This window comes from Pseudoalteromonas sp. 0802, assembly GCF_013350085.1.
Taxonomy (GTDB): Bacteria; Pseudomonadota; Gammaproteobacteria; order Enterobacterales; family Alteromonadaceae; genus Pseudoalteromonas.
Window position 1 is genome coordinate 1 of sequence record NZ_JABVXE010000017.1, and the last position, 57671, is coordinate 57671.

50 protein-coding genes, 1 tRNA gene and 1 pseudogene (1 of these 52 running past the window's edge) are annotated in these 57671 nt (G+C 41.2%); 24 read left to right on the top strand and 28 right to left on the bottom strand.

Going from position 1 to position 57671, the window contains the following annotated elements; all coding sequences use genetic code 11:
• Positions 1-139: 139 nt before the first annotated feature.
• Positions 140-215: transfer RNA gene (locus HUS61_RS17405), tRNA-Phe, on the bottom strand.
• Between the two features lie 313 nt (positions 216-528).
• Between HUS61_RS17405 and HUS61_RS17410 the strand changes: the two genes are divergently transcribed.
• Positions 529-3294, top strand: coding sequence for a hybrid sensor histidine kinase/response regulator (locus HUS61_RS17410; RefSeq protein ID WP_175083434.1), 2766 nt, complete (start codon positions 529-531; stop codon positions 3292-3294).
• Positions 3295-3334: 40 nt separating this feature from the next.
• On the opposite strand, the gene HUS61_RS17415 is transcribed toward HUS61_RS17410, so the two are convergent.
• Together HUS61_RS17415 and mutY are read right to left on the bottom strand one after the other, a co-directional pair.
• Positions 3335-3607: an oxidative damage protection protein gene (locus HUS61_RS17415; protein WP_175083435.1), complete on the bottom strand. Its 273-nt coding sequence runs from the start codon at positions 3605-3607 to the stop codon at positions 3335-3337.
• A 15-nt stretch (positions 3608-3622) separates the two neighbouring features.
• The gene (mutY, locus tag HUS61_RS17420) at positions 3623-4699 is read right to left on the bottom strand and encodes an A/G-specific adenine glycosylase (RefSeq protein WP_181447814.1); all 1077 of its coding nucleotides are present in this window, start codon (positions 4697-4699) and stop codon (positions 3623-3625) included.
• Positions 4700-4917: 218 nt separating this feature from the next.
• Here mutY and trmB point away from each other — a divergent pair, with 218 nt between their 5' ends.
• The 5 genes from trmB to arcA all read left to right on the top strand — a co-directional run bounded on the left by trmB (position 4918) and on the right by arcA (position 9773).
• A complete protein-coding gene (gene trmB / locus HUS61_RS17425; RefSeq protein ID WP_054560769.1) occupies positions 4918-5643 on the top strand; it encodes a tRNA (guanosine(46)-N7)-methyltransferase TrmB in 726 nt (241 codons plus the stop codon).
• A gap of 17 nt (positions 5644-5660) precedes the next feature.
• Positions 5661-6689 carry a 16S rRNA (guanine(1207)-N(2))-methyltransferase RsmC gene (gene rsmC, locus HUS61_RS17430; RefSeq protein WP_175083436.1) on the top strand — a complete coding sequence of 343 codons (1029 nt, stop codon included), beginning with the start codon at positions 5661-5663 and terminating at the stop codon, positions 6687-6689.
• A gap of 118 nt (positions 6690-6807) precedes the next feature.
• Positions 6808-8430: an ATP-binding protein gene (locus tag HUS61_RS17435; protein ID WP_175083437.1), complete on the top strand. Its 1623-nt coding sequence runs from the start codon at positions 6808-6810 to the stop codon at positions 8428-8430.
• Positions 8430-8951, top strand: coding sequence for a YfiR family protein (locus tag HUS61_RS17440; RefSeq protein WP_054560772.1), 522 nt, complete (start codon positions 8430-8432; stop codon positions 8949-8951). The genes HUS61_RS17435 and HUS61_RS17440 overlap by 1 nt, the downstream gene beginning before the upstream one ends.
• A 105-nt stretch (positions 8952-9056) precedes the next feature.
• Positions 9057-9773: a two-component system response regulator ArcA gene (arcA, locus tag HUS61_RS17445; RefSeq protein WP_054551295.1), complete on the top strand. Its 717-nt coding sequence runs from the start codon at positions 9057-9059 to the stop codon at positions 9771-9773.
• 6 nt (positions 9774-9779) lie between these two features.
• Here arcA and arcB read toward each other — a convergent pair whose 3' ends face one another.
• Positions 9780-12107 carry an aerobic respiration two-component sensor histidine kinase ArcB gene (arcB, locus tag HUS61_RS17450; RefSeq protein WP_175083438.1) on the bottom strand — a complete coding sequence of 776 codons (2328 nt, stop codon included), beginning with the start codon at positions 12105-12107 and terminating at the stop codon, positions 9780-9782.
• 173 nt (positions 12108-12280) lie between these two features.
• Here arcB and folE2 point away from each other — a divergent pair, with 173 nt between their 5' ends.
• The 4 genes from folE2 to HUS61_RS17470 all read left to right on the top strand — a co-directional run bounded on the left by folE2 (position 12281) and on the right by HUS61_RS17470 (position 15639).
• The gene (gene folE2 / locus HUS61_RS17455; RefSeq protein ID WP_175083439.1) at positions 12281-13201 is read left to right on the top strand and encodes a GTP cyclohydrolase FolE2; all 921 of its coding nucleotides are present in this window, start codon (positions 12281-12283) and stop codon (positions 13199-13201) included.
• Between the two features lie 81 nt (positions 13202-13282).
• Positions 13283-13876 (top strand): DUF2726 domain-containing protein, encoded by a 594-nt coding sequence (locus HUS61_RS17460; RefSeq protein WP_058585661.1) that lies wholly within the window; start codon positions 13283-13285, stop codon positions 13874-13876.
• Between the two features lie 103 nt (positions 13877-13979).
• On the top strand, positions 13980-14687 hold the full coding sequence (gene mtnN / locus HUS61_RS17465; protein ID WP_175083440.1) for a 5'-methylthioadenosine/S-adenosylhomocysteine nucleosidase: 708 nt from the start codon (positions 13980-13982) through the stop codon (positions 14685-14687).
• A 1-nt stretch (position 14688) separates the two neighbouring features.
• Positions 14689-15639, top strand: a complete 951-nt coding sequence (locus HUS61_RS17470; RefSeq protein WP_175083441.1) for a cobalamin biosynthesis protein — start codon at positions 14689-14691, stop codon at positions 15637-15639.
• Positions 15640-15697: 58 nt separating this feature from the next.
• On the opposite strand, the gene tyrS is transcribed toward HUS61_RS17470, so the two are convergent.
• Positions 15698-16897 carry a tyrosine--tRNA ligase gene (tyrS, locus tag HUS61_RS17475; RefSeq protein ID WP_054560777.1) on the bottom strand — a complete coding sequence of 400 codons (1200 nt, stop codon included), beginning with the start codon at positions 16895-16897 and terminating at the stop codon, positions 15698-15700.
• A gap of 398 nt (positions 16898-17295) precedes the next feature.
• Here tyrS and HUS61_RS17480 point away from each other — a divergent pair, with 398 nt between their 5' ends.
• Positions 17296-18612, top strand: a complete 1317-nt coding sequence (locus tag HUS61_RS17480) for a peptidoglycan DD-metalloendopeptidase family protein (RefSeq protein WP_054560778.1) — start codon at positions 17296-17298, stop codon at positions 18610-18612.
• A gap of 427 nt (positions 18613-19039) precedes the next feature.
• Here HUS61_RS17480 and HUS61_RS17485 read toward each other — a convergent pair whose 3' ends face one another.
• The 3 genes from HUS61_RS17485 to HUS61_RS17495 are packed head-to-tail and all read right to left on the bottom strand — an operon-like array spanning position 19040 to position 22217.
• Positions 19040-20170, bottom strand: coding sequence for a sodium ion-translocating decarboxylase subunit beta (locus HUS61_RS17485; protein ID WP_054560779.1), 1131 nt, complete (start codon positions 20168-20170; stop codon positions 19040-19042).
• A 10-nt stretch (positions 20171-20180) separates the two neighbouring features.
• Complete coding sequence (oadA, locus tag HUS61_RS17490) at positions 20181-21953, bottom strand: sodium-extruding oxaloacetate decarboxylase subunit alpha (protein WP_175083442.1); 1773 nt, start codon at positions 21951-21953, stop codon at positions 20181-20183.
• Positions 21954-21968: 15 nt separating this feature from the next.
• Positions 21969-22217: an OadG family protein gene (locus HUS61_RS17495; RefSeq protein WP_054560781.1), complete on the bottom strand. Its 249-nt coding sequence runs from the start codon at positions 22215-22217 to the stop codon at positions 21969-21971.
• A gap of 534 nt (positions 22218-22751) precedes the next feature.
• On the opposite strand from HUS61_RS17495, the gene HUS61_RS17500 reads away from it, so the two are divergent.
• Positions 22752-22925 (top strand): DUF1328 domain-containing protein, encoded by a 174-nt coding sequence (locus tag HUS61_RS17500; RefSeq protein WP_064971747.1) that lies wholly within the window; start codon positions 22752-22754, stop codon positions 22923-22925.
• Between the two features lie 51 nt (positions 22926-22976).
• Positions 22977-23168: a hypothetical protein gene (locus tag HUS61_RS17505; protein ID WP_054551284.1), complete on the top strand. Its 192-nt coding sequence runs from the start codon at positions 22977-22979 to the stop codon at positions 23166-23168.
• A 394-nt stretch (positions 23169-23562) separates the two neighbouring features.
• Here HUS61_RS17505 and HUS61_RS17510 read toward each other — a convergent pair whose 3' ends face one another.
• A complete protein-coding gene (locus HUS61_RS17510) occupies positions 23563-24486 on the bottom strand; it encodes a hypothetical protein (RefSeq protein WP_175083443.1) in 924 nt (307 codons plus the stop codon).
• Positions 24487-24610: 124 nt separating this feature from the next.
• On the opposite strand from HUS61_RS17510, the gene HUS61_RS17515 reads away from it, so the two are divergent.
• A complete protein-coding gene (locus HUS61_RS17515) occupies positions 24611-25078 on the top strand; it encodes a YcxB family protein (protein ID WP_055022042.1) in 468 nt (155 codons plus the stop codon).
• A 27-nt stretch (positions 25079-25105) separates the two neighbouring features.
• On the opposite strand, the gene csrA is transcribed toward HUS61_RS17515, so the two are convergent.
• The 7 genes from csrA to HUS61_RS17550 all read right to left on the bottom strand — a co-directional run bounded on the left by csrA (position 25106) and on the right by HUS61_RS17550 (position 32508).
• Positions 25106-25297, bottom strand: coding sequence for a carbon storage regulator CsrA (gene csrA / locus HUS61_RS17520; RefSeq protein ID WP_036970495.1), 192 nt, complete (start codon positions 25295-25297; stop codon positions 25106-25108).
• A 93-nt stretch (positions 25298-25390) separates the two neighbouring features.
• Positions 25391-26608: an aspartate kinase gene (locus HUS61_RS17525; protein WP_175083444.1), complete on the bottom strand. Its 1218-nt coding sequence runs from the start codon at positions 26606-26608 to the stop codon at positions 25391-25393.
• 6 nt (positions 26609-26614) lie between these two features.
• On the bottom strand, positions 26615-29215 hold the full coding sequence (gene alaS / locus HUS61_RS17530) for an alanine--tRNA ligase (RefSeq protein WP_058585668.1): 2601 nt from the start codon (positions 29213-29215) through the stop codon (positions 26615-26617).
• Positions 29216-29232: 17 nt separating this feature from the next.
• Positions 29233-29685, bottom strand: a complete 453-nt coding sequence (locus tag HUS61_RS17535; protein WP_054551279.1) for a regulatory protein RecX — start codon at positions 29683-29685, stop codon at positions 29233-29235.
• Positions 29685-30479 (bottom strand): BPSS1780 family membrane protein, encoded by a 795-nt coding sequence (locus HUS61_RS17540; RefSeq protein ID WP_175083445.1) that lies wholly within the window; start codon positions 30477-30479, stop codon positions 29685-29687. The genes HUS61_RS17535 and HUS61_RS17540 overlap by 1 nt, the downstream gene beginning before the upstream one ends.
• Positions 30480-30557: 78 nt before the next feature.
• The gene (gene ribA, locus HUS61_RS17545; RefSeq protein ID WP_054551277.1) at positions 30558-31184 is read right to left on the bottom strand and encodes a GTP cyclohydrolase II; all 627 of its coding nucleotides are present in this window, start codon (positions 31182-31184) and stop codon (positions 30558-30560) included.
• 394 nt (positions 31185-31578) lie between these two features.
• Positions 31579-32508: a LysR family transcriptional regulator gene (locus HUS61_RS17550; RefSeq protein ID WP_175083446.1), complete on the bottom strand. Its 930-nt coding sequence runs from the start codon at positions 32506-32508 to the stop codon at positions 31579-31581.
• Between the two features lie 97 nt (positions 32509-32605).
• Here HUS61_RS17550 and HUS61_RS17555 point away from each other — a divergent pair, with 97 nt between their 5' ends.
• The 4 genes from HUS61_RS17555 (at position 32606) to HUS61_RS17570 (ending at position 36217) form a co-directional block, all read left to right on the top strand.
• Positions 32606-33061: a nuclear transport factor 2 family protein gene (locus HUS61_RS17555; RefSeq protein WP_175083447.1), complete on the top strand. Its 456-nt coding sequence runs from the start codon at positions 32606-32608 to the stop codon at positions 33059-33061.
• A gap of 1 nt (position 33062) precedes the next feature.
• Positions 33063-34025: a TIGR03571 family LLM class oxidoreductase gene (locus HUS61_RS17560; protein WP_181447815.1), complete on the top strand. Its 963-nt coding sequence runs from the start codon at positions 33063-33065 to the stop codon at positions 34023-34025.
• A complete protein-coding gene (locus HUS61_RS17565; RefSeq protein ID WP_175083448.1) occupies positions 34022-34954 on the top strand; it encodes a nuclear transport factor 2 family protein in 933 nt (310 codons plus the stop codon). Before HUS61_RS17560 ends, HUS61_RS17565 begins: the two co-directional genes overlap by 4 nt.
• A gap of 189 nt (positions 34955-35143) precedes the next feature.
• Complete coding sequence (locus HUS61_RS17570; RefSeq protein WP_175083449.1) at positions 35144-36217, top strand: energy transducer TonB; 1074 nt, start codon at positions 35144-35146, stop codon at positions 36215-36217.
• 189 nt (positions 36218-36406) lie between these two features.
• Here HUS61_RS17570 and HUS61_RS17575 read toward each other — a convergent pair whose 3' ends face one another.
• Together HUS61_RS17575 and HUS61_RS17580 are read right to left on the bottom strand one after the other, a co-directional pair.
• On the bottom strand, positions 36407-36856 hold the full coding sequence (locus HUS61_RS17575) for a low molecular weight protein-tyrosine-phosphatase (RefSeq protein ID WP_175083450.1): 450 nt from the start codon (positions 36854-36856) through the stop codon (positions 36407-36409).
• A gap of 9 nt (positions 36857-36865) precedes the next feature.
• Positions 36866-37372 carry a DUF3087 domain-containing protein gene (locus tag HUS61_RS17580; protein ID WP_175083451.1) on the bottom strand — a complete coding sequence of 169 codons (507 nt, stop codon included), beginning with the start codon at positions 37370-37372 and terminating at the stop codon, positions 36866-36868.
• Between the two features lie 106 nt (positions 37373-37478).
• Between HUS61_RS17580 and HUS61_RS17585 the strand changes: the two genes are divergently transcribed.
• Genes HUS61_RS17585 through HUS61_RS17595 form a run of 3 tightly spaced genes read left to right on the top strand, consistent with a single transcriptional unit; the run spans position 37479 to position 39273 of the window.
• On the top strand, positions 37479-38126 hold the full coding sequence (locus tag HUS61_RS17585) for an energy transducer TonB (protein ID WP_055022028.1): 648 nt from the start codon (positions 37479-37481) through the stop codon (positions 38124-38126).
• Between the two features lie 6 nt (positions 38127-38132).
• On the top strand, positions 38133-38684 hold the full coding sequence (locus HUS61_RS17590) for an RNA polymerase sigma factor (protein WP_175083452.1): 552 nt from the start codon (positions 38133-38135) through the stop codon (positions 38682-38684).
• Positions 38674-39273: a hypothetical protein gene (locus HUS61_RS17595; protein ID WP_175081048.1), complete on the top strand. Its 600-nt coding sequence runs from the start codon at positions 38674-38676 to the stop codon at positions 39271-39273. The genes HUS61_RS17590 and HUS61_RS17595 overlap by 11 nt, the downstream gene beginning before the upstream one ends.
• A 282-nt stretch (positions 39274-39555) precedes the next feature.
• Here the strand turns inward: HUS61_RS17595 and HUS61_RS17600 are convergent, their stop codons facing one another.
• Positions 39556-40302 carry a hypothetical protein gene (locus HUS61_RS17600; RefSeq protein ID WP_175083453.1) on the bottom strand — a complete coding sequence of 249 codons (747 nt, stop codon included), beginning with the start codon at positions 40300-40302 and terminating at the stop codon, positions 39556-39558.
• 307 nt (positions 40303-40609) lie between these two features.
• Here HUS61_RS17600 and HUS61_RS17605 point away from each other — a divergent pair, with 307 nt between their 5' ends.
• Positions 40610-41746 carry a PQQ-dependent sugar dehydrogenase gene (locus HUS61_RS17605; RefSeq protein WP_175083454.1) on the top strand — a complete coding sequence of 379 codons (1137 nt, stop codon included), beginning with the start codon at positions 40610-40612 and terminating at the stop codon, positions 41744-41746.
• A 136-nt stretch (positions 41747-41882) separates the two neighbouring features.
• On the opposite strand, the pseudogene HUS61_RS17610 reads toward HUS61_RS17605, so the two are convergent.
• From HUS61_RS17610 to pbp4b, 3 genes and pseudogenes are all read right to left on the bottom strand, one after another.
• Positions 41883-43055: pseudogene (locus HUS61_RS17610) on the bottom strand (IS3 family transposase).
• A 174-nt stretch (positions 43056-43229) separates the two neighbouring features.
• Positions 43230-44606: a Na+/H+ antiporter NhaC family protein gene (locus HUS61_RS17615; RefSeq protein ID WP_175083538.1), complete on the bottom strand. Its 1377-nt coding sequence runs from the start codon at positions 44604-44606 to the stop codon at positions 43230-43232.
• Between the two features lie 94 nt (positions 44607-44700).
• The gene (gene pbp4b, locus HUS61_RS17620) at positions 44701-47148 is read right to left on the bottom strand and encodes a penicillin binding protein PBP4B (protein WP_175083539.1); all 2448 of its coding nucleotides are present in this window, start codon (positions 47146-47148) and stop codon (positions 44701-44703) included.
• A gap of 337 nt (positions 47149-47485) precedes the next feature.
• On the opposite strand from pbp4b, the gene HUS61_RS17625 reads away from it, so the two are divergent.
• Both HUS61_RS17625 and HUS61_RS17630 read left to right on the top strand, forming a co-directional pair.
• Entirely contained in the window at positions 47486-48331 is an 846-nt protein-coding gene (locus tag HUS61_RS17625) for a MurR/RpiR family transcriptional regulator (RefSeq protein ID WP_175083540.1), read from the top strand.
• Between the two features lie 377 nt (positions 48332-48708).
• Positions 48709-51747, top strand: a complete 3039-nt coding sequence (locus HUS61_RS17630; RefSeq protein ID WP_054560798.1) for a TonB-dependent receptor — start codon at positions 48709-48711, stop codon at positions 51745-51747.
• A gap of 64 nt (positions 51748-51811) precedes the next feature.
• Here HUS61_RS17630 and HUS61_RS17635 read toward each other — a convergent pair whose 3' ends face one another.
• The 6 genes from HUS61_RS17635 to HUS61_RS17660 all read right to left on the bottom strand — a co-directional run.
• The gene (locus tag HUS61_RS17635; protein WP_175083541.1) at positions 51812-52240 is read right to left on the bottom strand and encodes an energy transducer TonB; all 429 of its coding nucleotides are present in this window, start codon (positions 52238-52240) and stop codon (positions 51812-51814) included.
• A gap of 110 nt (positions 52241-52350) precedes the next feature.
• Positions 52351-53529, bottom strand: coding sequence for an exo-beta-N-acetylmuramidase NamZ domain-containing protein (locus tag HUS61_RS17640; RefSeq protein ID WP_175083542.1), 1179 nt, complete (start codon positions 53527-53529; stop codon positions 52351-52353).
• Complete coding sequence (murQ, locus tag HUS61_RS17645) at positions 53529-54464, bottom strand: N-acetylmuramic acid 6-phosphate etherase (protein WP_054560801.1); 936 nt, start codon at positions 54462-54464, stop codon at positions 53529-53531. Before murQ ends, HUS61_RS17640 begins: the two co-directional genes overlap by 1 nt.
• A complete protein-coding gene (locus HUS61_RS17650; protein WP_175083543.1) occupies positions 54454-55365 on the bottom strand; it encodes a BadF/BadG/BcrA/BcrD ATPase family protein in 912 nt (303 codons plus the stop codon). The genes murQ and HUS61_RS17650 overlap by 11 nt, the downstream gene beginning before the upstream one ends.
• Positions 55366-56934, bottom strand: coding sequence for a sodium:solute symporter (locus HUS61_RS17655; RefSeq protein WP_175083544.1), 1569 nt, complete (start codon positions 56932-56934; stop codon positions 55366-55368). It abuts the gene before it with no gap.
• Between the two features lie 80 nt (positions 56935-57014).
• On the bottom strand, positions 57015-57671 hold the 3' portion of the coding sequence (locus tag HUS61_RS17660; protein ID WP_082389162.1) for a L,D-transpeptidase. It continues 93 nt past the right edge of the window; only the last 657 of its 750 coding nucleotides appear in the window; the start codon falls outside the window, past its right edge; the stop codon is at positions 57015-57017.

Consider the following 57671-nt stretch of genomic DNA (forward strand, 5'->3'; position numbering starts at 1 on the left):
GACTATCCGAGTTGAACGGATGACCTACTGATTACAAGTCAGTTGCTCTACCAACTGAGCTAAGTCGGCACACTAAATCTGTGTGCTATGCACGATACTGATGTTTAAAGCATAAATTAAACACCAATATATTAAATAATGGTGCCCAGAGGCGGAATCGAACCACCGACACGAGGATTTTCAATCCTCTGCTCTACCGACTGAGCTATCTGGGCAAATTTCAAACGCATTCATGAGCAACAAATTTGGTTGTCGCTGTCTGGGCGTGCGGCGTATTAAACGGGTTTTGCCCTCTCAAGTCAACTTTTTTTTGAGGATTCTAACTGTTTGCACAGTTTTCAATCAAGATTGCTGTTTTTAATAGTTTTTAGCTTATTTAATCTACAAACTTTGTGCTTTTTGGTTGACCCTCATCATAAAAGGGTTACCTATGTTAAAAACGTGGTGAATTTTTCTTCATAGATGGTAGGATTGTCCAATAATCAAGAATATGCTTAATGATGCTGTATAATTTGTTGGACTAAAGCCATGCCAAGTAAATCAAATTCACCTGTAAAAGGCCTACTACCGCTTTTTATAATCACGAATCTTGTCATCACCCTACTTGCGGTTGTTGCTTACTCTTTTTATCCAACAAGTGAAGTAACTCAGCAAGATAGCAAACCAACTATCACAACGCAGCAATTATCAAATCAGCTTTCAGCACCTCTAATCAGCGCATTAACTATGCCTGGCCAAGATAAAGTAAAAGAGGTTCTCGATTTAAGTCACCTGCTTAATGATGGCTTTGATTACTATTTATATCGATATGAATTCAACGGCGATGTATCGCTTGTATACGCCAGTAATAAAAAGCTAATCGAAGCCAGTAAAGTTAATCAAAAGCTAGAACAAAACACCCTTATTCATACGGTGTTAGAGTTTAATGATCAACCAGTTGGTGAACTAGTTATAAAGCAACACCCGATTGCTGAACCCATTGCGCAGTCTGCAGGCCTTGCATATGGTTTAGCCGCATTGACTTTAGTAGCACTGACAATTTTATCTTTTGCCTTAAGTATCTTTATTAATAAGCGTTTTACTAAAAGTAGTGAGTCATTAAGCAGTGAATTAATGGCCATCACAGACAATGCTGACTACCAAGCCCAAGTAAATGAAAACCTAGATTTTGGTTTGGATTCAGTAGCAAAAAATATCAATTTATTACTTAATAAAGTTCAATCAGCAATAACAGAGAACAAAGCTGCTCAGGCAGATTTACAGAAACTACAAAGTGGTCTAGAAAACGAAGTACAAAACCGTACTCTAGCTCTTGAGCAAGCAACTCTCAAAGCCGAACAGGCAAACGAGACCAAAACGACTTTCTTGGCAACCATGAGCCATGAAATTCGCACCCCTATGAATGGGGTTATCGGTACCATTGACTTACTTCGCCAAACTGAGCTTGATGGTGCGCAGCACAGATTAAGTACAATTATTCGTGATTCTGCATTTTCTTTATTAGGCATATTAGATGACATTCTCGATTTCTCGAAAATCGAAGCAGGTAAACTGAATATCGATAATATTCCTTTCTCAGTGTCAGACACCATTGAAGAAGTTGCTCGTGTTTTATCATCGGTGGCCAAAAAGCGTGACCTTGAATTAGAGCTGGCAATTGCGCCAGATATCCCTACAAATTTGATTGGCGATACGGTGCGTGTTCGCCAAGTACTTTATAACCTATGCAGTAATGCAATTAAGTTCACTAGTACTGATGATAAACATAAAGGCCACGTTAAAATCTCGGTAGAGGTGGCTCAAAACACCACTGATCACTACACCCTACGTTTTAGCGTATTAGACAACGGCAAGGGTATGACGCAAGCACAGCTTCGTGAAATCTTTAACCCGTTCATTCAAGCTGAAGGCTCAATCACCCGTGAATACGGTGGTACTGGTTTAGGCTTATCGATTTGTAAAAGCTTAACTGAGCTAATGCTAGGTACCATCTCTGTAACAAGTGATTTAGGTATTGGTAGTGAGTTTGTTGTCGAGTTACCTTTTAGTACACAAGGTAAAGTTGAATATGCCCACAAACAGGTAATGAAAGACCAACGTGTTGTAGTTGTAACCAATCATGATGGCCGCAAAAAACTACTTACTCGTTATCTATCATTTATGGGGGCAACACCTGTTATTGCTGATAGCAGCGACAAAATCGAAGCTGAACAAGATAAAAAAGATATTATTTGGATCCTCGATGGTATCGAAACCATGGAAGATATTAACTATATCTTACGCCGCTTGCTATACACCTTAGAAGACAATAAACAGCAAGTCATTGTATTAAGTAAGCTAGATGAAGCCGCTGTTAATCATAAAAATATCTTCTACTTAAATGCTGCACCGCTGTGTAAGTCTAACTTTATGATGTCGCTATTAGTGGCGGCAGGTTTACATAAGCCAAAACAAATTGCTTCGGCTAAGTCATTTAACGACTATTTAAGTGTTGATAAAGCCCGCGAAGAGAACAAACTTGTATTGCTTGTTGAAGACAACGTATTAAATCAGCAAGTGTTAACTGATCAGCTCCATCTATTAGGTTATGGTGTTGAAGTAGCTGAAAATGGTGAAAAAGGCCTTGAAGCATGGCGTGAAGGTAAACACTCAATTATCTTGACCGATTTACACATGCCGAAAATGTCAGGCTACGATATGGTTGAAAAAATTCGTCATGAAGCATCGCAGCTTGAAGATATTAACGCTCAACCTTATGTGATTGCTATCACCGCCAATGCCCTTAAAGGCGAAAAAGAACGCTGTTTAAGCATAGGGATGAATGATTACATCACCAAGCCTGTTGAGCTAAATGTGCTCGAGGCCACTTTACACAAATGTGCATACAAAACGAATCCTGAAGCCACTAAACTTGAAGTTAAAAGACCAACAGCGCCTATTGATATGGCGATGCTTGCTAACTATGTAAACAATGATGAAGCAAAGAAACTACGCTTTTTCAAAATGTATTTAGAGCAAAGTAATCAACTTAGTAAAGAAATCAACAGTGGTGTTATTGAGCAAGACTTAGAGAAAATCATTTCAGCCTGTCATCAGCTCAAGTCAATCTCAAAAACGATTGGAGCAATGAAAGTTGCAGAACTAGCTGCCGAATTTGAAAAACGCTGCAAAGAAGATGAGCTATCAAGCGATGATTTAATTGAACTGCGCGATAGTTATGAAATTGAATACTCCAAAGTAGCTCAATTCTTAAAAGAACAAATACAAAGAGCTGAGCAAGAAGCAACACATTAAAAAAGGGCCTATTGGCCCTTTTTACTTTTAATTTCTTCGTTTATTGTTCTGGAGGACGGTAGCCTTCAATTTCCACGTCTTTACCTTCAAATAAGAAACCTACCATTTGCTCTTCTAAAAAAGCACGGTGCTCTGGATCCATCATGTTCAGGTGTTTTTCGTTGATCAGCATTGTTTGCTTATGCTGCCATTGGCCCCATGCTTCTTTACTGATGTTGTTGAAAATCTTTTCACCAAGCTCACCTGGGTATAGTTGGAAGCCTAAGCCTTCAGCTTCTTTTTGTAACTTTTGACAAAATACTGTGCGTGCCATAATTGCTCTCTACTCTTATTGCGTGATGCTATTGTAATCTATTGTGCTTAATTGTTTAACCAGCTTTTTCGTTGGGGCTGCAAGGCCAACCTCAACTGACTCATCAAGCGGATACCAAACTAGTTGCCGCTCATTAATAAGATCTGGAATACTCGGCAAGGTTAAAACATGTGGGTTGATGGTTAGCTCAAAATGCGAAAACACATGAGTAAAGGCTTCAAGTGCCTGCGTATTGTTTGATAAACCATGCTGGACTAAAAATGTTTCTAGCTCAGCTTGCTCACTAAACTCAAAAAAGCCAAACAAACCACCCCATATCCCTGAGCTTGGGCGCTTTTCCATAAGCACTTTATTGTCACAGGCTAGAATAAGCTGATGGCATGACTTTTTCGGCACAGCCTTTTTCGGCTTTGAATGCGGGAACTCTTTAACTTTACCTTCGTTATAAGCAAGGCATTTGCTATTTAAAGGACAAGGCTCACAATCAAATTTACTACGTGAACAAAGGCTTGCACCTAAATCCATCATTGCCTGATTAAACTCAGTGACCGACTCTTTAGGCGTTAATTGCGATGATAATGACCAAAGGTGATTTTCGACCTTTTTCACTCCATACCAGCCTTCAACCATAAAAAAGCGTGCCAGTACTCGTTTAACATTACCATCTAAAATTGGATGATGTTGGCCAAGTGATAAAGACAAAATTGCCCCAGCAGTTGAACGTCCAATACCCGGCAAGTCCATCACCTCTTCAAGCGTGGTTGGAAATTTACCTTGGTATTTATCACGCACTATTTTTGCCGTTTTATGTAAGTTGCGCGCACGGGCGTAATAGCCAAGCCCAGTCCAATGGTGAAGCACCTGATCTTCATCGGCATTAGCAAGCGCAATAATGTCAGGAAAGCTTTGCATAAACTTTTCAAAGTAAGGAATAACAGTTACTACTTGGGTCTGCTGTAGCATGACCTCAGAGATCCATACCTTATAAGGGGTTTTATTTAGCTGCCATGGCAGAGTTTTACGACCGTGAAGGTGGTACCAGTCAACCACTTGGTTTGCAAACCAGGTTGACTCCTTATTGCTTAAATTCAAAATAACATCTTTACTTGCTGAAGCTCATTGCGGCCAAGTCTATTGCAGTTAGTTAGGCCAAGCAAGCCGAAGAAGCTCTGCTCTGTCTAAATTGCTCGTACATGGTCGCAATATTAATCTCGAAAGATAAACAGCCCTTGACTATTGTACTCAAGGCGCAGGTCAGGGATAATACGCAACCTTTTTCTATAGTCAGTATTTTAATCAGGCCAAAATATATGAGTGACTCAAGTAACCCAAACCTCGAGCAAGCAAAGCAAGAGGGTAAATACATCCGCACGATTCGTAGTTTCGTTAAGCGCGAAGGTCGCCTAACAAAAGGCCAAGCGGCAGCCATCGAGAAGTGTTGGCCAACTATGGGCCTTGAGCACAAAAATGGCATGCTAAACCTAGCAGAAGTGTTTGGTAACGATAACGATGTGGTACTAGAAATAGGTTTTGGTATGGGCAAATCGCTAGTTGAAATGGCTAAAAACGCACCAGAACTTAACTTCATTGGTATTGAAGTTCACCGCCCAGGTGTAGGTGCTTGTTTAATGGATGCCGATGAAGCTGGTGTAACAAACTTACGCGTATTCGAGCATGATGCGGTTGAAGTGCTTGCTGACTGTATTGCCGATGAAAGCTTATCTAAGCTGCAATTATTCTTCCCTGATCCATGGCATAAAAAACGTCACCATAAGCGTCGTATCGTACAACCAGAGTTTGCACAAAAATTACGTAGCAAATTAAAAATTGGCGGTGTTTTCCATATGGCGACTGACTGGGAAAATTATGCCGAGCATATGCTAGAAGTAATGCAAGTGGCTGAAGGTTACAAAAACCAATCAGAAACTAACGATTACGTTCCTCGCCCAGATTCACGTCCACTGACAAAATTTGAGCAGCGCGGTCACCGTTTAGGTCACGGCGTATGGGATCTAATGTTCGAGCGAACTAAGTAATAAAAGGTAAAAGCAGCATGAGTAAGTTAACCAACCCAAGTTTACTATTGCTTCGTAATGAAGACGAACTTGTTGGACAATCGATTTTAGTGGTTAACTTTGAGCAAGATGGCTTTTTACGCGAACTTAAAGCGTTAAATCCCGACGCAAAAATTACTGCGTTCAGTTATAACCACGCAAATGCCATGTATGCCAGTAAAATAGCCGGTATACATGCAGTGGTTGATCACACTATTCCAAATGGTAACTACGATTTAGTTATCTACTATTACCCAAAAGCAAAGCCAGAAGCACAAATGAGCCTTGATAACATTCGTGCTGTTTGTCATCAAGATGCGCAACTATTTGTAGTAGGTGAAAATAAAAGCGGTGTTAAATCAGTAGAGAAACAACTAAAAGACCACTGTGGTTTTAGTAACAAGATCGATAGTGCCAAGCACTGTATTCTGTATTTATTCTCTGAGCTTACGCTAAACGATAACTTTGCTATCAGCCGTTACCACAAACAATTCCAAGTAAAAGCCGGCGATATTGAATTTACTGCGATCAGTGTTCCAGGCGTATTTAACCACGGTGCGCTTGATGTAGGCACTGCGGTACTTCTGAATAATGCGCCAACTGTTAGCAAGGGTAAAGTACTCGACTTTGCTTGTGGCGCAGGCATTATTGCTACTTACTTAGGTTTAAAGCAGCCTGAGCTTGAATTTGTATGTAGCGATGTAAGTGCTCTTGCAACTTACGCCACTGAGCAAACACTTGCGTTAAATGACCTCAAAGGCCAAGCAATTTTGAGTGATGGCTTAACTGATATTAATGGTAAATTTGACCTAATCATCAGTAACCCACCGTTCCATACGGGGATTGCCACAGATTACACCATTGCCGAAGCATTTCTTAGCTCAGCAAAACAACACTTGAGCAAGCAAGGTAAATTGACCATAGTTGCAAACAGCTTCTTAAAATACCCACCCATTTTAGAAGCACAGTTTGGCCAATACAGCACAGATTTCAAAAATACTAAATTTGCCGTTTACTCAGCTAAATAATAGTTGAGTAAATAGCTTATTCGTAGCAAAAATATTTTTTAAAATATTTAGTTACTTTCAAATGTCTTTGCTAGACTAAACTCTTACTAATAACAAAAATTCTGGCCTTCTATAGCGCATGCCGATATTTTCGACACAAACAAGTATTCGTAAAGCGTTGACCAATGCGGTAATGCTAGTCACTGCGTTATGCTTGTCTTTGTCTATTTCTATTTCGACCTACCTAGATGTAAAAGAGCAAAAGTCGCTGATTGTCGATAAGATCTCTATTTTATCGAAAATAATTGCCTACAACGCCCAAATCACCGTGCTGTTTGACGATAACGAGACCGAATCTGAGCGCTTAAAGTCATTTGAATCTGTGCCGCTTATTAAAAACATCCATATCTACTCAATCGATGAGTTATCAAACGAGCCGGTGTTTTTTAGTAGTTTCAATGCCAACCGTACACCACCAGTACCCATTAAAGTTGGCAGCATAGATAACCTGTTAGAGCCACGCTTCACAGATAAAGATATAGAGCTAATAACCCCTATCGTATACGAAGGGGATACCATCGGTTATGTTTACGTTCGCGGCGGCTTAGACAGGTTAAACCAATATATTAACCGTAAAATTATCATCGATATTTTACTGACCCTGTTCGTTTTAGTACTGGTGTATTTTGTCGCTCGACGTATTCAAAAACGTATTGCAAACCCAATCGATGAATTAAGTAACCTGCTACAAGACGTATCGAAAAACCATAACTATGATACTCGCGCACAAAAAACCAATATTGATGAAATAAACCAGCTAGCGGGCAGCTTAAATATCATGCTCGCGCGCACTCAAAAACAAATTGAGCGCCACGAAAAAGACAAACAAGAAATCAAACAGCTTAACCAAAGCCTTGAAGAAAAAGTGAATCAGCGCACAATCGCCTTACGTGAGGCTAACCAAGAACTGCTCAACACTCTTGAGCGTATGCATCAATACCAAAACCAAATCGTCGAAAACGAGAAAATGGCGTCACTAGGGCAAATGGTTGCAGGTGTTGCTCATGAAGTTAACACGCCTATTGGCTTAGGTATTACAGGCTCAACGCTGTTACGTGACAAGCTGGCAGAAATTCACACGCAATTTGAACAAAAAACTTTAACTTCAGCACACTTAAAACGCTTTATTAATGACGGCATTGAAAACCTCGATCTTATCTATCGCAACCTTAACCGCGCAGCAGAGCTCGTATCCAGCTTTAAGAAAGTGGCCGTTAATCAAGATGTAGAAGTCAGCACCAAAATTAACTTAAATAACCTATTAAGTGATGTGGTGATGTCGATGCGCTCAGAAATTCAATACCGTAACCCTAAAGTTACAATTAACTGTAGCAATGACGTTAGTATTGAAACCAAGTCTGGGCCGTTACAACAAGTGTTACAGCAGCTATTAAGTAACTCGGTGATCCATGCATTTAGTGATGATCAAAATAACGAAATCACCTTTAACGTTGAGCGCAACGAAAGTAGCTTGAGTATTCACTACTTCGATAATGGTATTGGCGTTGAGAAATCAATTCGCAAACGTATTTTCGACCCATTTGTAACCACAAAACGTGGTGAAGGTGGCAGTGGTTTGGGCATGCACCTAGTTTATAACTTAGTGACTCAAGCACTTGGTGGTAGCATCGTATACGATGAACTAGCTGACGAAGGGGCTCACTTTATTATTACTCTGCCATTGCAAGAAGGTGCAGCGTAATGAGATTAGTGAGTTGTATCTTATTAGCTTTGCTTGTTGTATGCCCTGCATTTGCCAAATCACCGGACCAAGTAAAGTCTGCATTTTTGTATCAAATTGCTAAGTTCACGAAGTTTAATGACCAAGTGAACCCTCCCCCTATTTCATTTTGTTTTTATGACTTAGATAAAGGTCCTGGAGCGTTCCTTAAAGATAGAAATGAACTGCAAATTAACAAAAAACCAATTAACGTTATATTAGTGAAAAAAACCCAGCAAATTTCTGAACTTTCTCAAGTTTGTGATATCACATACATTGATGAAACATTAGAAAATGATATACTTCCACTTTGGACCGATACAATTTCATTGGATACTTTAACAATAGGTGAAAGTATCAGCTTTTTAGAAAATGGCGGTATAGCCTCTCTGGTTCAAGAAGGAAATAAAATCCGACTGTATATCAATAAGCAGCACGTATTGCAGCATAACTTTAAAGTGCAATCTCGATTGTTAGCTATGGCTAAGTTTTATCCAAATTGATTTTACTTGTTAACAATTGGATCTAATCCTATAATCTCTAGTATTCGGTTTTGCTTGATAATACCGAATTTTTGTAAATAAAATTTCCGAAAAGGTTAATATACAATGCAAACGCCAGTCATTCTGATCGTAGAGGATGAAGACGTAACTCGACTAAACCTCGTTAGTTTATTTGAAGCTGAAGGTTACAAAGTTATTGAAGCCATTGATGGCGATGATATGCATGACAAGCTTACAAATAATGATGATGTGAACCTTGTAGTTATGGACATCAACCTACCAGGTAAAAACGGGCTAATCTTAGCGCGTGAATTACGTCAAAAACGTAACGTTGGTTTAATTTTCTTAACAGGTCGTGACAACGACGTTGATCGCATTTTAGGTCTTGAAATTGGTGCTGATGATTACATCACAAAACCATTCAACCCTCGCGAATTAACTATTCGTGCTCGTAACCTTATTTCGCGCACAGCCCTAGGTGGCGAAGAAGCGAATATCGAAACAAACGGTGTTATCACATTTAACGGTTGGGAACTTGATGAAAACAGCCGTTGTTTAACATCTCCAAGCGGCGACGCTAAACGTTTACCTAAAGGTGAATACCGCGCGCTACGCTTAATGCTTGACTCACCGGGCCGTATCTTCAGCCGTGAGCAATTAATCAAGCACATGACTGGCCGCGAGCTTCGCGCTAACGACCGTACTGTAGACGTAACTATTCGTCGTATCAGAAAACACTTTGAAAGCGATAACAGCACATCTGAGCTGATCAGCACCATCCATGGTGAAGGCTATCGTTTCATTGGTAAAATCGACAGCTAATTAGAATTAATCTTCTAACTGTTGTAAGAATAATTGGAGGGCGTCACGCCCTTCATTTATTTTCACTGCTAATTCATCAAGCCACTGTTGTAACTCTTCACTACTTTCTTCAAGCGCGCCATGTTCCATCTTCTTAGCATGTAACTGCACATCGTTTAAGCCTACAGAGCCAGCTGCACCTTTTAATTTATGTGCCACCGATTTGTACTCTTCTCTATCATCTGACGCTAACGCATCTGCCAGCTCAGTTTGGTACTGAGGATTTAACTTATTAAATAACTCACAGCTACGATTAAATATAACCAGCCCCATTGAGCCTACAAAGTCTTCGATGGTTTCTATATCGAGCAGCTCAACGCGAATACCCGATAAATCTTTTTCAGTCACAGCTTTGATTGGCTCAGGCTGACAGTTTTGTTGCTGCTTGATATCAAATAACTCACCGAGCATTTTATCGAGTTTTGTGGTGTTGATAGGCTTAGCGAGTGCGCCTTGAATATTAATACCAGCAAGCTCTTCTTCGGCGCTACGCACGTTGGCAGTTAAGGCAACGATTGGTAAGTTATCAAAGTGTTCATCGTCACGAATTTGACGAGCAACTTCATCACCATTGATATCAGGTAATTGCATATCAAGTAAAACGAGATCTAAGTCATCTTCTGTGTAGACAAACGACAGCGCATCTTCACCAGTTTCAGCCCAAATAACTTCGTGACCACGCTGCTCAAGTAAGTTGGTAGCAATTTCGGCATTTAGTGGCACATCTTCCACTAAAAGAATGTTTAAGCTGCGTACCGCATAACTTTGCTCTGTAGGCGCAATACAAAGCTTAAGCGGTATTTCAACAACAAAAACACTACCCTCACCTTCAGTACTGCTGACATTAATTTCACCTTTCATTGCGCTAACAAGTGCTTTTGTTACCGCAAGGCCAATACCAGAACCAATAGCATTGGTGCCGTTGATATCTGGTGCTTTGTAGTACATGTCAAAAATACGATGCAGCTGCTCTTGTGGAATACCTTGACCCGTGTCGCTCACACGCATCACTAACCACGGACCATCGGCACGATTCTCACGGCGGCATTCAAGCTCTACATGGCCTTGCTGAGTAAACTTAACGGCATTATTGATAAGGTTCCAAACAACTTGGCGTAAACGGGTCGGATCAAGAGACGCGTAAACATCCAGTGTGCCTTTACGTTTAATATTGAACTCAAGACCTTTTTGTTCAGCAATTAAGCCTGCAAAATTCACTACGTCATTAATAAAATCGGCCACATTGACTGAGTCAGCAACAATATCGAGCTGCTCACGGTCAATTTTATCCAAGTCGATAATATCGTTAAAAATATTGCCAAGTGTTTCAGCACTTGAAAACACCGTGTTACACCAACTACGTTGCTGTTTATCGAGTTCAGTATCAAGTAGCATGCGGGTTAAACCCACAATACCGTTAAGCGGCGTTCTTAATTCATGGCTTAAAGTTGCAATGAATTTCCCTTTATCTTTATAAGCTGCTTCAAGGGCTTGTGCTGCTTCTTTACGACTAGTGATATCACGGCCAAAGGCAAGTAAACCTATGTACTCACCTTTTTCATTAATGAAGGGTAGCTTACGCATTTCAAACCAGCGCTTTTCACCATCAACGGGGTATTCGACGTCAAGCGTCAGAGCTTGGTGGGTTTGAGATACTTTTTTGTCGGTGCGCAGAACTTCTGGTAAATAATCACTTGGGTAGATCTCTTCGACACTTTTACCAATTAACTCATCGCTGCTTTTACCTATCACTTGCTCAAACATTTTATTACAGCCAGCAAATACACCATTGTTATCGCGGTAATAAAATAAATCGGGAGATGAGTCGACAATAGAGCGCAATAGCATGCCTTGTTGCGCAAGCTCTTGTTGAGTTTTTTTACGCTCAGCGATTTCGCGTCTAAGCTCTTCAATCGCTCTATGCTTGGCATGAAACGCCATTTTACGCTCATCAATCTCTTCGTTTAAGCGACTGATATTGTCTTTTAGCGTTTGGTTAAGCAGTTTTTCTTGTTTGGTTGCGCTATCTAGGTAGCTATAAGAAGCTTCTAATTGGCGAATTGAGTTAAGCAGTACAGTGATTAAAATCGGCGATACCACTGCGGTAAAAAACATCACCGCCAAAACATCAACTAAAGTCACCGTTCCAACTGCAACATAATAAAACATGCACGATAAGATCAGCGACATGACCAATAATAAGGCATAACAGGCGGCGGCAGTTTTAAACTCACCGTACTTAGAAATAAAGCTTGAGAGAGTGCGAGCCCACGGACTCAAAGAAGAATCAATCATATATAAAGCTTAGGCACATAATCGAAAAAAAACAGCATAGCTAATTTTATCACTATTCCTTTAGAAATATTCATATTGTGCGATAAACATAGAATTTTTTCATCAACGCCGCTTTTTTATATTTTTTCATGTAAAATACCGCGCTTTAATAATTGCAAAGAATGAGTATTACCATGCAAACCACAATGCCAGATATTGCTGATACGGCTCCCGCCTTACAAACAGGTAAATTAGACTGGGTTGGCATGGGCGAAATTGAACTTCCTTTCATTTTTGAAACTCGCAATATTGCCCCTGTAAATGTAATAGCCAAGGCACGCGCTTTTGTAAACTTGCATAAAGAAGACGCCAAAGGCATTCATATGTCGCGTTTATTTTTAGCCCTTGATACCTTATCAACCGAGCAGCAAGTTAATCCACAGACTCTTAAACAAGCACTTGATGCCTTTATTAGCAGCCATGATGATTTAAGTGACCAAGCACAAATCGAATTCAAATTTGAGCTACCTCTGCGTCGTAAATCTTTATTAAGTGGCAAAGTAGGTTGGAAAAACTACCCTGTTCATTTGATCGCTAAGATCAACCAAGGCACTGTAAGTTTTGAGTTAATGATTGATGTTACTTACTCGTCAACATGCCCATGTTCAGCGGCTCTTGCTCGTCAATTAATTCAAAATGCCTTTAGCGAAAAGTTTGCAGAGCAAAATATTGATAAGCAAACTGTTTTAGAATGGCTAGGCACAACAGACGGCATTGTTGCTACACCACACTCACAGCGTTCAATTGCAAATGTGAAAGTAAAACTCGACAGCCAAATTGACAGTTTTGATGTGGTTGGCTTAATTGATGCTTTAGAAGCTGAGCTAAAAACGCCAGTACAAGCGGCAGTTAAACGTGAAGATGAGCAAGAGTTTGCCCGCTTAAATGGTCAAAACCTCATGTTCTGCGAAGATGCTGCTCGTAAAATTAAAGGCTTACTTGAACAGCAAAACTACGCAGATTACTGGCTGCAAATAAATCACTACGAATCACTTCATGCCCACGACGCAGTAGCTATCGCTGTTAAAGGGGTTACTGGCGGATACACAGCTTAAAAATTTCAGGCGACTCCACACACTTAGGCACGCTACTTGCTATTAATTTTCAGTGTCAATTTGTTGTTGTGGAGTTACCGTATGGAATTCGCTTTATTATCAATTTTAGTATTAGTCGTAGTAGCCTCTGTTGTTGCGTCAAAGTTTACCGATGAAGGCGGAAACCCTTATCCTTTCACTCGTAAGCAAACTGTTTTTACGCAAGTTGAGAGTGCTTTTTTACATCTTCTAGAACGTGCTGTAGGCGACCAATATAAAATCGTCAGCCGCGTTAAACTCATTGATTTAATCGACTGTAAGCAAGGCTTATCTATCAAAGCTAAGCGCGCTGCAATGGCTAAAGCCAAAAACAAACAGTTAGATTACGTGCTTATCGACAAAGACAAACTTACTATTGTTGCCGCTGTTGATTTAGTTAATAACACCAACCGCGACGGCCATAAAGCACAACGTGACTGGTTTGTTAGTGGCGCGTTAGAAGCAGCAGGCATCCCGCATATTCGCATGAAGGTAAAATCAGGTTATCAACCAAGAGAAGTACGTGATGCAATCATGTTTAAGCTTGGTAAACCTGCAGCAGCGCCTGCAAGACCTGCACGCAACCGCGTTACTAAACCAGCGGTATTATCACCATCACAAGCAAAAGCACACTCAACGGCGCTTGCAGAAATATAACCTGTCATAATATTGGCAAAAGCAGACTTTAAGGTCTGCTTTTTTGTTTGTTTTAGACATTTTTAGGTATAATCATCCTATTCAATCTAAGGAATCAAATATTATGCACGTTGGTATTATTGGCGCGATGGAGCCAGAAGTAAAAATCTTACGCGAAGCAATGGTAAACCCAAGCATCATGACTAAAGCTGGTTTTACCTTTTACACCGGTGAGCTAGCGGGTAACACAGTTACTTTAGTTCAATCTGGTATTGGTAAAGTAGCTTCTGCAGTAGCAACGACACTACTAATCGACAACTTCAGCCCAGATTGTGTGATCAACACAGGTTCTGCAGGTGGTTTTGAGCCATCGCTAAATGTAGGTGATGTCGTTATTTCTTCAGAAGTTCGTCACCACGATGTAGACGTTACTGCATTCGGTTACGAAATCGGCCAAGTACCACAAATGCCAGCTGGCTTTGCTGCGCACCCTAAACTGATTGAAGCGGCAGAGCAAAGCGTAAGTCAAATCAGCGGTGTTAAAACCATGATTGGCCTAATTTGTACTGGTGATTCATTCATGTGTGACCCGGTACGAATTGAAAAAACACGTGCGGAATTCCCAACTATGCTTGCAGTAGAAATGGAAGGTGCAGCAATTGCACAAGCTTGTCATGTGCTAGAAACACCATTTGTTGTTATTCGTTCAATGTCTGACATTGCTGGCAAAGAGTCGCCGCAATCATTTGAAGAGTATATCGAAACTGCATCTATCAACTCATCTAAAATGGTCGTTGCTCTTTTAGAGAAGCTAACATCGGTGAGTTTATAAGGTGATTGCAAATATTGTTCAAAACCATTTGGACATTATTGTATTTTTTGTAGCGCTCTTAGCTGAGCGCTTCTTTCCTTTGGTTAGTTGGTATCACCCTAATACCTTTTTAACCGTTATTTTCTCTGCGCTTAGCGAGCGTTTATACAACCCAACGAACCCCAAAAGCTATCAATATTTAGCCTCAACCCTAGCTTTTACTCTCACCATTTTAGTGATAGTGACATTGGTTGTGCTGTTTTTAGAGTTTGCTTTTTACCCTGAGCTATTAAATGGCTTAATTTTATATTTGTTACTCAGTAGCCGCGCTCAAGAGAAGAAATCATTACGTATTGCCAGATTACTCAAGCTCAACCAAAAAGCGACTGCAAAAGAGCTACTAGCTAGCCTCGTTGCCCGTGATGTATCACGTTTATCAGCCCCAGGCATTTGCAAAGCAACCATGGAGTCACTGGTGCTACAAAGTGCGCGGCATTATTTTGCCGTTATATTCTTTTATCTACTTGGCGGCGCTATCCTTGCTTTGGTTTATCGCTTACTCACATTAATTCATCAAGCATGGCGAAAAAACCTAAAACCCAACAACCCGTTTTTGGCTCCCATTGCTAAATTACTATTTGTATTGGAGTGGTTACCCACTCGATTAGTTGCATTAACGATTACAGCAACTAATGCCAGTAAACAATGTATTCATTATATAAAACACTATGGCAGACACTTTTATCAAACCAATACGGGTTGGCTGTTAAGTGTTACATCGGCTGCTTTGCAAGTACAGTTGGGCGGCCCTGCCCTTTACCAAGGTGAGCGCTTTAATAAAATGCGTGTTGGGACCGATCGCCTACCAGATGCCGATGATATTCCTGCTTTAGTGAATCGCTTAAATCAAGCGAAAGCATTTTGGTTACTACTGATAGTCGGGATTGAAGTAATTAGCCTATTCACAAACTAATCAAAATATAAGCACAAAAAAACCAGCCGCAGCTGGTTTTTTATACCAATTAGCTTTATTAAGCTAAGGTGATTTTAGCAAACTTACGTTTACCTACTTGGTAAATCTGTGTTGTGCCTTTAGCAACTTCAAGCTTTGTATCTGTTACTTTCTCTTCACCATTAATCTTTACAGCACCTTGTTTAATCATACGCATTGCTTCTGACGTACTAGCTACAAGGTTAGCTTCTTTTAATAGATTAGTAATAAACACAGTGTCTTCAGCAATTGTTACTGTCACTTCTGGGATCTCATCTGGTAATGCATTCTTTTGGAAACGTTTGATGAAATCTTGATGAGCTCCTTCGGCTGCTTCTTCACTGTGGAAACGTGCAATCATTTCTTTTGCAAGCTCAATCTTGATGTCGCGCGGGTTTGCACCATCAGCAACACGTTGCTTAAGCGCTGCAATTTCTTCGATTGATAAAGCACTTAATAAGTCATAGTAACGCCACATTAGATCATCGCTGATAGACATTACTTTACCAAACATGTCGTTTGGCTCATCAGTAATACCAATGTAATTACCTAATGACTTAGACATTTTCTGAACGCCATCAGTACCTTCAAGCAGTGGCATCATAAGTACTGTTTGTGGCTTTTGACCTTCGTCTTTTTGTAATTCACGACCCATTAATAGGTTAAAGCGTTGGTCTGTACCGCCAAGCTCAACATCAGCTTCTAATGCAACTGAGTCCCAACCTTGTACCAGTGGATATAAAAATTCGTGGATAGCAATCGATTGACCGTTGGCATAACGCTTTTTAAAGTCATCACGTTCTAGCATACGTGCTACTGTTTGACGCGCAGCCAGTTTAATCATACCTGCTGCACCTAAGTTCTCCATCCAAGCAGAGTTGAATGCAACAGTTGTTTTAGCAGGATCAAGAATTTTAAATACTTGCTCCTTATAGGTTTCAGCATTAGCTAAAACATCTTCACGAGTTAACGGTTTACGCGTTACGTTTTTACCCGTTGGATCACCAATCATACCGGTGAAGTCACCGATTAAGAAAATCACTTCATGACCTAGGTCTTGGAAGGTTTTCATTTTGTTGATAAGAACTGTATGACCTAAATGCAGATCAGGCGCAGTTGGATCGAAACCCGCTTTGATCTTAAGTTTCTTACCAGACTTTAGCTTTTCGACTAATTCGTCTTCAATTAATATCTCTTCTGCACCGCGTTTTATCTCAGCTAGAGCGGTTTGTAAATCCACTGTGTATTACTCCAAAAATTCAGCTACCGGGGCGTGGTGGCCTGTCAGGGTTATAAATATAGAGCTAAAAACTTTAAAATTTAGCTAGTTAGCACCAAAAAGCGACACTAGAAAAAAGCCTAACTTAAATAGTTTAAGAAACAGCCCTGAAGGCAGCGCGCATGATTGTTCTTTATACCGCGTTATTGCAATTTAATGAAGGTACTTTAGTTAACTAATATAGACTTAGTTTAACCATAGGCATCTGCTGCAATTTTAACCAAAAAAGTTTAACGCGCTGAGCAATTCTAGCGTAAAATAGCGCCAGTTTAAATCTACAAAACACTGGTATTTGCTCTATTTTAGGTATATCCTGCGATATTAGTATTTAAATTTCTTGACAGCAGAAAAGGCACGATATGGTTCACGTAGTGCACAAACTTCCCAAAAAACACAAACTGCTTATTCTCGGTTTGGTTTCTGCTATTGTTGGCTTGGCATTATTGCCTTCTGAAAAAGCCACCGCTTCAAAGGATAACAGTGCAAAAGCACTTGAAATTGGCAAACGCTACGAATTACAAGTTAAAGTTGATGATAACGAAAAACTAACTGAGCTTAATTCACAGCAAGCAGCAGCAAAACTTCCAGAATACGAGCTTATCGACCATGAAGTACGTAATGGCGATAATTTAGCACTTATCTTTAAACGTGCGGGCTTCTCAGCGCAAACATTACACAAACTTGTTAATACCAACGCAGAAACTCGTAAGTTAACAAAAATTCACCCAGGCGAAATCTTAAGCTTTGCAACAGCTGAAGATGGTTCTCTAGCTCAGCTGCGTTATGTGATCTCAAAAACAGATACCTTATACGTTACATTAAATGACGAAGGTAACTACGACACTTCTATCGATAGCAAAGAAATCGAAACGCTAAGTAAATCTGCTGGCGGCGAGATCTCTAATAGCTTTTGGACGTCAGGTATTGCCGCTGGTTTAAGCGAGCGTCAAATTATGAATTTTGCTGACATTTTCGGTTGGGATGTCGACTTTGCTAATGACATTCGTAAAGGTGACCAATTTGGTCTAATTTATGAAGCTCACTATGTTGATGGTGAGTACATTGGTGATGGTAAAATTATTGCCGCAGAATTTATTAACCAAGGTGAGCGTTATACCGCTATTCGCCATACCGATGGTAACTTCTACACACCTGAAGGCCGTAGCATGAAAAAAGCCTTCTTACGTGCGCCAGTTAACTTTAAGTATATTAGCTCGAGCTTTAACCCGCGTCGTTTACACCCAGTGACCAAAACGGTAAAACCACATAACGGTATCGATTACGCAGCGCGTACCGGTACGCCAGTTGTATCATCGGGTAATGGTAAAGTGATTAAAGCAGGCTACAGTAAATACAACGGTAATTATGTATTTATTAGCCATGGCACACAGTATGTGACTAAGTACTTACACTTAAACAAAAAGATGGTTAGAACTGGTCAGAAAGTGAAGCAAGGCCAGAAGATTGGTACCGTAGGTGCGACAGGTCGTGTGACGGGCCCACACTTACACTATGAATTCTTAGTAAACGGTGTTCACCGTAACCCTAAAACGGTCAAACTACCTAAATCAGAGCCTCTACCGCGCGATGAGTTAGCTAAGTTTAAACCGATTGCTGATAACTTCTTAGCGCAATTACAGCGTAACCGTGAGTTACAATTAGCGTTAAATAAGTAGTTAAGTAAACATGTAAAAGCCGCTTCAATTGAAGCGGCTTTTTTATGCCTAAATAAATCTGGCTAAAACTATTATAGACTTTACTAAAACGAGTACTGAAGGCACTGCGGGTTAATACAATTATTACCTTAAAAGAACATAGATAAGTTGAATAATTAGCGAAATCATCACCAGCGGCCAAATATACTTTGCATACTTTGTCGCGCCATCAAGCCCCATTTTAGACTGATACTTTTCAAGTAGCGGTATTAGAATAACCAAAGCAACAAAAAGGCATAATAAGATAATAAAAACATTCATGGCGGCTTTCCTACACAACTATCATTTAACTACAATTTCTTTAGGGTGACCCTAGTCTATAGGCAAAAAAAAGCGCAGTAAAATTACTGCGCCAGTCGGTTGGAAGTAAATCGACTTAATCGTGTTATTAGCCAACAATCGCTAACAAAATACCTGCTGCAACGGCACTTCCTAATACCCCTGCTACGTTTGGTCCCATGGCATGCATTAACAAGAAGTTATGCGGGTTGCTCTCAAGACCTACCTTATTAACCACCCGTGCGGCCATTGGTACCGCTGACACACCGGCTGCGCCTACTAATGGGTTGATTGGCGATTTAGAGATCTTATTAAGACCTTTTGCCATAAACACCCCTGAAGCTGTACCGATTGCAAAGGCTAAAGCACCTAACACCAAAATACCGATTGTTTCTACGGTTAAGAACTTATCGGCTGCAAGCTTTGAGCCTACCGCTAAGCCTAAGAAAATGGTGGTAATGTTGATGATTTCGTTTTGTGCACTATTGCTTAAACGATCAACCACGCCCGATTCACGCATCAAGTTACCTAAGCAGAACATACCTACCAGCGGTGTTGCCGCAGGTAAAAACAAGATAGTTAAACTAAGCACCATTAATGGAAAAACAATTTTCTCTTTTTTCGATACTGTACGAAGTTGCGGCATTTGAATTTCGCGCTCTTCTTGCGTTGTTAGTGCGCGCATAATTGGCGGCTGAATAATTGGCACAAGTGCCATGTATGAATAAGCCGCTACTGCGATTGCACCAAGTAAATCAGGTGCCAACTTAGATGCTAAGAAAATAGCTGTTGGACCATCTGCCCCACCAATAATGGCGATGGCCGATGCATCCTGTAGCGAAAATTCAAAGCCAGGAATAAAGTTAAGTAGAATTGCACCAAATAAAGTAGCAAAAATACCAAACTGCGCAGCCGCGCCCAACAGCAACATACGCGGATTTGCTATCAGGGCACTAAAGTCTGTGAGTGCACCCACGCCCATAAAGATCAAAAGTGGGAATACCCCAGAGTCAATCCCGATATGGTACACGTAATATAAAAGACCACCCGGCTCAGATAACCCAGCAACTGGGATATTAGTTAAAATAGCCCCAAAGCCGATAGGTAATAACAACAGTGGCTCAAAGTTACGGGCGATTGCTAAATAGAGTAACAAGCAACCAACCGCAATCATGATCAATGCCGGAAAAGTAAAGTTAGCAATACCCGTGGCATGCCAGAGGTTTAAAACACCATCCATCCTCTGTCTCCTATGCCAGTGCGATTAGCGCATCGCCAGTGGCAACAGAGTCGCCTTCTGCTACTAATACTTCAGCTATTGTGCCTGAGTGTGCAGCGCGAATTTCAGTTTCCATTTTCATCGCTTCCATAATGATAACCACATCACCTTCGTTAACGGTTTGACCTGGTTTCACTTTCACTTTGAAAATATTACCTGCCAACGGTGCATTGAGTGTTTCGCCCGCTGACGCTGATGCAGACTGAGGAATTAACTCACTGTCTTTTAGGGTTACTTCTTTAAGCTCACCACCTTGCGCTACGACGACATCGTAAACTTTACCATCAACTTTAACGCTGTACTGCTCTGCTTTTACAGGGCTTGAAGCAGCAGGAGTTGCTTCAGGTTTAGCAACTTCACCCGTTGGAATTGCTTCAAATGCATCTGGGTTGTTGCGGTTTTTAATAAATTTAAGGCCAATTTGTGGGAACAATGCATAAGTAAGCACATCATCAATCACATCATCAGCAAGCTCTAAACCTTGCTCTTTAGCTTCACTTAATAACTCTGCTTCTAGCTTCTCAAGCTCAGGCTCTAGCTTATCAGCAGGACGGCACGTAATTGCTTCAGCACCCTCAAGTACTCGCTCTTGTAGCTCTTTATTCATTGGCGCCGGTGTTGCACCATACTCGCCTTTGAGTACACCCGCGGTTTCTTTTGTGATGGTTTTATAACGCTCGCCAGTCAGTACATTAAGTACCGCTTGAGTACCTACAATTTGCGACGTTGGTGTAACTAGAGGAATGTAACCTAAGTCTTCACGTACACGCGGGATCTCAAGTAATACTTGATCAAGCTTATCAGCAGCACCTTGCTCTTTAAGTTGATTTTCCATGTTAGTTAACATACCGCCAGGTACTTGGGCTAATAAGATACGGCCATCAACACCTTTAAGACTGCCTTCAAATGCAGCGTATTTCTTACGTACATCACGGAAATAAGCGGCAATTTCTTCTAACTCATTTAAATTAAGGCCGGTGTCACGCTCTGTGCCTTCTACGATTGAAACAATGGTTTCTGTTGCGCTATGACCATAGGTCATACTCATTGACGAAATAGCCGTATCAAGCATATCGATACCCGCATCGATTGCTTTTTGGTAAGTTGCAGTACTTAAACCTGTCGTCGCGTGGCATTGCATTGCGATAGGAATAGATACAGTTTCTTTTAAGCCTTTGATCAACTGCTCGCAATCATATGGCTTTAATAAACCCGCCATATCTTTAATACAAATTGAATGACAGCCAAGATCTTCTAGTTGTTTTGCAAGTTTCAGCCACATATCAAGCGTATGGACTGGGCTTACTGTGTACGAAATAGTACCTTGGGCATGAGCACCTACTTTAACTGCAGCTTTAATGGCAGTTTCAAGGTTACGTACATCGTTCATCGCATCGAAAATACGGAAAACATCAACACCGTTTTTGTGGGCACGCTCAACAAACTTTTCGACTACATCATCAGCATAATGACGGTAACCTAGAAGATTTTGTCCGCGCAGTAGCATTTGTTGCTTAGTGTTTGGCATTGCCGCTTTTAGCTCGCGAATACGTTGCCAAGGATCTTCACCTAAATAACGGATACACGAGTCAAACGTCGCACCACCCCATGATTCAATTGACCAATAACCCGCATTATCGAGTTTTTCTGCCATGGGTAGCATGTCGTCTAAGCGCATACGCGTTGCCAAAAGAGACTGGTGTGCGTCACGCAATACTAATTCGGTTAATTTTAATTTAGCCATGTTTAAGCTGCCCCGTTATTTTTGTTTATTTCGAAATTGAGCAATTGCAGCGCTGATTGCTGCAATATGTGCCTGTGGCACACCCTGTTGAGGTTGAATTTTTGCTGTACGCGTAGGTTCTGCAGTTGCAGGATCATCAAATCGACCCACTACCTTTGACATTAAAGTGACTGCTGAAATCAAAATAGTCAGAAAAACAAACACGCCTACCATGCCTGTCACCATCAAACTGGCCGCAGTGGTGAGTAATCCACCTATATCCATACGACTCCCCTCGCTTACTTAAAATAAAAAGTTATTTTTGTTAAATAATTATGCACCAATAATAACAAACAAAATTCATTTGTATAGCACCATTGTAAATTGGTAAAACCAATTAAATTTAAAATAACATGACGCACATATAATTAACACCCTACTATTAGCGCATTTAAAGCCCCGTTATAGATGATATAAATAGTCAATATAGCCAGACGTTATATGTTCAGCTATTAACTAACCATAGTAAAATGCCTAAAAACCACGCACAACAAGGTGTTAGAGCTATCCACTTAAAATAAAGTTAAATTGGTCTTACCAATAACCACGATAATTCTCTTTTTCTTCATTCAGCTCAATATGAAAAAATATCACTATGAATAAGTTACATGCTTACTCGTAAAAGTTACCAAATGATGAACTCTCTCAAGAACAACAAAAACACACAACCCATTGAAATATATAAAATAAAACTTCTGGCACAGAACTCGCTTCAGTTACATCGAGCTTAAGAAAATTTAAATAGCCAAGGAGACCACTATGTTACGCTGGACAATTACTTTTTTAGTTATCGCGTTAATCGCAGCAGTGTTAGGTTTTGGCGGTATCGCAGGAGCCGCTGCAGGCATCGCTAAGATTATCTTTTTTATATTTTTAGTATTACTAGTTATTTCGCTGGTATCAGGAGCACTTAGAGGCAGTGTCCCTAAGTAGTTAAAAGCAGATAACCACTTACTTTATTTTAAATTTACAAGGAATTTCATTATGAAAAATTCAACTTTAAAAGCCGCTACTATCGCCCTATTTTCAGGTTTATTCATCATGGGTTGTGAAGACAACTCTGCTGAAGACGCAGGTGAGCGTATTGATGAAGCAATTACTGATACACAAAATGCAGTTGAAGATGCATGTGAAGAAGTAAAAGAAGGTGTTAACGCAGAAGAAACAAACTGCTAATAACACCTTACTTAAGAAAAGCGGCCAAGTGCCGCTTTTTTGTGTATGCAAGTTAGCAACTCTAGGATGCCTGCTGCTTGTGTCAAGGAGCTCGCAACTTTACTCTTTCTCCCTAGAAACCCGTTAACTTGTTGGGTTTCGCTCCGCTCTACCCTACGTCACGTAGGTCGTCATTTATGGCGACACATGTTTTCATTCATACGTGACGGGCTAAAGCCCGACTTACAGCCGCATTAATTCAGGGAATCGCGCGAAATAAATTTCACGCCTACGCGAGCCTCAAGCTTGCTAACTTTACTCTTTCCTCTAGAAACTCGCTAACTTGTTGGGTTTATCTGAAAGCTGATAGCTATGAGTGCGTTGGGTTTCGCTCCGCTCTACCCAACCTACGTTATTACTCACAACCCGTTGTAAGAGGCTCGTTTGTCGTTACACTCGCTATATGCCACTGGCCGTCGATAAAACTCACCTTTGCGACATCGCTTACAGCAAAGTCGCCTGGTACATTTAACCGCGTTAAGTTACTCGCTAATTGCTGCTGGCAATATGGGCCGGTATCGCCATGCATTACTAGTACAGGCTTATTGGTGTGCTTTGCGAAGTCGCTGATGGCATCTCGGTATATTTTAAATGCATCACAATTAGAACGTTGTGATTCACTGCAAGTGGGTTTACTGGTCGGGTGGTAAATATCAGCCTGAAAACCAAATACATAGGCCTTAGCATCTTGCTGAACAAGTGCTTGTTTTAACCAAATTAAGTTGTACTTATCACGCTTGTCGGCGTCATCAAGTGCTGCGTTTTTGTCACTTTTTAAAATTTGTGAGCGACCATTAAAAGTGCCCGGTATATGCAAAGTGCTAAACTCAATACCATCAAACTGCCAGCGGGCATTTTCTAGCATTTCAGCTTGGGTTGCATAACCCTGAAGTTGCTGTGCTTTTTTTGTATAATCATCGTCAAACATCAAGCCTTTAACAAAGCTTAGCCGTTCAAGCTCATCAAAGCGCACCGATAGCTTTTCTCGGTCGCAATCGGTCCATTCATTATCACCGGGGGTATAAATAAAAGGCTGTGTGGTCAACGACGTCAATAACGCTTTATTAGTTTGCAAAAGCTTATTCGTGCAAGCAAGCGCTCCTGATTTCATATCACCAAGATGCATTAAAAAGCCATGAGGTGTTGCTGCGATTGCCTTGGTAATTTTTCCGTCTTTGGCGAGATTGATTTCATCAATCGGGGTGTATGGCATATCGCCCATAACTAAAAAAGTATTTGTGGTCATTGCAAGTGCTAATGACATTGAACTAACAAACATACAACTTACACCTTTAAAATACGCATACCTTAAGCTCTCACAATGACAACTAAATGAAAACCAACTACAGAAGATTTTTTCTATCAATGTTAAACTGCCGCCAGCAAATTAAGTGAGCCTACGAATGACATTAAGTACAACTTACAAATTAGATAAACCGTATTATTACGAATGCTTTGATGAGTCTTTACCTTATTCATCACAAGCTAAGCCTAAATACCCGCTATTGGTATTATTAATAACCTTGGGCTTATTAGCTTTTTATCAATTAGATAATCATTATTTAGGCAGCTTTATGATTATGCTTGCCGTGGTTGAGTGCTTATCGTTTTATTATAAGCGTCCATGGTGGGTCGCAAGACAAATGATGAGTCGTGCATCGGGTAGCGAAGTGACTGTCGTATTTGATGATGAAGGCGTTAAAGCCGAAAACCCGCATAAAAGCTACCAATTAAGCTGGCAACAAATTAGTGAGATTATTGAAACTGAGCGAGGTTATATTTTAAAGGCTCAGCGCGGTATGCAATATATTTCTAAACAAGCGCTAAATGATGAAATGACGGCCGAACTAAATAAAAGAGCCACTCAGTGAGTGGCTCTTAAAAATATCTGTCGCTGATTAAACGTTGCCCGGATTTGGGTTAGATTTCTCTGCTTGAATTCGCATGTAGATTTCTTCACGATGTACTGATACATCTTTAGGTGCATTTACACCAATGCGAACTTGATTTCCTTTAACACCAAGAACAGTAACTGTTACTTCGTCACCGATCATAAGGGTTTCACCTACTCTACGAGTTAGTATTAGCATTCTCTTGCTCCCATGTTCCAAAAAATTAAAAGATTCCGCGTCAAAAACATTCTAATGAAATATAGACTTAAAAGTAAGTAAAAACTCTAGATCTTATTCATTTTCAGTTAAAAAAACTTTGTGTAGCGCACGTACAGCCAGTTCTAAATACTTTTCGTCAATTAAAACTGATATCTTTATTTCTGATGTCGATACAAGCATCACTTTGATGTTTTCATCGGCAAGGGCATTAAAAAATAAACTTGCCACACCAGAGTGAGATTTCATCCCTACACCTACTGCAGACACCTTGGCAACATTGCTGATCCCTTTAATAGATTCTGCGCTGATACCATCTTGGTTACTGGTCAAAATTTCAAGCGCTTGCTCTAAATCATTTGTGTGCACAGTAAAAGCATAGTCTATTTTTTCAAAGTTATGATTAACTTGATTAATCATATCTATTTCGATGCCGAATTCTGCAAAAAGTTTCAAAATTTTTGCAAGGTTTTCCGTTCCTTGGTGCACACCATTAACGTAAATTAGACTTTCGTCACGATTAAAGGCGATACCCGACACAATGTTTGCTTGCACATCCGGCTCCTCAAAACTGATCAAGGTCCCTTGATCCGGGTTAAAACTCGATAACACTCTGAGCGGTATATTATATTTTCCTGCGGCTTCAACACTACGAATATGCAGAACCTTAGCCCCAAGGCTGGCCATTTCGAGCATTTCTTCGAAAGTGACATGGCTCATACGTCGCGCATTAGGTTCAATGCGCGGGTCGGTGGTATATACCCCATCAACATCAGTGTAAATTTGGCATTCGTCGGCATTAATAGCACCAGCAATCTCAACCGCAGAAGTATCAGTACCACCGCGACCAAGCGTAGTGATATTGCCTTCAATATCACGGCCCTGAAAGCCCGCTATAATAGCGATACGGTTATGCTCAAGTTCATGCTTAAGACGAGTCGCAGCAATCTCTTCAATCCGCGCTTTACCAAACATGTTATCGGTGCGAATGTTGACCTGATCAGCAAGTAAGCTTACCGCTGAGTGACCACGTTTAATAATAGCCATTGCCAGCAGAGAGACCGACACCTGCTCACCGGTGGTTAGCAATACATCAAGCTCACGAGCACTAGGGCGAGAATCGATTTGTTTAGCGAGTTTAATTAGACGGTTAGTTTCTCCCGACATAGCCGAGAGTACCACCACAACTTGATGGCCTTGTTGCTTGGTTTTTACAACAAGGTCGGCGACGGCCTCAATTCGCTCTATTGAGCCAACTGAGGTGCCACCGAATTTTTGGACGATAAGTGCCACTAGTAGTTAAGAACGCTCAGATAACCAACCAGTTACACTTTCTAAGGCTGCAGCTAGGTTCTCTGGCTGAGTACCACCAGCTTGTGCCATATCAGGACGACCACCGCCCTTACCGCCTACTTGTGCAGCCATGTGATTTACAAGCTCACCAGCTTTCACTTTACCTGTTAGGTCTTTAGTTACACCTGCAATTAAGCTTACTTTATCGCCATTAGCTACGCCAAGGGCAATAACACCTGAGCCAATCTTCGTTTTCAGGTCATCAACCATGCCGCGTAGTGCTTTAGACTCAGTACCTGCAACATCAGCAACCAGTAGCTTAATACCGTTCACTTCAACAACAGAGTCAAGTAACGATGCACCTGCCGCACTTGCTAGCTTGTCGTTAAGCTGTGCAATTTGCTTCTCAAGGCCTTTTGATTTCTCAAGTAACGCCGTTACTTTTTCAAGTACTGTGCTGCTATCACCTTTAACTAGTGCTGCAACATCGTTTAGTTGTTGCTCTTGCTCACTTACATAAGCAACCGCTTCAGCACCTGTTACCGCTTCAATACGGCGGATACCGGCTGCGATACCGCTTTCTGATACGATTTTAAATAAACCAATATCACCTGCACGCTTAACGTGAGTACCACCACATAGCTCGATTGAGTAGTCACCAATGGTTACTACGCGCACTTCGTCGTCATATTTTTCACCGAATAATGCCATTGCACCTTTTGCTTTAGCATCTTCTATAGCCATTAGCTCAGTTTCAAGCGCAAAGTTACGACGGATTTCATCGTTTACTGCGCGCTCGATTTGGCGTAACTCGTCTTTTGTTACCGCTTCAAAGTGAGAGAAGTCAAAACGTAAACGCTCAGGGTCAACAAGTGAACCTTTTTGATTTACGTGCTCACCTAAAATTTGACGTAACGTTTCATGTAAAATGTGTGTTGCAGTGTGGTTTTTCTTGATGCTATCGCGACGTGCTGCATCAATTGTTGCCTCTGCTTTATCGTTTGTACCAATACGGCCTTGTACACGACCATGGTGTGCAAATGCATTACCAAGTTTCGTGGTGTTAGTCACTACAAACTCACCGCCAGCAACTTTTAACACACCTGTGTCACCAACCTGACCACCTGATTCAGCGTAAAACGGTGTACGGTCTAAGATTGCGATACCTTCCTGACCATCTTCAAGTACAGAAACCGATTGACCTTCAGAGAAAAGTTCAACCACAGTACCTGTGTAATGTTCTGCATCGTAACCTTTAAAGTCTGTGTGTTTTTCAGACTTAAGTTGTTGGTTGTAATCAGCACCAAACTTACCAGCTTGCTGTGCTTGCTTACGCTGAACAGCCATACACTCTTGGAAGCCGTGCTCATCAATCGTCATAAAACGCTCACGCGCAACGTCAGCTGTTAAGTCTGCTGGGAAACCGTAAGTATCGTAAAGTTTGAATACTAAGTCACCTGGGATCACATCACCTTCGATGTCAGTTAGGCTTTCTTCTAAAATAGCCAGACCACGCTCAAGTGTTTTACCAAACTGCTCTTCTTCGATACGCAGTACTTTTTCAATAATTTCTTGTTGCTTAGCAAGCTCTGGGTACGCTTGACCCATTTGCTCAATTAGTGCAGCAACTAGCTTGTAGAAGAATGCACCTTTAGCGCCTAGCTTGTTACCATGACGAACGGCACGACGAATAATACGACGTAGTACATAACCACGGCCTTCGTTTGATGGCATAACGCCGTCAGATACTAAGAACGCACACGAACGAATGTGGTCAGCCACAACGCGTAACGATTTATCATCTAAATCTTGTGCGTTTGTTACTTTAGCCGCAGCAGCAATAAGCGCTTGGAATAAATCGATTTCGTAGTTTGAGTGCACGCCTTGTAAAATTGCAGAAATACGCTCAAGACCCATACCTGTATCAACAGACTGCTTAGGAAGCGGCTCCATTGTACCGTCGGCATGGCGGTTATACTGCATAAATACTAGGTTCCAGATCTCGATGAAACGGTCACCGTCTTCTTCAGGTGAACCTGGAGGACCACCCCAAATTTCTTCACCGTGATCGTAAAAGATTTCAGAACATGGACCACAAGGACCTGTATCACCCATTGACCAGAAGTTATCGCTGGTTGCAATGCGAATAATACGGTCTTCACTTAGACCCACTTCTTTGTGCCAAATGTTGAAGGCTTCTTCATCATCGTGATAAATGGTAACAAGTAGCTTTTCTTGAGGTAGTTTTACAACATCAGTTAAAAACTCCCAAGCAAACTTGATTGCGTCTTGCTTGAAGTAATCACCAAAGCTGAAGTTACCTAACATTTCGAAGAATGTATGGTGACGAGCAGTGTAACCTACGTTTTCAAGGTCGTTATGTTTACCACCGGCACGCACACAACGTTGTGAGCTGGTTGCACGTGAATAAGGGCGGCTTTCCGCACCTAAAAATACATCTTTAAATTGCACCATACCGGCGTTATTGAATAATAACGTGGCATCGTTACCCGGGATCAGCGAGCTTGAAGGAACAATTTGGTGTTGTTTAGAGGCAAAAAAGTCTAAGAACTGTTGCCTGATCTGTGCGGTAGTCATATGCTGCATGTGAAAATCTCACCCGTTTATTGCTGTGCTTGCATTGCAAAATCAATTTGTTCGTAATTAAAGCCTCGATACATCAAGTAGCGTACACGTTTCGCTCTTTCTTTCTGGTCGAGTTCTTTACCTGAATTTGAAAACTTCTTTAAATATGCGTCCTTTGCGAGTTCGAACCAATCGACTTCGAACTCCTCGAGCGTCTTATCTAATAGTGCTCGGTCTATCCCTTTTGCCATTGCTTCGCTCTGAATGCGTTTTACACCATGATACTTAGCTAAATGGCGGCGTACAAACCCTTCGCAATAGCGCTGTTCGTTAATAAAGTTGTGTGATTCACACCAATCTAACAAGCGCTCTGTGAACTCGGGCGTCGCCTCTTTTTGCTGTAACTTTCGCGTTAAATCCCGACGCGAATAATCTTGTCGAGACAATAACCAAAGTACGTAATTTTTTAACTTTTGTTCTTTATCATCCATTACGCGTCAAAGCGTCCTGATTGTGACGGCGCTTCAGGTGCTTTTGTTTGGTCATCACCTTTTGGCACAACCGGCATAAAAATAGCCTGAAAAGACACGAAGAAGCTAATGTAACAAATTGGCATTAAAACCAATAGTGGAATAAACGATAAAGGAATACAGATCACCATTAAAACAGCGCAAATTAGGCCATAAACACTCAATGGGGCCATATTATGGTAAAACACCATGAATGAGGTTTTTAAAACCTGAAACATATTGCTTTGTTTTTGAAAATAAACCAAAGGCACTGCATAGGCAAAAGCGGTTAAATACACACAGATCGCCAATAGAAATACCGCAACTTGCCCCATTGAAATGGTTGCCAATAAGTCTGCTATATGTGATTGGTTTTGTGGATCGAAAGTCTGACTCGAAATAACTGCGTAGGCATCTGCAAAAATGAAATTAGACAGTAAAGCTAATAAAATACCTGCCGCCATCTGATACACGGCGACGCGCACTAAACCTATACGGTTTCCTTTATTACTAAATGGCTTAAAAATATCAGCTTGGCTGATAGTCCCGCCTTGCTGCTTAGTTAACACAGCTTGATAAAAACCTGCCATCAAAAACGGGGTTACAAATGCACCAACAACTTGCAGTAAAGGTAGCAGCAATGCCAAAAAGCTAATTATCACGATTAGCAGATGCATTAAAATAAAAGTCAAAGGTTGCAGCTTAAAGATTTCCCATCCAGCTTTAAACCATTTAACGCCTGCATCAGCTTTAAAAATACGTACTTCGATCGACATAGTTTCTCATTCAATAACGACAAAACGCACCGAGTATAACTGGGTGCGCTACTTGTTTATAGTCACCTGTAGTGAAATTTACTCAGGCTTTTTAATTTTTTTAATATCAAGCATGTGCGAGCCATGTTTGATTTTCGTTTCGAGGTAAGCTCGGTTACCTACCACACCCGCTTTAATGTGCGCATGAGTGCCAACCACTGAATCAACTTCAATACCTGCATCACGCAGTGCTTTAAGCTTATTAGGGTTGTTAGTCATTAGCTTAACGTGCTTTTGATTGAGTGCTTCAAGCATTAATACCGCGTCTGAAAAATCACGTAAATCATCAGCAAAACCCAAGTGGTTATTCGCTTCGTACGTATTCATGCCTTGCGACTGTAATACGTAAGCATCAATTTTATTGTATAAACCAATGCCACGCCCCTCTTGGCGTAAATACAGTAAAATACCGCCTTGTTGGTGCATCATCTCGATACACTCATTTAATTGCTCACCACAATCACAACGTGATGAATGGAATACATCGCCCGTTAAACACTCTGAATGCATACGAATTAAAGGGACATCTTGCTCTGTGTCAGCTTGATTAAAGACTAAAGCAACATGTTCTTGGCCATCATTTAAGCCACTGAAAGATACGATTTCTGCAGGGATATCACTGTTTTTGCCAACATTCAGCTGGACTCTTGCTCTTACTTGCGCCACGACAAATCCAAATTAAAAAATAAATGCGATACTGCAAATGTGATTACAACAGCTTGAAGGTTGTAAGGATGCAACATACGACGAGTGATAACTAATATTGAGGCAGTTACCAGCAATTCAAGTATTATACACTCAAACCACCCCAAGATACGAGCTTTGCGCCTCGCTTTAGTGGCGCTAAAAAAACACCTTAAAAGCCCTACTTTTTAGAGTTAGGCCTTTGAAATAAAATAAATTAATAAATAAACCTTTGCAGATATTCGAAAAAATAGATTAGTTTAATCTCAATAAACCGCTAAGCCTTTATCAACCACCTATCAAAATAATAAAAATAACAGTGTAATGATGGGTCTCAGCGCTGATTAATAACGTACTAAAAGCGCTAGATAAACAATTATGAAGAATAACCAAAAAGTGATGCTTGAAGCTTAAATTGCTCTGCTAACTCATCAATTATAACCCTTTGACTAAGCTTTAAATATCTTGAGCGTGGCCAAACAACATTGATTGGCATAACCGCACCTGAAAAGGTATCTAAAACACTAGTTAGTCTATTACTATCTAGCTGCTCTTGAATAAGCCAAGTAGGTAATTGTGCAACACCTAAACCATTAAGTGCAGCATCAAGCATTGCATCTCCATCACTGAGCATATATCTGGCATTGATTAGCTGGTTAAATGACTGCTTTTTACTATCTTTGAACAACCATGTTGGCTGCGAAGAGCGCTTACTGCCAATAATACAATCATGAGTAAGCAAATCCGCAGGAGTGTCTGGCACACCATGCTGGTCAAAATAACCCTGACTACCACACACTGTTAGTTTTTGATAACCCAACAATTTTGCTACCAGATCGGCATCATCTTCTAATGTGCCTATACGTACTACCAAATCAACATTTTCATTTATTAAATTGATACGACTTTCACTAAAGTGAACCGCAAGCTCTAGTTTAGGATACTTGTTTGCTAGTTTAGAAAGTATTGGCATTACATACTTACGGCCGAATGCCGCAGGTAAGTGAAGCTTTACTTGCCCTGAAACATTATGGCTACCGGCAGTGACCGCTTGCTCTAGGCTATCTATTTCAGCCAGTATTTTTACCCAGCCTTCAAAATAATGCTGCCCTTCTGGGGTTGCCATAATTTTACGCGTTGTTCGATGCAGTAGCTTTGTACCTAACTTACTTTCAAGCCTAGTAACAGTTTTACCAACAGCGGAGCCTGTTAAACCTAATCGATTACCAGCTGCTGTGAATGTACCCATGCGTAGTGTTTCAACAAACTCTCGAATACCAAAGAAAGGGCTATCTTCTGGTTTCATTATGGAATCTCAGGACAGAATAAATGGAATATTAGCTAGGTTATCATTTAAAAAGAAGATAATAAAATAGTGTTCACTTATTCAGCAATAGAGAAACATGATGAGCGAACGCAAACTTCTCGATTTACTCGAAAAAGAAGAGATCCGAACTCTTCGCTTAAACTACAGTCAGCTTTTAGACTCTGGTCAAATTCATAAAATGGAAGAAGTATTTACTAGCGACGCACGAGTCGAAGTAACAGTGGGAGAAATGAAGGGAATTGAACAGATAAAGCAAGGATTAAAAAATGCTTATGATGAATTCGATACTCACAATAGAAAGCACTTCCCTTTTGTTCATGCCGTAATGAACCATCAAATAGTACTAACAGATAAAACGACAGCACAGGGTGAGTGCTATCTAATTGACTTTGTTACAAGTAGAGAGCAAAGCGAATCTCCGCTTTTATTAGTGGGCCGATACTTAGATCGCTATGAAAAAGTCGACGGTCAATGGCGCATTAGCCACTCTAAACTTGATGTTGTGTGGCCAGCGAATTCGGGAGATCAGTAACATGAATAATCTACCAACTAGCTTTACAAATGTATTTGCCGACAACAAATTAACGCTGGGATTGCTCACTCCCCTTGAAGCTTACCCTAGCAGCCCTTTCCCTACCCTCAATGCTGATATAGCAACGGCTAAGCAGGCTGAACAAGCAGGTATTGCCAGTATTTGGTTTAGGGATGTGCCTTTTTATGATCCTAATTTTGGTGATGCTGCGCAGATGCTTGATCCATTCACTTACGCAGGTTTCATTGCTGCACATACAAATACAATTACTTTAGGCACCGCAGGGGCAGTTTTACCATTACGCGATCCTATCATGGTTGCCAAACAAGCAGCCTCAGTTGATCATCTAAGTAATGGTCGTTTTGTGTTAGGAGTTTCAACCGGAGACAGGCCAGTTGAATACCCAGCTTTTGGTGTCGATTTTAACGCGCGTGCTGAGCGCTACAGAGAGTCAGTTGAAATTATCAAAACATTACACCAACAAAGTTTTCCTAAACACCTTAGCCAACATTACGGCGAGCTTGATGGTTCACTTGACCTTTATCCAAAACCAGTAAACCAGCAAATACCCGTTATGGCCGTTGGTCGTTCTAGGCAATCATTTGAGTGGTTGGCTAATAATGTTAATGCTTGGATTTGGGCTGTTGATAATGAACAAGCCATCAGTGAAATCATTAACAACCTATCAATTGCAAGCAATAGCAACACAAGCCCACATTACGGCTATGCGACATTTTTTGATTTAGATAAAAACCCAGACGCCCCGTACCAGCGTTTTTATAACGTTGTACGAATTGGTCGAAATGCCCTTATTGAGCGACTGTTAAAACACAGAGAGCTTGGCGTAAAACACATTGCGCTAAACTTAAAACCTTCTCAAAGGGCTGCCCAAGATGTAATTGATGAATTGGGTAACTTTGTTATTCCTGCTCTTGAAAAAGAGCAAAGAGAGCCTGCTGTATGAGTACTCAAGAACAGCTCGAAAACTTAATAACTCAGTTTAAAGATAGCTGGTTACGCTCGGATAAGCACTCGTTAGCAAAGCTGTTTAGCTCTGATATCGTTTTCAAAAGCCATCACCACGGCTCTATAAATGGGCAAAAGCATGTATCAACAACTTTAAGTGAAGATTTCAAAAACTATGCAACGAGTGCTGAATTTACAAATACGTTTACTGCACACCAAAAAGATTTTGCCGCAGCAAGCAGCTACGCTTATGTAGATGTAAATCATGGGCAAAAACGCTTTTTATGTGGTTGTACGTTTATTTTTCATTTCGTTTATGAAAACCAGCAATGGCTTATTAACCACATTAAATTTCAGGTTAACTGGAATAAAGGACAACAATCCTTGCTTCCTAACTGGAACATGCTTCCTGGAGTTCAGGGCTGGCAGCTAGTTGATGGCGAACCAACAATTGTGAGTGAATTACACTCTCCATGGGCATTAATTCGTAAGTTTAAAGCCTCTGAGCCAAAGCAAGCTCTCATTGATCTCTATAACAAGTATGCATTTGCTGTTGATAATTGTGATATTAATTTACTTATTGATTGCTACAGCCAAGATATACATGGCAGCTTTCCTCCTTTAGGTGATTTATCTGGTAGAGAAAGTGTTATAGGGAGTTTAAAAAACTTTAGACTGCTTGCGCCATTTTGGCAGCACTTTGCAGAGTTGGTCAAAATGGAGATTAGCCAAGATAAAAAAACAGCTCGATTTATCATTGCCCGAATCATTCCCGAAAACCCCGTGAATGATAGCAATCAAAAAATCTATGCAGCTCACTATCAGTTAGCAGCAAGATTAGAGTCAGATAACTGTTGGCGACTTTACGAATCGCATTACATACCTGGTTGGTTTGATGAACAGAATTTGCCTGAGTTTATAATCTAACAATAAAGCGCTCAATGTGAGCGCTTTTTCATAAGTACCTGCGACCGGTTAAGCTTAATCACTGTTTTTGCTTAAATTAAAAACAGTGATACATTAAAAATTACTAGATACCTTGTACCTAATGATGATAATGATTATCATCAACAAGTATTAATCCCCTCTTATCTGGGCAAAATAATAAGGAATATTATGAAAAAGAGCTCACTTGCCTTATGTGTTGCATTACTATTTAGTCAGCAAGGCATTGCCAATGAAACGACCACCCAAGAATTTAACGACACCTACCGCGCTTATGTCGCTGCTGTAGAAAATAAGCAAGACAGTAGTGAGCTTGCTAAAAAAGCGTTTGAGCTTGGCAAAGAAATTTATGGTGAAAGCGCCGACAACACAGCCAATCTTGCTATTAACTATGCCAACAGCCTAGATAAAAGCGAACAAGAACAACGCTTTGAGTTATATCGCACAGCCTACGAAATACTCGAAAAAAACCACGGCAAGCTAAGTGTACAAGTATATGATTCATTAATCGGCATGGCAGAATCAACTCCCTCAGCTAAGCGCGCTGATACGTATCTTGATGATGTCATTGCTATTGCTGAAAAACAAAACTCAGACAAGCTTGTTGCTGATGCAAAAATGACCGCTGCTCGTATCCTTGCTTATAAGGGCACTGGCGAACGCTATTACACAGCAAAGGAATATCTTGAAGAAGCCGATAAGTACTACCAAGAAAACTTACCAAATAACGCTGTCGATCGTATTAGCGCTGACTTTTTAGTTGCCGCATTTGCAGAAAACCAACGTAAATACAGCACCGCTATTGAGCGATTGAATCACGTAGTAAGTGTATTTGATCAAGAGCTAGACTTTGATCATCAAACCGAATTAAACGCTCATTCAAAGCTAGTTCACTTATACGAAAAAACAGGTAAAAGCGACGAAGCAACCAAACACTGCTTAGCGATTGCGAAAATGGTGCCTTGGAAAGAAAGCCAAGAACAAGAGCCGTTATACCGCGTACATCCTAAATATCCAAAATCAAAAGTTCAACGTATGGAAGATGGCAGTGTCGTAATGGAGTTTGAAGTAACCCCGTCAGGCTTTGTAGACAACATAACTGTGGTTGGCTCTGAGGGTGGCTCAGCATTTGAAAGAGAAGCTGTTAAAGCAGTAAAACAGTGGCGTTATGCCCCTAAGTTTGAAAATGGTCAAGCTATTGCAGCGACTTCTCGGGTGCAATTGGATTTTAAAATCAACAACTAAATAACAGGGTCGCAATGCGACCCTTTTTATACCAATTCGCTTAATTAAGTGAGCTATTTTGAGGCAAGAAAACCTCGTTGATAGCAAGGCAAAAATTTCGTTATTTAGTTGTTCTAAATCAGAAATTTTTAACGCAGATAGCGACAGGTTTAATCCCTCAAAATGATTAAGTATTTTTGCGGATTGGTATTAAAACTTTTTAAGCAGGTTATCGGCTGCGTCCTCTATTAAATCGAGTACTTTTTCGAAGCCTTGATCACCACCATAATAGGGGTCGGGGATCTCACTCTCTCCTGCATCACCATGACTTAAAAACAGCGACAACTTATATTGTAAGTGCTCTGGACACTGGGCTTTTAAATCAGCAAGATTTTGCTTGTCGGCCGCGAGGATTAAATCAAACTCATAAAAATCAGCTTGAGTCACAGGTCGCGAATAGATGCCTTTAAAGCTATAACCGCGCTTTTCGGCTGCTGCTTTTGAACGTGAATCAGGTGGATTGCCTTGGTGATAGCCAATGGTGCCAGCAGAATCAACTTTAACATTGACACCTAGCGCCTTGGCACGACTACGAAGTACCGCTTCAGCGGTAGGTGAGCGGCAGATATTGCCTAAGCATACAATCAAAACCTTTTTCATTATTCGTCCTTAAAATTGCTTTAAGATTGACTCATCATAACGTTCTGCATCAAGCGAGAGATTGTATTTATCTGCAACACTATCAAGCTCTGCCTGCTTAATTGCCAACTCATCCATAGTAATAGTGTTGTCATCAAGCTGCCATAACAAACGTGATCCCGCATAGCTGTAATGAATTGCTAATAAAGCATCTGCATTACCCTCGCGCCCTGCTGCTTTTAACTTTGGCATTTTACGGGTGATTTTATTCAGCGCTTTTTTAAGCTCCCACACATAGACTATTTCAGTCATGTAATCATGATTGCGGTATTTATTAAGCACAAAGCCCACCAGCAAACTACACACAACAACACCTAGTAGGTTCCAATGAAAATGGCTACCTCTTGGGTCAGGAAATAACGCTATTAACGTTTGTGAAATGGCTAAACTACCAACGGCTAGACCAATTACACAAGCAATAATCACTTGGTTTAAATGTTTACGGTAACGGGCTTTATCTATTTGAATAAGTTTCATAACAACCTAAAAAACTTGTGAAAAATAAAAAGTGAAAAAAATTTCACCCCTTTTTTATTTGCCAGCCGTTTTAGCTATGAAAGCAATTATCCTAAGAGGAACGGCTATGCATACTTTACCACTAAACTCAGCAAGCTTGAATAACAGCAATGCTGCTTTAAAGACAACCGCAGCAATTCTTGGCGGCGGTGTCATGACCTTTGCAGCATTTGCATTTATGCAGTACTTAATTTCTGCTGAGCAAAGAGCCGATGTGAAAACAGGCCCAGACATCACGGTTGAAATTTATGAAGTACCGGAAGACTCAAAAGTACAAGTAAAGCAAACACTGCCGCCACCGCCAGTTGCTAAAATGCCACCAAAAGTACCACCGCGCCCAACCATTGATACGACCGACACTGTTGTAGTAGCGGATTTAACACCAACGATGACATTCGATAACATTGGCGACACGCTTAGCAAAAGCATTAATCAACCAACGGGAGATGCGACACCTATTGTACGTATAAACCCTAAATACCCACCCGTAGCAGCTCGCGATGGCATTGAGGGCTGGGTGCAAATTAGCTTTAGCATTTCACCGACTGGCGAAGTGATTGACCCTGTTATTATTGATGCAGAGCCTAAACGGGTATTTGACCGTGAAGCAATTCGCGCTATTAAACGTTGGAAATATCGCCCTAAAGTTGTTGAAGGTGTGGCACAATTACAAACAAACCAAAGCGTTCAACTTGATTTTAAAATAGATGGATAACTGCCTATGCTAATGAGCATCAAGACATGGTTATTTGACAAGCCAAACACAGATTGTTTGGCGCAGTATGCCAAAACGGGCGACAACCGTTACCTTAACCAACTCGTTGCTCAATACGGGAACGATCTTTATCACTATCTAGTTACCCAAAGTGATAAAGATCTTGCCCTCGATATATGCCAGCAAACCTGGTTAAAAGTCATTGATAAACGCGACTTTTACAATGATCAGAACAACCCAAAAGCGTGGCTTTTTCGGTTAGCACGTAATTTATTAATTGATGAATTTCGTAAGCAGCAAAAGTTCGTTGAGTTAGAAGACAACCAACTATTTGCTGAATCTCAGGATGCAAGTTATCACTACGACTACGAAGCCTTTGATAAAGCACTTATGGCACTTAGCTTTGTACAACGTGAAGCGCTGACCTTACAACAAGAAGGCTTTAGTCTCGAAGACATTGTTGCTATCACACAAAGTAACCCAGAGACTATTAAAACTCGGCTGCGATATGCCCGTCAAAACCTGAAACAACAACTAGGAGGCCATCATGAAGCGTAACGACGAGCAACTCGATGCTGATTTAAAAGCACATTTTCAAAAACGTAAGGCAGAGCATAGCTTAAGCAGCGACGAGCTTTCACACATGCAAAAGCCACAGTCGGCAACGCCAAGACCACAGCGCTTTTTAGGCCTGCAAATGACCGGAGTATTTGCTGCTTTAGCGATTCTTGGTTTTGTCATGCTGCAATACAACAACCGCGAGTTAACCCATGTTTATGCCGTGGATTTATCGGACTATCAATGGCTTGAAGTACACGAACTCGACGCCAAAGGCAGCTATGTGAGTAATCTTAAACAACAAAAACAAAACCTAGATGCTAACTACCAACAAGCATTAGCCAATCACCAAGCCCGCACCAGCTTCACAGGCCGTCTAGTCAGTGTTGATAACGACTGGTATATCGCCGACTGCGAGCAAAATGTCATAGTACAAATTAAACAATCACTCCTTGAAGAACTACAAAAACATGGCACCCTAGATACTCATATTCACCAAGGTGACCTACTCGCCCTAGACCAAAACAAACAAGGCCAAATCATCGCACTCAAACAACTGACCCATGAAACGGAAAAGTGTACGAGTTAGCGAACTCGTAGGTTGGGTAGAGCGTAGCGAAACCCAACAAGTTAGCGAGTTACAAGGGGAAAGTCGCAAGTTTTTAGGTAGCAGCGGGTTTACCCCGCGTAGGCGTGAAATTTATTTCGCGCGATGGTTCAACGAGCCATCAGCTTTCAGCCGTCAGCTATCAGATTTAAAACAAGTTAGCGGGCTACAAGAGTAAAGTTACAAGCTTTGAGTAGCAGCGGGTTTACCCCGCGTAGTCAGATGTCAGATCATTCTTCTGACATCTGATATCTAATATTAATTTCACTCCCCTACCTTCGGTAGCATGCTTTTACTAATCACTTCAAATGTATCTAGGTCTATCAGCATAGAGTAAACTTCATCGTTGTTGATAAATACAACGAATAAATTGCCCTCAGCGTTGAGGTTAGACTCTACAATGCGGTTGTAACCTGAAATAACTTCGCTGTAGTTTGAGCCATCAATCTTGCTTAGCGCGAAGGTGCGCTTATCTTTGCCATCGAGCAGTTTGTCGTTGTTGGTATCGTTTTTGATAACTTCATACGAAACTGCCTTAGGAGCATAGACTTTTTGCTCCTTGTAAGGACGAGTATCAAACTCTTTGTAATGGCTTAAAGCACCAAACTCTATGATCAACTGATCCGTTGTTTTAAATAGCCACTTGGCGTGATTGGTTTTGTCATTAAGAAACAAGATGTTCTTTGAGCGCGTAGGTCTGTATTTATAACCACCGCTAAAATTATTGTAAACTGTTACGTCAGCTTTCACCTCGATATCCAGTTTTTCTGATTCCAACGGGATAAAGTAAAAATCACTCCCCTCGACCTTATGGGGGTAACCCAGTTTCCACTTTTCTTGCTGCTTTTCATCTTCAGCTAAGTTTAGTGTTTGTTGCTGAACATGGTTATCGGACTTTAGTAAGTAAGCAACAAAGTTATACCCTATTGCTGCTGTTCCAATGATTAAGCCTAAAAGTAAAATTAGGCCGTTAACATTCCACACCCATTTAAAAAACTTTTCTGACTTCATACGACTGATTAAATCCTTTTAAGAATAAGAACTTGCTAAACTAGCAGATCTAAAACAAGTTAGCGAGCTACAAGGGGAAAGAGTAAAGCAGTACCGTAGGCGTGAAATTTATTTCGCGCGATGGTTTCCCCGAGATTCCAGACTGACGGCTGACGGCTGACGGCTGACGGCTGACGGCTGACGGCTAATACTCCGCTCTTTACCTCGCTTTTCCTACCAATAATCGCACATTACTCTAATGTTAATAACAATTTAATGCTGAACCAGCTAGGCTAGTAACATCGTGTTTAAATATTATGGAGTTACCATGAAAAGGTCTTTGTTTAACAGTTTAATCATTGCCTCAATTAGCTTGTCGAGCTTGCAAGCGTGTGCTCAGCCGGAGCAAAAGATTCCTCTGGATGCCAGCGCTAATAACTACAAACTAGAATTAGTAAGCGAAGGAATTCAAATTCCTTGGGGTATGGCTTGGCTTAACGAGCGTGACTTACTCGTTACTGATCGACGTGGCGAGCTTAGATTGATTCGTGATGGCAAACTCGTTGAGCAAGCAGTTAAAGGCACACCTAAAGTACATGATGAAGGTCAAGGAGGCTTATTAGATATAGAACTTGATCCGAACTTTGCCGACAATGGTTGGATTTACTTTTCGTACTCGGGCTATGAGGGCGATGGTGAGGGTTACAATACCTCGATTATGCGTGCCCGCTTTAAAGATATGGCTCTTGTCGATCAGCAATTATTGTTTGATGGCGAGCCAAATATTGAAACAACAAAACACTATGGTTCGCGTATTGAGTTCGACAAAGAAGGTTACTTGTACTTCTCTATTGGCGATCGTGGCAAAAGAGACGTTCACCCACAAAGCCTAGACTATGATGCAGGCAAAATTCACCGTATCAATAGCGATGGCTCTATCCCTAAATCAAACCCGTTTTATAACCATAAAACAACTCACAAAAGTATTTATTCGTATGGACACCGTAACCCACAAGGTATGGCAATGCACCCAGAAACGGGAGTTATTTGGAGCCATGAACATGGCCCTCGTGGCGGCGATGAAATCAACATAGTTAAAGCAGGTGCAAACTATGGTTGGCCTGAGATCACTTATGGGATCAACTACATTGGTACAAAAATTACCGACGAAACTAGTCGCGAGGGAATGGAACAACCTGATTGGTATTGGGTGCCTTCAATTGCCCCTTCTGGAATGGAATTTATCACCAGCGATAAATACCCACAGTGGCAAGGCCAAATTGCCGTAGGTTCGATGAAGTTTGGCCACCTTGTTTTGGTGAAACTTGATGGTGACAAAGTAACAGGCCACAGCAAGGTATTTGAAGGTGTAGGACGCGTTCGTAGCCTAGCCACCCACCCTAATGGTGACTTATATCTTGGTGTTGATGGTATCGGTGTTTATAAGGTTGTACCGAAAATATAGATTCCAGCTTTCAGCCGTCAGCTCTCAGATTTAATACAAGGTAGCGAGTTACAAGGGGAAAGAGTAAAGGAATACCGTAGGCGTGAAATTTTTTCGCGCGATGGTTGATCTGACCCCGATAAAGTAGACACGAGGTTTAATTAATTTGTTCGTACTGCATGGGACTTTTATACCCTAGGGTGCCATGCCTTCTTACTGAGTTGTAGTATTTTTCAATATAAAAAATACGTTTGTGTTGTCATTTCACTACGACTCAGTTCATTTAAATTCTTTATCCACTCCTTTTTATACTGCGCGAAGAAGCTTTCTGAGCATGCGTTATCCCAGCAGTTCCCTTTTCTAGACATACTCACTGTGACACCTCTATTAGTTAACCACTTCACTGTTTCCTTTGCGACATACTGAGCTCCTTGGTCTGAATGAAAGAGCAAGTTCGCACCATCAGGTTTACGTGCTGACCATGCTTTTCTCAGTGTTTTAATAACTAACTCGGCGTTGTTTATACGGCTTGTTACCCAGCCAACAACCTTACGAGAATACAAATCAAGGATGACGCATAAATACTGCCAACCATCCTTACAGCGTACTTGTGTGATATCTGATACCCACACGGTATTTGCTGCATCAACATTAAATTGGCGTCGTAATAAATTACTCGCTTTGATTGTACCTTCTTTCTTCGCGCGACTTGTATAGCGTCTCTTACCTGATTTTGAACGATAGCCAACGCTTTGTAACAGCCTCTGCACACGTCCTTTACTGCAATCAAAGCCATGTGCTACCGCTGCTTCCCAAAGCTTTCTATAGCCCGGGATACAGTGCTCCTGGTCGCTAATATGCTTTAGAAACTTAAGTAACGAACTGTTCTCTTTCTGGCGTGTGCTAGGTAATTGCTTTAACCATTTATAATACCCAGCCGGCGACACAGATAACCAACTGCACAACTTTTTCACTGTGCGTTTGGCGTCTGTGACCTTGTGGATATATTCGAACCTTATTCTTTTAGGCTGTCGAAGTAGACCTTCGCCTTTTTTAAAACGTCATTCTCCAACTGAGCATCTTCGAGTTGCTTCTCAAGCTTGCGAATTTGGCGCTCTAAATCTGTGTATGATTTGTCTGGGCCTTGGTTCTTTAATGGCTTTGCTGTTTTCTTCTTCGAGGTCATATGACTTCTCCAACTTGATAGCATGTCAGGATGAATTCCGTATTTATTCGCGATCATCTTAACTGTATCTGTGGTGTCTAACGACTCTTGAACGACTTTTATTTTAAACTCGAGGGAATATCTACGCTGTGACTTTACTTTCATGATTAATGACTCCAAAAAGGTGTCTACTTTTATGGAGTCAGATCAGGTTTCTGACGGCTGACGGCTGACGGCTATCAAACTTGAATATGCGAGTTATCGAAATTCAAGCAATAAAAAACCACAGACTTCTCTGTGGTTTTTTACTTATAACTTAAGACTTACAGCTTAAAGTTTTTAAATCACAATAATACTCGTCACTAGGTAAGCGATGAAGGTTAATGCGCCGCCGAATAAGGCGTATGGCATTTGGGTTTTTACGTGAGTTAATAAATCACACCCTGATGCAATGGCCGATACTGCGCTGGTATCTGAGATTGGCGAGCAGTGATCGCCAAACACACCACCACCTAAAATAGCGGCAATAACCAATGAAGGTGGTAAACCTAAAGCTTGAATGAGCGGTACACCAATTGGAATAAGTATTGCGAATGTGCCCCACGAGGTACCTGTAGTAAATGAAATAACCGCACCTGTAATAAATAGCACTGGCACAACTAAGTAAATAGGTAAGAAATCACCGACTAGTCCGGCTACAAACACACCTGTACCTAAGTCTTTTAAGCTTGCACCTAACGTGAGTGATAGCAATACAATAGACACTAATGGCAGTAACTCGCCCATTCCTTTAAAGCCAATATCTACCAGCTTATGGTGTGTAAATTCACGCGAGCTAATCATTAAGAAATAAGCCACAACACAGGCTAAAATAGTTGCATACAGCACTGATTTAGAACCACTACCGCTGGCAATATCGCCATCACCGGTCCAAAACATAAAGCCAACCATGCTACCAATTAAGGTAATAAGTGGCACAAGCATGTAACGTGCTTTTGAGCCTTTTACTTCTTCTGTTAGTTCGGTTTCTTGTTGCTCTAGGTTTTCTTCTGCTTGCTTTAATGGGCCATGTACCTTGTCAAAGGTAATGGTGTAGAACACGATAAGTAAAGTGATAATGGCGTAAAAGTTATAGCCAATACTGCCCCACAATACCGAAACCGCAGACTCTTCCATTTCGTAGTTGCCAAGAAGGCCGAGCACATAGGCGCCCCATCCATTTAGCAAGATTAAAATACACACAGGTGCGCTGGTACTATCGATAATGTAAGCAAGGCGTGCTCGGCTCATTTTAAATTTATCGAATAAACCACGCGATAAAATTCCCGAGGTTAATACACTTAAGTTCGATTCAATGAATACCGCAATACCTGAGAACATGGTTAAGTAACCGACTTGGCGCTTACTTTTAGCAACCCCTTTGTTCATCAGCAAATTAACTGTCGCAGCCACGCCGCCAGATTCACGAATGTAGGCAAGTAAGGCACCAATTAGAATACTAAAAATAAGGATACGGCTATTACCAGGAGAGCTGGCAACTTCGATGACTCGCTCAATAGTATTAATAAAGGTGAAAAACAAGGTATTACCTTCACCATTCAGAGCAAGCAAAAACTCAGACGACGCAACCGCGACCAATAACGCCATGATCACTTCTTTGCGCCAAAACACAATTAAGATAGCAATCAAGGGTGGTAAAATTGAATACCAAGACATAAAAACCCTTTTAAATTAAGAACAACATTTTATTTTTATTATGCGAAAACTCGCTAAGCTTAATGGCTTTGCCACCAAACTCAACTTAATTCGACTAGTGATTTAATATACTCTCATAAATCAGCGAGATAATAGAGCCATACTTACCTGTTTCGAAACGCTTGCCGACAAACTGGTAATTTTCTTGTGAACCTTCAATCGGTGTATGACGGGCATTGGTTAATAGCACAATAGCAAGGTCATACTCTGGGTCAATAACGGTCACCGTGCCTGTCCAGCCGGTATGACCAAAAGCCCGCGGGCTAGCATAAGGGCCAAAATGCCATTTACGCGCTTGATGCCCCGCTCTACGCCATCCTAAACCATAAGTCTCATCACTTGCTTGGGAGTTTGTGAATTGCTCAAGTACTTGTGCTGTAAAAATTTGCTTGTTGTCGTAGCCACCCCCATTGAGTAACACTTGCATAAGCACGGATAAATCACCGGCGGTACTAAAAAGCCCTGCATGCCCCGCTACGCCACCTAGAGCATAAAATGCCTTTTCATCATGTACTTCACCTTGCAGCACATCGGTTCGAATATTTTCAAACTCGATGCGACCACCTCGGGTGTTGCCGTTAATCTCAGTGGCAGCAATTTGCGAAGCTAAAAAACCTTTCTGTAATGGATTATAAACCGTATGTGTTAAACCAAGTGGCTGATAAATTTGGCTTTCTACATAGGTATCGAGCGCCATACCACTAATACGCTCTACCAGTACACCAAGCAACATATAATCGATATCAGAATATAGGTGTTTTACGTTCCGACCAGCCACAAAAGGCACGCCTGTTAATAGCAGGTTTTTAGTACGCAGGCTGTTTTGAGAAAAAAAGCGCTCACCAAATTTATTGTCTTTACGATGAAAATCAACCACCGCAGGATAACCCGCACTGTGGGTGAGTAAATCTTTTACTAAACGCTGTTCACGACCGCTGCCCCTAAATTCTGGTAGGTAATAAAACAGTGGCTTTTCTACGTCGAGCTTCCCTTCGCTGGCAAGCTTCATCAGCGCAAAGTTAGTGGCAAACATTTTTGAATTTGAGGCTATATCAAACAAGGTATCGTTTTGCATAGCTTGTGGGCTTGTAAGCTCACTGCCATCAGCATGATACTTTTTAGCCGCGCCATAATGGCTTAGTTTAATCAACTTGCCATCTTTAACAACGGCGAGTACCGCGCCCGGAAAGCCCTCTTTAATCTCTTGATTAATTAATTCATCAACGGCACTAAAACGCTTTTGAGCGCTGTTTTTATCAAGCGTTGGGTAAGGAAAACGTAAGGTTAAACTTGCCCCTTCTGGCAGTACATTTTCTACTTTATAGGTGTTAATGCCATCGCGGGTGCGTTTAGCCAAACTGTATTGATATATTTTTTCGGCTGTTAATGGTGAGGCAATATTAATTTTTTCACCATTTATGAAAATATCAGCACTGGTTGCATCGTGGTTTTCAATGATGATTTCACCGCGACCTTTATAGGCTGTAAATGTGCCTCGGTCGTTAACGAGCGCGCGACTACTCGGATCAAGCGCAGGAATACGCGCTATAACTTGTGCATTAGCCAGTGTTTTTGGCACTGGCTCAACGGCTTGCTGTTGCTGCTGATATTCTTGAAATAACCGCTCACTCTTTTTAGGAAAGTATTTTTCTAATAATGCAAATAGCACTGCGGCACTTCTCGCATCACTATTGCCACTTACATGCCAAGGCAAAAAGTGCATTTGAAAAGCACTTAGAGCATCTAGCGTTTGCGAGTCAAGCTGACCCGTTGCAATCACTTCATAGCCGTAACTGCGCAATGCTTTTTGCATTAACTCAACAGAAGGCTTTGATGCACTAAATAGCTGCCAATACTTATCAACGGTGTCGCTGTCGTACCATGCACCGATACCTGCTTTATACAGTTGATACCAAGGAAAACGCGGGCCTGGGTCGTTCTTACGGCTTGGGGCAATATCAGAATGGCCAATCACTTGAGTTGGGCCAATATCAGGATTACGGGCAAGAATATCTTTACTAAGTTTTATTAGTAGCTCTATTTGCTTGGCATCATAGTCTGGAAAAATACATAACTTACTGGCGTCATTTTCCATCGCAAGGTTTGCTTGCTCAGGAATATGACAGGTTGGTACATTAACAATTTCAATACCAATAGAATGATCATTTAAATCTTCGCGGCCTTGCCAAAAACTGCGTCCGGCGTGCCACGCCCTATCTCTTTCATCAACCAGCTGAATAATTTCTAATTCATCTTTTGGATAACTCGGGTCGCCTGATTCAGGTAATAAATAATGTGAACTTAAGCCCCCTTCATCCACGAGCGCACGCATTGATTTTTCGTAATCAATGGCGGTGTAATGCATCACTAAGAATTTAACACGATGGCTGTAATTAGCTGATTGTGTATAGGTATATGGATTACTGGCACAGCTTACTAATAATGCCGCACTACTTAGATAACACAGCTGTTTAAGTAATGTTTTCAAAGGGGTAAAACTCATAACAGATTCATACCTGATGATTTAAGCGTTGACGATTCTCAGCAATACAGTAGCAACCCCCACTTAACATGTAAAATATTTTATTTTACAATTTAAGAATAAAAAGCATACATTATCGCTAAGTTACTAAAAATAGAGCTATCTCAATAATTAGAGTTGTATCTATTATGGAATAAAACTATATTATTCCATCTAAATTAAGAAAAATATTCCAAACTTAGGTCTGCTAAAACAAAAATAAGTCGTCGTGTTAAGCAAACAATGCGCCCAAGCCCTGTGTTTATAATAGAACCATCGCTTTGCGCTTTGACTAAGTTAAGCAAACAAAGTGAGCCCTATGTCTACTTTTGTAAAAATTAAAGCCTTACGCCAATCTCTATCGAGCAGCGAAGCTAAGCTTGCTGACTTTACGTTAAATTCAGCGAATGCCATTCGTAATTTATCATCGGTTGAACTAGCAAAAGTGGTTGGTGTAAGCCAATCAAGTGTGGTGAAGTTTTCGCAAAAGTTAGGTTATAAAGGCTTCCCTGCATTTAAACTTGCGGTAATTGATGCACTTAACGATGAAAGCAGCGAACCTAAGCTACATGGCAAGATCACTCTGAATGACTCGCTAGAGCAAATCGCCGAAAAACTATTAAGCAGTAAATTGGCGGTGTTAACCGAAACCAAAAACCTCAACGAAGCACCAGCTGTCGAAAAAGCGGTAGAGCTATTAAAATCTGCAAAGCGCATTTTAATTTGTGGTTTAGGTGGCTCAGCACTGGTCGCAAAAGATTTTTCTTATAAATTACAAAAACTCGGTATGCCGGCTATTGCAGAGCCAGATGGCCATGCACAACTTGCGTATGTTGCGACGTTTTCAAAAGGTGATTTGGTTATCGCGATAAGTGAGTCAGGTATGACTCGCGAAATTGCCGAAGTTGTTAAACAAGCTAAGAAAAACTCAAGCTCAGTGATCTCAGTGACTAAATTTGGTAGTAACCTTGTTGCTGACTCAGCTGATGTAAAACTTTATTCGGTTGCTGAAGGCGAATCTGTACGTTTATCGTCAATCTTAGCGCGTACGGCACAAGATTTTGTCATTGATATTTTGTTTATTGCTCTAACACAGTCAAGCCGCCAAGGTCGTAAGTTACTAGAACATTCTAATGAAGTTGTTGGCGAATTTAAGAATAACTAATTTCTTCAATAAGGTTATATAAATACTTTAAAGCAGCTCAGGCTGCTTTTTTTATGCATAATTTAGGATGCAGTTTAACAATCCCCTTTCTCCTCTAAACTACCAAACAATTGCGATAAGCGACTGACTTTAAAATCATAACTTCTTACAAAATTGTACTAAGAATAAATTAGCACCCCGTTAAAGCAAGTCATTACTGATCTTTACCTAAAATCGGTTATATATTTTATTCCTAAAAACCAACCTTTAAATGAAAAAATATTCTTGACCAACTTAAATAACACCTGTTTAATATATGGGCAACATAATTTTAAAGTTCATAAGTCTCAATTGGGTAAGTAGTCCAGCAAAGCATATAAATATAAGGACGGGAAACAATGAAACAACATGCATCCACACTCGCAATGAGCTATATAGCGAAAGCGACTAGCAATGCACTTCGCGCAAAGAAAACAGCCTTTACAGGTGTTGTTATGGCCGCGGCGTTAGCCAGCGCGCCAGCCTTTGCAAATCTAACCGGGGGTATCAAAGGTAAAGTATCATCACCAGAAGCACAGCAGTCACTGGCGGGGATCACAGTAACAGCAAAAAGTAATGTGATGCCAAAACCACGTACCGTTGTTACGCGAGAAGACGGCAGCTACGACTTACCACAATTAAAACCGGGTACTTATGAACTGACCTTCACCGATAAAAACGGTGTAACTCAAACCATGACTGTGGATGTTTTACTTGAACAAACTTCAAGCCTAAACGTCACTATGGGTGGTGCTAACGAAAACGTTGAAGTTATTACAGTCACTGGCAGTAAATTATTCCGCCAAGGTAAGTCTGCACTGACTAACTCACTTGGTGAAGAAGCAATCAATAGCGTACCAGTTGGTCAAGATTACCGTGACCTATTAAAACTTGTACCAGGTGTTGAGCTTTCGGCAAATACAGTCTTAGGTCCATCTGCAGGTGGTTCAGGGGTTGATAACTCCTACGGCTTTGATGGTGTAAATGTTTCAATGCCAATGTTTGGTAACTTAGCATCAGAGCCATCAACCCATGACGTTGCTTACGTAACTATGGACCGCGGTGGTGCAAAAGCGGTAGGTTTTAACCGCTCAGGCGGCTTCTCAATCAACACAGTATCAAAATCAGGTACTGACGAATTCCACGGTAATGTTGAATACAAGGTACAACCTAAAAGCTTTGTTGCAACACCTGTGGGCGAAGAAAGCTATGAGCTTGATAAAAGCTGGTTAACAGCAAGCTTAGGCGGTCCGCTTATTGAAGATACCTTGTATTTCTATACCTCTTATTATCGCCCAGAAGAAACTAAAGCGAACAAAGCTACCGCTTACGGTGATGTGAAGGACTATGAAAGTATCCGCGATGAATACTTTGGTAAATTAACCTGGGCACCTACAGACGATATTTTAATTAATATTTCACAGCGTACATCTGACAAAGAAGTTAAAGGTGATTCAATTGGCGCTTACGAAACTGACAGTGTATCTGTAGGTAGTAAAGCTGACCAAGATATCTTTACTTTAGATGGCTCTTGGATTTTAGGCTCTGCAACTACTCTATCATTTCAATACAGTAAATTTGAATTGGAAACAGGCTCGAAACCAGATACTGAGTTAAGCGTTATTCCATCATTATCTAGCCAAGTAGATATCAATAACCTTACTCAAATGGGTTATTTTTCTGTTCCAAACCTAAGAGAATATGATTCTGAAGGTGCTTTCACAGAAGAGCAAATAGCTTCTTATAATGCGGGAGCTACAGCATTAATCAATGCTTATGGTTACTTAGAAGATGGTGTGATGAAAGGTGAAGGTGGTGTTGGTGCTTACGCCCAATATGATAACCAAAACTTTTACAGAGACTCTTTTGAAATTAATTTAGAGCATGAGTTTAACTGGGGTGACACTTACCACACACTACACTTAGGCGCAAAATGGGAAGAAGGTGAAGAGCAGATTACTCGTTTATCAAATGGTTGGGGGCGCATCTCTTACCTAGGCGGTTTAGTCGATCCTGATGCAGACACTGAAGGTTTTGACCCTGCCGACGCTATATATAGAGCACATGTACAGCAAATGAGTCTAGCAACTGATGGGAGCACAGTCGCTGGTATCAATTCAGAAATGCGTAGCCTCAATTTCGAAATAAACGATACTATTGAGCATGGTGATTGGACTTATAATATCGGTCTACTTGTGAGCCAAGATACTTGGTACGGACAAGGCTTAAAAGAAAAATCAGGAACAATATCAGGTTATGAGCTAGCTCCAGGCCATAAGTACGAAATGTATAAAACAGATTGGTCTGATATGCTTCAACCGCGTTTAGGTGCAACTTGGACCTATTCTGAGGAAGACTCAGTATTTGCGAATTTTGCTATTTATAACCCTGAAGCAAGTTCATTAGCGCGTGCAGCATCTTGGGATCGAAACACACGTTCAGAAATTGAGTTACTGCTTGATGATTCGGGTAATATTCTTTCAGCATCGCCTCGACGCGGTTCTTCAGGTAAAGCATTCCAAGAAGGAATGAAACCTCGTCGTATCAATGAGTTCACACTTGGTACCACTAAATATGTGGGTTCTGACTTAGTGCTACGTGCTCACGTACGTCACCGTAAAGGTATGCACTTTTGGGAAGATATGCCAAACACAGCACGTTTAACTGACTACTCTGGCGTTGATGCTGATGGTGTACCACAACACATAGCAGACAAAGGCCTTTATGTAGATAACCTAGCCGAAATCCGCGATGAAATTGGCGGTTCATCTTATGTTATTGCTGAAGTAGATGGTGGCGAGACTAAATATTGGGAAGCCAGTATCGAAGCTGAGTACCTAGGTGAAAATAGCTACATCAATGCTTCTTATGTTTGGAGCCATTACTACGGTAACTTCGACCAAGACAATACCACAACAAGTAATGATGCTAATAACTTTATTGGCTCATCATACTATGGTGATGGTCGCGGTCGTTACTCATGGGATAACCGCTACGGGACTCTTTCCGGTGATAAACCGCATAAAGTGAAAGTCTATGGTTACTACACTGTGCCATGGGAAGCAAACATTGGTGCTTACTTTGTATTCCAATCTGGTCAGGCTTGGGAAGCATGGGATGGTACACAATACGGATACGCTTCAAGTCATGTGAGTCGCTATGCAGAACCTGCTGGTTCTCGAAGAACCGCAAGCCACTGGCAACTTGACTTAAACTACACCCAAGACTTTAAGTTCTCAGGTGATATGGAATTACAATTCCGCGCAGATTTATTTAATGTCTTCAATAGACAAACAGGGTTCAACAAAAACCCGTACGCTCAGTATGACAACTTTGGTGAATCACGCAGTTACTATAACCCTCGTAGTTTACAGCTTTCAGTTAACTTCAAGTTCTAAGTTTATCAATCCTGTTGGGGGCCGCTATTGCGGCCCTTTTTTATGCCTTAAAAACAGTAAAAGACTAAATTGTACAAAATGCTTTTGCTGCATCCATATTACTCGCTTCTTTCATAAAGTAGTCGAGTTGCACAGTTCGAATAATTGCTCTCGATTCGCTGTTACTTTCCCTTGCCTGCCAGTGCCAAGTTTTAAGCGACTCTCGCGACACATCGACAAATAGTCCTTCTGGGAAGCTCTCTACAAAACGGATATCGGTGGTATTGCCTTGTTTCTCAATAGTAATAATAAAGCGCGCACAGCCCGTCTGCTTAGATATTAAAGCTGCTTTAGGGTAACTGGGCTTTGTTGCATGTTTAAGTGTCCACAGCTGCTCTGCTGCGTTTTTATCATCACGAAGATAGAGTACATCGGTTGAGTTACTTGTTGTAGTGTTTGGGAGTTGTGAACAGCCAGCGAGTAATGCAAATACGGCAATTAAATGAACTTTCATGGTATATCCTTGAATATCAAGTTCCTTAATTTAACACAGCTTTTTTATGGGTATAAAAAACGAGGCAAGCGCCTCGTTGTTATTTATCTAGTTAGCTAATTATCTAGTTATTATTGATACAGCAAATATGGGGAGCGCTTTCGCTTAAAAGCACTTAAGCCGGCTTGCCAGCTTTGCTTTATTTGCTGCTCAGTTTGGCCTGCTTCAATGGCTAAACGCAATTTATCAGTCCCTGCAAGTTTATCCATAAAATCAGCGCGTTCAAAAAACGTTTGCTCATTCGCACTTAGCTTATGATAAACCGAAATAAACAAGCTCAAATCTAGGCCATGAATATCAGCATCTCGTAAGTCTTGACCAAATACTTCAACCCCTTTGAATTTAGGGTGCATTGAAGCGCCTTTAATCGCCCTTGGCGTAAAGCTAAATTCGCCGAGTTTAACTGGCGAGTAACCAACAACTTGAAACGGAAAATCAGTACCCCGGCCAATAGTCACAGGCGTTGCTTCAAAGAAACACAAAGATGGATAAAGCGCAATTGATTGAGCATTCGGTAAGTTAGGGCTTGGCTTTATTGGTAGCTCATAAGCCATAGTACGGTCATAATTTGCAACAGGCACGACGCTTAGCTTAAGCTTATCAGCGTCATTTATCCAACCTTCGCCTTTGATCATCTGAGCAAGCTCAGCCACTGTCATACCGTGTAAAACAGGTATTTCGTGCATACCAACAAATGAGCGAAATTGTGGGTCAAGGATAGGCCCATCAACATAGGCAATATTCGGGTTTGGTCTATCGAGTACTACAACCTCTTTACCATTTTCAGCAGCGGCTTCCATCACGTAGTGCATTGAGCTGATATAAGTGTAAAAACGAACACCAACATCTTGAATATCAAAAATAATGACGTCTAAATCAGCAAGCATCTCAGGGCTTGGCTTTTTATTACTGCCATAAATCGACACAACATCGATACCTGTCTTAGCATCCACAGTGCTTTTAACGTGAGCTCCAGCATCATGATCGCCGCGAAAGCCATGCTCTGGGGCAAATATTTTGCTAACCACAACGCCTTTATCAAGTAATGCATCAACCAAATGTTGGCCATTAACAACTGATGTTTGATTAACGACCATGCCAACACGTTTCCCAGTTAATGCAGGTACATAGGCTTGAAAATTGGCTGCACCCACCTGTAAAGGCTGTGCATTTTTAGGCGCTTGTGCAGGTGTTTCTTGGCAACCCAAAAGCGCAAAACAACTAACAAATAAAACAGCTAAAAAACGCATTATTCTTCAACCGCCTTACGTAAAAAGCCACCCGCTTTTGACAATAACTGTTTTGCTTCAGGGGCTGGTTTTCCGGTTAACACGATTAAAATAGCCAGTTTTGCACTTTGCTCGGCTTGCTTTAATGCATCCACAGCTTGCTGCTGAGAACACTCTGTTGCTTGCATCACAATACGAATAGCACGAGCGTGCAGCTTTTCGTTACTGGCATTCACATCAACCATCAGGTTTTTATACACCTTACCTGTGCGGATCATGCTGGCTGTACTTAGCATATTCAGTACGAGTTTCTGTGCCGTGCCCGATTTCATACGTGTAGAGCCAGTTACAGCTTCTGCACCCACCACGGGGCAAATGCCGATTTGTGGTAAACGCATCACCGCTGAGTCTGGATTACAAGTGACACCCACAGTGACACAACCGAGTGATTTAGCGTATTCAATTGCTGAGCAAACATACGGTGTACGACCACTGGCAGCAATGCCAACCACGACATCTTTACTAGTTAAATTGGCATTTTTTAAGTCTTCAATAGCAAACGTGGTGCTATCTTCAGCGCCTTCTACGGCTTTTTTAACTGCGGTGTCACCACCAGCAATAATACCGAGCACTTGTTGATCGCTTACGCTGTAAGTAGGCGCACATTCAACCGCATCCAAAATACCCAAACGACCACTGGTGCCAGCACCAATGTAAATTAACCTGCCACCTTGTTGAAATGCTTCAACAACATGATCGACAGCTTCACTAATTTGTGGGATCACAAGTTTCACGGCACCCGCTACTTTATGATCTTCATTATTGATTTTAGTGAGGATCTCAGTGGAGCTGAGCAGATCGATATCCAAAGTGTCTGGGTTTTGTCCTTCAGAGACAATACCGTTTAACTCTTCGAGTAACTCACGTTGTTGCTTAAAGACGTGCTCAGGGCTCATTGGGTTGTCCTTTTTCAATAATGTCATGGTAATGCTTTGCCGCTAAAATGGCGGCACCAGTTAATGAATCTCCCTTACAAGGAGATAATTCGTTTTGTAAGGCCAGTGGCAATAACGGTTGGCTGACTTTCGCCAAACCACCAATTAAAATCACCGGTAACAGCGAGTTACCTCGGCTTTTATTTATTAACCGAACCACCGATTGGGTGTGCTCTGTTAATACCGCTTTTGCTGCCTCACAGTCGTTTTGTAAGCTAAACACCAACGGGCTAAATGCTGCATAATCCGCGGGTTTTGCTTGTTTAAGCCAACTACTAATTGTTTGACGAGTGCATCCTAGCTGCTCACTCAAACGAATCGTTAATCGGCTTTTTGGTAAATCGTAAATATCTATATCGTTTAATAATTGCTGCACAGCCATCAGGCCGATGCGGGCACCACCGCCAAAATCATCAACGGTAAAACCCCAGCCACTCACCAACTTAGTTTGCTTTTGTGCGTTTAATCGTGCCCCGACAGCACCGGTGCCAAGAGCAATAACCACACATGGGTTACCAAGATTAGCACCATATAATGACGTAATTGCATCGCTGGTAATTTGCAAACTGGCAAATTCTATTTCGTAAATCAGCTTGAGCATCACTGTTAATTGTTCAGCAAGACTCTGCGATGAGCCACCAGCAACACCCATAACGGTGACAATTTCACTTGGATCTGCGCCACTTTGCTGGCAAACATCACGGGTCACTTTAACAATATTTTCTAACGCTAAATCAAGATCATTCGAAATTGATGCCGAACCCGCTTGGGCACGAAAAGTCGCGCCACTTGCCTGCTCTTTTAGCTCTGCTAACACTTTGGTGCCGCCACCATCGATGGCTAAAACATAGCGTACAGCCATTTACGCACTCTTCTCGTCTGCCGCTTTACCAAGGCAACACACCAATGTTGCGAGCAATGTACCTATGCATAGCTGCCAAGTAAATCCTAAGTAAAAGCGCATTGATTCGGGTAGTAACCAGTCAATCATGTACGGCTGCATTAATAAGGTCACCATAAAGCCCGCTATTAGCGCTGCTAACACTGAGCCTTCACTGCCTCGTTTGGTGAACAAGATAGTAAAATACACACCTAACAAACCGCTGTACGAGAACACCATTACACTTAGCGCAAATTTTAATAATGGCATATCACTGTATTGCTGCCAGAAATAACAAAGAATAGCCATCAGCGCTAAGGCAAGGCTAACCAGTGCCATCCCTACACGACCCGCTTTTACAAAGTGATGATCGTTTACTTGCTTGTTATGTTTTTCTAAATACGGGCGATAGATATCCTGTACGATGACTGAAGACATCGAACTAAGCCCAGAGTTCAAAGTAGAAATAGCCGCAGCAATAATACCCACGCTGACTAAACCTTTAACCCCGGCTGGTACTTCGTTTAATACGTAGTACATAAAGATAGTGATTTTTTCGCCATTAAATTCTTGTACGACCGTTTGCCCAGCTTCGTTATTCATTAGTGCAGGTTGCTGATAGACAATATAAAGCAGCAAACCAATAAAGATAAAAATAGCCATAACTGGGATCACCATCACTACCGATAGTAATAACGCTTTACTGCCTTCTTTTGGACTTTTACAGGTTAATAAGCGCTGCGTCATATCTTGGTCTAAACCAAATGCGGCGATGTTTAATAGCACAAAACCCGTTAACACAGAGGCCATGTTAAATACCCCTGACGGGCCAAAATCTAAATCAAATTTAAACAGCGCAAGTTTTGAGTCTGCACCAGGACTTGGCTCACTCAAAGTTGCAATTATGGTTGAGAAATCAGCCGGAATAACACTCAGCAAGCACCAAATAACCGCAATAGCCGCACTAACATAAACGATACTTTGCAGTACATCAGAATAAATAACGCTGCGAATGCCCCCCAAAAAGGTATAAAGCAGACCTGCCAGCGCCAGCACTAAAGTCGCGATAACCACACTATCGGCATCGATATTGCCATATAGAATCATCGCCACAGCAATAGCGGCCATGTATAAACGAGCACCACTGGCAAACACACGACCAAATAAATACATCATGCCACTACGGCGCTTGGCCTGTGGCCCGATACGTTTTTCAAGCAGTTCATACACAGTGAACACTTTTTGCTGGTAGAACTTTGGAATTAAAAACGCCGACACCACAAATGCCGCAATAAACGCACCGATATTAGTCGCAAGGTAAGAAAAGTCACCTTGATAGCCTTGATCTGGCCCGCCAATAAACGTTGCCGCTGATTGCGAAGTCGCTAAAACAGAAATAGCCACCATCCAAGTTGGCATGCTATTTCCGCCTAGAAAAAAATCTTGGCTTGAGTTAGCGCGTTTGCGATTAAACCACCAGCCACTTAGCAATAAAATTGCACCGTAACTTGCGAATACTAGCCAATCGAGAAAAGCGTAATTTGCACTCATTTATTATCCTAACTCAAACCCAAGTGGAATATATTATTCCACCATTATGACAAAATTAAAATACTTTTATTTTATTATTTTTATTTAGCTAAGTTAGGTAATTGCCACTGACTTTGCTTTTGTTGATATTGCGCTTTGGTCAAGCTGACTAATAGCGGCTTTTTACGCTCATCTAACCAAGCAAGTAACGCATCCATATTGCTTTCTGTCATTGCTGTACAACCTGCTGTTGGCTTACTTGGTGCCCGCCATAAATGCATAAAGATACAACTACCCGCACCATTGATATTGCTTGGATTATGCTTAACTACAATGCCTTTTTTATAAAGATTATCTTGGCTGTAAATATCACGACGCATCCACTCTGAAGAATCTTTTACGGCATCTTCACCTACTTGTGCTTTATCAACCAACTGGTTGTAAAACGGTGAGCCTTTCACATCAATACAATAATCATTTGCTGTCATTGCTTGATAACTGAGGTTCGTTTGTAATGAATCTAAATAACCAAATGCAGTACCAAGCTCAAAAATACCCGCAGGTGCTTTACCATCGCCTTCTTGTTTTTGCTGACCAGGTTGTGCAGGATGCAGCCCCACTCCCCAAGCAAGACCAGTTCGACCTAGTACCACTGCGTGTTGCTGACCTTGTTGTTGCCAGCTGCCAGCGGTCTTTTCAAAGCGATAAAGAGTGGCATCAATGGCATCACTATCATTGGCCACCACCACCACGAGCTG

Bases quoted from the DNA above. Each gene is read 5' to 3' on its own strand.
- HUS61_RS17410 (WP_175083434.1), top strand. From the start codon at position 529: ATGCCAAGTAAATCAAATTCACCTGTAAAAGGCCTACTACCGCTTTTT.
- HUS61_RS17415 (WP_175083435.1), bottom strand. From the start codon at position 3,607: ATGGCACGCACAGTATTTTGTCAAAAGTTACAAAAAGAAGCTGAAGGC.
- trmB (WP_054560769.1), top strand. From the start codon at position 4,918: ATGAGTGACTCAAGTAACCCAAACCTCGAGCAAGCAAAGCAAGAGGGT.
- rsmC (WP_175083436.1), top strand. From the start codon at position 5,661: ATGAGTAAGTTAACCAACCCAAGTTTACTATTGCTTCGTAATGAAGAC.
- HUS61_RS17435 (WP_175083437.1), top strand. From the start codon at position 6,808: ATGCCGATATTTTCGACACAAACAAGTATTCGTAAAGCGTTGACCAAT.
- HUS61_RS17440 (WP_054560772.1), top strand. From the start codon at position 8,430: ATGAGATTAGTGAGTTGTATCTTATTAGCTTTGCTTGTTGTATGCCCT.
- arcA (WP_054551295.1), top strand. From the start codon at position 9,057: ATGCAAACGCCAGTCATTCTGATCGTAGAGGATGAAGACGTAACTCGA.
- arcB (WP_175083438.1), bottom strand. From the start codon at position 12,107: ATGATTGATTCTTCTTTGAGTCCGTGGGCTCGCACTCTCTCAAGCTTT.
- folE2 (WP_175083439.1), top strand. From the start codon at position 12,281: ATGCAAACCACAATGCCAGATATTGCTGATACGGCTCCCGCCTTACAA.
- HUS61_RS17460 (WP_058585661.1), top strand. From the start codon at position 13,283: ATGGAATTCGCTTTATTATCAATTTTAGTATTAGTCGTAGTAGCCTCT.
- mtnN (WP_175083440.1), top strand. From the start codon at position 13,980: ATGCACGTTGGTATTATTGGCGCGATGGAGCCAGAAGTAAAAATCTTA.
- HUS61_RS17480 (WP_054560778.1), top strand. From the start codon at position 17,296: ATGGTTCACGTAGTGCACAAACTTCCCAAAAAACACAAACTGCTTATT.
- HUS61_RS17485 (WP_054560779.1), bottom strand. From the start codon at position 20,170: ATGGATGGTGTTTTAAACCTCTGGCATGCCACGGGTATTGCTAACTTT.
- oadA (WP_175083442.1), bottom strand. From the start codon at position 21,953: ATGGCTAAATTAAAATTAACCGAATTAGTATTGCGTGACGCACACCAG.
- HUS61_RS17495 (WP_054560781.1), bottom strand. From the start codon at position 22,217: ATGGATATAGGTGGATTACTCACCACTGCGGCCAGTTTGATGGTGACA.
- HUS61_RS17500 (WP_064971747.1), top strand. From the start codon at position 22,752: ATGTTACGCTGGACAATTACTTTTTTAGTTATCGCGTTAATCGCAGCA.
- HUS61_RS17505 (WP_054551284.1), top strand. From the start codon at position 22,977: ATGAAAAATTCAACTTTAAAAGCCGCTACTATCGCCCTATTTTCAGGT.
- HUS61_RS17510 (WP_175083443.1), bottom strand. From the start codon at position 24,486: ATGTTTGTTAGTTCAATGTCATTAGCACTTGCAATGACCACAAATACT.
- HUS61_RS17515 (WP_055022042.1), top strand. From the start codon at position 24,611: ATGACATTAAGTACAACTTACAAATTAGATAAACCGTATTATTACGAA.
- csrA (WP_036970495.1), bottom strand. From the start codon at position 25,297: ATGCTAATACTAACTCGTAGAGTAGGTGAAACCCTTATGATCGGTGAC.
- alaS (WP_058585668.1), bottom strand. From the start codon at position 29,215: ATGCAGCATATGACTACCGCACAGATCAGGCAACAGTTCTTAGACTTT.
- HUS61_RS17535 (WP_054551279.1), bottom strand. From the start codon at position 29,685: ATGGATGATAAAGAACAAAAGTTAAAAAATTACGTACTTTGGTTATTG.
- HUS61_RS17540 (WP_175083445.1), bottom strand. From the start codon at position 30,479: ATGTCGATCGAAGTACGTATTTTTAAAGCTGATGCAGGCGTTAAATGG.
- HUS61_RS17550 (WP_175083446.1), bottom strand. From the start codon at position 32,508: ATGAAACCAGAAGATAGCCCTTTCTTTGGTATTCGAGAGTTTGTTGAA.
- HUS61_RS17555 (WP_175083447.1), top strand. From the start codon at position 32,606: ATGATGAGCGAACGCAAACTTCTCGATTTACTCGAAAAAGAAGAGATC.
- HUS61_RS17560 (WP_181447815.1), top strand. From the start codon at position 33,063: ATGAATAATCTACCAACTAGCTTTACAAATGTATTTGCCGACAACAAA.
- HUS61_RS17565 (WP_175083448.1), top strand. From the start codon at position 34,022: ATGAGTACTCAAGAACAGCTCGAAAACTTAATAACTCAGTTTAAAGAT.
- HUS61_RS17570 (WP_175083449.1), top strand. From the start codon at position 35,144: ATGAAAAAGAGCTCACTTGCCTTATGTGTTGCATTACTATTTAGTCAG.
- HUS61_RS17575 (WP_175083450.1), bottom strand. From the start codon at position 36,856: ATGAAAAAGGTTTTGATTGTATGCTTAGGCAATATCTGCCGCTCACCT.
- HUS61_RS17580 (WP_175083451.1), bottom strand. From the start codon at position 37,372: ATGAAACTTATTCAAATAGATAAAGCCCGTTACCGTAAACATTTAAAC.
- HUS61_RS17585 (WP_055022028.1), top strand. From the start codon at position 37,479: ATGCATACTTTACCACTAAACTCAGCAAGCTTGAATAACAGCAATGCT.
- HUS61_RS17590 (WP_175083452.1), top strand. From the start codon at position 38,133: ATGCTAATGAGCATCAAGACATGGTTATTTGACAAGCCAAACACAGAT.
- HUS61_RS17595 (WP_175081048.1), top strand. From the start codon at position 38,674: ATGAAGCGTAACGACGAGCAACTCGATGCTGATTTAAAAGCACATTTT.
- HUS61_RS17600 (WP_175083453.1), bottom strand. From the start codon at position 40,302: ATGAAGTCAGAAAAGTTTTTTAAATGGGTGTGGAATGTTAACGGCCTA.
- HUS61_RS17605 (WP_175083454.1), top strand. From the start codon at position 40,610: ATGAAAAGGTCTTTGTTTAACAGTTTAATCATTGCCTCAATTAGCTTG.
- HUS61_RS17615 (WP_175083538.1), bottom strand. From the start codon at position 44,606: ATGTCTTGGTATTCAATTTTACCACCCTTGATTGCTATCTTAATTGTG.
- pbp4b (WP_175083539.1), bottom strand. From the start codon at position 47,148: ATGAGTTTTACCCCTTTGAAAACATTACTTAAACAGCTGTGTTATCTA.
- HUS61_RS17625 (WP_175083540.1), top strand. From the start codon at position 47,486: ATGTCTACTTTTGTAAAAATTAAAGCCTTACGCCAATCTCTATCGAGC.
- HUS61_RS17630 (WP_054560798.1), top strand. From the start codon at position 48,709: ATGAAACAACATGCATCCACACTCGCAATGAGCTATATAGCGAAAGCG.
- HUS61_RS17635 (WP_175083541.1), bottom strand. From the start codon at position 52,240: ATGAAAGTTCATTTAATTGCCGTATTTGCATTACTCGCTGGCTGTTCA.
- HUS61_RS17640 (WP_175083542.1), bottom strand. From the start codon at position 53,529: ATGCGTTTTTTAGCTGTTTTATTTGTTAGTTGTTTTGCGCTTTTGGGT.
- murQ (WP_054560801.1), bottom strand. From the start codon at position 54,464: ATGAGCCCTGAGCACGTCTTTAAGCAACAACGTGAGTTACTCGAAGAG.
- HUS61_RS17650 (WP_175083543.1), bottom strand. From the start codon at position 55,365: ATGGCTGTACGCTATGTTTTAGCCATCGATGGTGGCGGCACCAAAGTG.
- HUS61_RS17655 (WP_175083544.1), bottom strand. From the start codon at position 56,934: ATGAGTGCAAATTACGCTTTTCTCGATTGGCTAGTATTCGCAAGTTAC.